The 57,206-nt window shown below is 63.4% G+C and carries 54 protein-coding genes (2 of these 54 only partly in view); 30 read left to right on the top strand and 24 right to left on the bottom strand.

Translation table 11 applies throughout. The features are described from left to right. The 8 genes from ISG32_RS24185 to ISG32_RS24150 form a co-directional block, all read left to right on the top strand. A protein-coding gene (locus tag ISG32_RS24185) for a FecCD family ABC transporter permease (protein WP_194773573.1) crosses the window boundary here: on the top strand, positions 1–42 show its end. The gene continues 1,008 nt to the left of window position 1, outside the view; 42 of the gene's 1,050 nt are visible here — the last part of the coding sequence; its start codon lies off the left edge, out of view; the stop codon is at positions 40–42. Further along, entirely contained in the window at positions 39–845 is an 807-nt protein-coding gene (locus ISG32_RS24180; RefSeq protein WP_194773572.1) for an ABC transporter ATP-binding protein, read from the top strand. The genes ISG32_RS24185 and ISG32_RS24180 overlap by 4 nt, the downstream gene beginning before the upstream one ends. A gap of 14 nt (positions 846–859) precedes the next feature. Continuing rightward, positions 860–1,309: a pseudoazurin gene (locus tag ISG32_RS24175; protein ID WP_194773571.1), complete on the top strand. Its 450-nt coding sequence runs from the start codon at positions 860–862 to the stop codon at positions 1,307–1,309. Positions 1,310–1,379: 70 nt separating this feature from the next. After that, a complete protein-coding gene (locus tag ISG32_RS24170) occupies positions 1,380–2,675 on the top strand; it encodes an OprD family outer membrane porin (protein WP_228530077.1) in 1,296 nt (431 codons plus the stop codon). Between the two features lie 99 nt (positions 2,676–2,774). Then, on the top strand, positions 2,775–3,314 hold the full coding sequence (locus ISG32_RS24165) for a sigma-70 family RNA polymerase sigma factor (RefSeq protein WP_407645090.1): 540 nt from the start codon (positions 2,775–2,777) through the stop codon (positions 3,312–3,314). After that, positions 3,311–4,264 carry a FecR domain-containing protein gene (locus tag ISG32_RS24160; RefSeq protein ID WP_194773569.1) on the top strand — a complete coding sequence of 318 codons (954 nt, stop codon included), beginning with the start codon at positions 3,311–3,313 and terminating at the stop codon, positions 4,262–4,264. The genes ISG32_RS24165 and ISG32_RS24160 overlap by 4 nt, the downstream gene beginning before the upstream one ends. Before the next feature lie 318 nt (positions 4,265–4,582). Continuing rightward, entirely contained in the window at positions 4,583–7,141 is a 2,559-nt protein-coding gene (locus ISG32_RS24155) for a TonB-dependent receptor (protein ID WP_194773568.1), read from the top strand. A gap of 11 nt (positions 7,142–7,152) precedes the next feature. Next, positions 7,153–8,403, top strand: a complete 1,251-nt coding sequence (locus ISG32_RS24150; RefSeq protein ID WP_194773567.1) for a PepSY-associated TM helix domain-containing protein — start codon at positions 7,153–7,155, stop codon at positions 8,401–8,403. A 7-nt stretch (positions 8,404–8,410) separates the two neighbouring features. Here ISG32_RS24150 and ISG32_RS24145 read toward each other — a convergent pair whose 3' ends face one another. The 7 genes from ISG32_RS24145 to ISG32_RS24115 all read right to left on the bottom strand — a co-directional run bounded on the left by ISG32_RS24145 (position 8,411) and on the right by ISG32_RS24115 (position 15,834). Further along, on the bottom strand, positions 8,411–9,766 hold the full coding sequence (locus ISG32_RS24145; protein ID WP_228530075.1) for a sensor domain-containing diguanylate cyclase: 1,356 nt from the start codon (positions 9,764–9,766) through the stop codon (positions 8,411–8,413). Between the two features lie 43 nt (positions 9,767–9,809). Further along, positions 9,810–11,201 carry an RtcB family protein gene (locus ISG32_RS24140; protein WP_194773566.1) on the bottom strand — a complete coding sequence of 464 codons (1,392 nt, stop codon included), beginning with the start codon at positions 11,199–11,201 and terminating at the stop codon, positions 9,810–9,812. A 247-nt stretch (positions 11,202–11,448) separates the two neighbouring features. Next, complete coding sequence (locus tag ISG32_RS24135) at positions 11,449–12,135, bottom strand: YoaK family protein (RefSeq protein WP_194773565.1); 687 nt, start codon at positions 12,133–12,135, stop codon at positions 11,449–11,451. A gap of 110 nt (positions 12,136–12,245) precedes the next feature. Then, positions 12,246–12,689 carry a DoxX family protein gene (locus ISG32_RS24130; RefSeq protein WP_407645091.1) on the bottom strand — a complete coding sequence of 148 codons (444 nt, stop codon included), beginning with the start codon at positions 12,687–12,689 and terminating at the stop codon, positions 12,246–12,248. 46 nt (positions 12,690–12,735) lie between these two features. Next, complete coding sequence (locus tag ISG32_RS24125) at positions 12,736–14,634, bottom strand: amidohydrolase (protein WP_228530074.1); 1,899 nt, start codon at positions 14,632–14,634, stop codon at positions 12,736–12,738. A gap of 133 nt (positions 14,635–14,767) precedes the next feature. Then, positions 14,768–15,052: a XapX domain-containing protein gene (locus ISG32_RS24120; protein WP_194773563.1), complete on the bottom strand. Its 285-nt coding sequence runs from the start codon at positions 15,050–15,052 to the stop codon at positions 14,768–14,770. A gap of 83 nt (positions 15,053–15,135) precedes the next feature. Further along, positions 15,136–15,834, bottom strand: coding sequence for a hydrolase (locus ISG32_RS24115; protein WP_194773562.1), 699 nt, complete (start codon positions 15,832–15,834; stop codon positions 15,136–15,138). Between the two features lie 254 nt (positions 15,835–16,088). Between ISG32_RS24115 and ISG32_RS24110 the strand changes: the two genes are divergently transcribed. From ISG32_RS24110 to ISG32_RS24075, 8 genes are all read left to right on the top strand, one after another. Continuing rightward, positions 16,089–17,033: a LysR family transcriptional regulator gene (locus ISG32_RS24110; RefSeq protein WP_194773561.1), complete on the top strand. Its 945-nt coding sequence runs from the start codon at positions 16,089–16,091 to the stop codon at positions 17,031–17,033. 199 nt (positions 17,034–17,232) lie between these two features. Then, positions 17,233–17,781, top strand: a complete 549-nt coding sequence (locus ISG32_RS24105) for a hypothetical protein (protein ID WP_228530073.1) — start codon at positions 17,233–17,235, stop codon at positions 17,779–17,781. Between the two features lie 32 nt (positions 17,782–17,813). Then, positions 17,814–18,806, top strand: a complete 993-nt coding sequence (locus ISG32_RS24100; protein WP_194773560.1) for a YncE family protein — start codon at positions 17,814–17,816, stop codon at positions 18,804–18,806. A gap of 25 nt (positions 18,807–18,831) precedes the next feature. Continuing rightward, positions 18,832–20,349, top strand: a complete 1,518-nt coding sequence (locus ISG32_RS24095; RefSeq protein WP_194773559.1) for a hypothetical protein — start codon at positions 18,832–18,834, stop codon at positions 20,347–20,349. A 90-nt stretch (positions 20,350–20,439) separates the two neighbouring features. Then, entirely contained in the window at positions 20,440–21,168 is a 729-nt protein-coding gene (locus tag ISG32_RS24090) for a hypothetical protein (RefSeq protein ID WP_194773558.1), read from the top strand. A gap of 46 nt (positions 21,169–21,214) precedes the next feature. Then, positions 21,215–23,371: a TonB-dependent siderophore receptor gene (locus tag ISG32_RS24085; RefSeq protein ID WP_194773557.1), complete on the top strand. Its 2,157-nt coding sequence runs from the start codon at positions 21,215–21,217 to the stop codon at positions 23,369–23,371. 138 nt (positions 23,372–23,509) lie between these two features. Then, positions 23,510–24,172 (top strand): winged helix-turn-helix domain-containing protein, encoded by a 663-nt coding sequence (locus ISG32_RS24080; protein ID WP_194773556.1) that lies wholly within the window; start codon positions 23,510–23,512, stop codon positions 24,170–24,172. A gap of 7 nt (positions 24,173–24,179) precedes the next feature. Beyond that, on the top strand, positions 24,180–25,541 hold the full coding sequence (locus ISG32_RS24075; RefSeq protein WP_194773555.1) for a HAMP domain-containing sensor histidine kinase: 1,362 nt from the start codon (positions 24,180–24,182) through the stop codon (positions 25,539–25,541). A gap of 24 nt (positions 25,542–25,565) precedes the next feature. On the opposite strand, the gene ISG32_RS24070 is transcribed toward ISG32_RS24075, so the two are convergent. Further along, complete coding sequence (locus ISG32_RS24070) at positions 25,566–26,561, bottom strand: tetratricopeptide repeat protein (protein ID WP_194773554.1); 996 nt, start codon at positions 26,559–26,561, stop codon at positions 25,566–25,568. Between the two features lie 168 nt (positions 26,562–26,729). Next, a complete protein-coding gene (locus ISG32_RS24065; protein WP_194773553.1) occupies positions 26,730–27,719 on the bottom strand; it encodes a Bug family tripartite tricarboxylate transporter substrate binding protein in 990 nt (329 codons plus the stop codon). A gap of 100 nt (positions 27,720–27,819) precedes the next feature. Between ISG32_RS24065 and ISG32_RS24060 the strand changes: the two genes are divergently transcribed. The 12 genes from ISG32_RS24060 to ISG32_RS24005 all read left to right on the top strand — a co-directional run bounded on the left by ISG32_RS24060 (position 27,820) and on the right by ISG32_RS24005 (position 40,640). Beyond that, positions 27,820–28,809 (top strand): LysR substrate-binding domain-containing protein, encoded by a 990-nt coding sequence (locus ISG32_RS24060; RefSeq protein WP_194773552.1) that lies wholly within the window; start codon positions 27,820–27,822, stop codon positions 28,807–28,809. A gap of 208 nt (positions 28,810–29,017) precedes the next feature. Then, positions 29,018–30,469 carry an NAD-dependent succinate-semialdehyde dehydrogenase gene (locus ISG32_RS24055; protein ID WP_194773551.1) on the top strand — a complete coding sequence of 484 codons (1,452 nt, stop codon included), beginning with the start codon at positions 29,018–29,020 and terminating at the stop codon, positions 30,467–30,469. A gap of 33 nt (positions 30,470–30,502) precedes the next feature. Further along, positions 30,503–31,915: a Rieske 2Fe-2S domain-containing protein gene (locus ISG32_RS24050; RefSeq protein ID WP_194773550.1), complete on the top strand. Its 1,413-nt coding sequence runs from the start codon at positions 30,503–30,505 to the stop codon at positions 31,913–31,915. Positions 31,916–31,932: 17 nt separating this feature from the next. Further along, entirely contained in the window at positions 31,933–32,886 is a 954-nt protein-coding gene (locus ISG32_RS24045; RefSeq protein ID WP_194773549.1) for a PDR/VanB family oxidoreductase, read from the top strand. A gap of 11 nt (positions 32,887–32,897) precedes the next feature. Beyond that, on the top strand, positions 32,898–34,499 hold the full coding sequence (locus ISG32_RS24040) for a GMC family oxidoreductase (protein ID WP_194773548.1): 1,602 nt from the start codon (positions 32,898–32,900) through the stop codon (positions 34,497–34,499). Positions 34,500–34,595: 96 nt separating this feature from the next. Continuing rightward, on the top strand, positions 34,596–36,059 hold the full coding sequence (locus ISG32_RS24035) for a sulfatase-like hydrolase/transferase (RefSeq protein WP_194773547.1): 1,464 nt from the start codon (positions 34,596–34,598) through the stop codon (positions 36,057–36,059). A 140-nt stretch (positions 36,060–36,199) separates the two neighbouring features. Then, entirely contained in the window at positions 36,200–36,925 is a 726-nt protein-coding gene (locus ISG32_RS24030) for a sulfite exporter TauE/SafE family protein (RefSeq protein ID WP_194773546.1), read from the top strand. 22 nt (positions 36,926–36,947) lie between these two features. After that, a complete protein-coding gene (locus tag ISG32_RS24025; protein WP_194773545.1) occupies positions 36,948–37,304 on the top strand; it encodes a YidH family protein in 357 nt (118 codons plus the stop codon). Between the two features lie 34 nt (positions 37,305–37,338). Further along, positions 37,339–37,635 carry a DUF202 domain-containing protein gene (locus ISG32_RS24020; protein WP_194773544.1) on the top strand — a complete coding sequence of 99 codons (297 nt, stop codon included), beginning with the start codon at positions 37,339–37,341 and terminating at the stop codon, positions 37,633–37,635. Between the two features lie 323 nt (positions 37,636–37,958). Then, on the top strand, positions 37,959–39,191 hold the full coding sequence (locus ISG32_RS24015) for an MFS transporter (protein WP_267254053.1): 1,233 nt from the start codon (positions 37,959–37,961) through the stop codon (positions 39,189–39,191). A 161-nt stretch (positions 39,192–39,352) separates the two neighbouring features. Next, on the top strand, positions 39,353–40,135 hold the full coding sequence (locus ISG32_RS24010) for a GntR family transcriptional regulator (protein WP_194773543.1): 783 nt from the start codon (positions 39,353–39,355) through the stop codon (positions 40,133–40,135). Between the two features lie 46 nt (positions 40,136–40,181). Next, a complete protein-coding gene (locus tag ISG32_RS24005; RefSeq protein ID WP_194773542.1) occupies positions 40,182–40,640 on the top strand; it encodes a bacteriohemerythrin in 459 nt (152 codons plus the stop codon). A gap of 187 nt (positions 40,641–40,827) precedes the next feature. Here ISG32_RS24005 and ISG32_RS24000 read toward each other — a convergent pair whose 3' ends face one another. From ISG32_RS24000 to ISG32_RS23960, 9 genes are all read right to left on the bottom strand, one after another. Continuing rightward, on the bottom strand, positions 40,828–41,469 hold the full coding sequence (locus tag ISG32_RS24000) for a flavin reductase family protein (RefSeq protein WP_194773541.1): 642 nt from the start codon (positions 41,467–41,469) through the stop codon (positions 40,828–40,830). Positions 41,470–41,563: 94 nt separating this feature from the next. Continuing rightward, a complete protein-coding gene (locus ISG32_RS23995; RefSeq protein WP_194773540.1) occupies positions 41,564–42,532 on the bottom strand; it encodes a Bug family tripartite tricarboxylate transporter substrate binding protein in 969 nt (322 codons plus the stop codon). Positions 42,533–42,601: 69 nt separating this feature from the next. After that, complete coding sequence (locus ISG32_RS23990) at positions 42,602–43,792, bottom strand: iron-containing alcohol dehydrogenase (protein ID WP_194773539.1); 1,191 nt, start codon at positions 43,790–43,792, stop codon at positions 42,602–42,604. Positions 43,793–43,794: 2 nt separating this feature from the next. After that, on the bottom strand, positions 43,795–44,868 hold the full coding sequence (locus ISG32_RS23985) for a CaiB/BaiF CoA transferase family protein (protein WP_228530071.1): 1,074 nt from the start codon (positions 44,866–44,868) through the stop codon (positions 43,795–43,797). 5 nt (positions 44,869–44,873) lie between these two features. Continuing rightward, positions 44,874–45,659, bottom strand: a complete 786-nt coding sequence (locus ISG32_RS23980; RefSeq protein ID WP_194773537.1) for a citryl-CoA lyase — start codon at positions 45,657–45,659, stop codon at positions 44,874–44,876. Between the two features lie 2 nt (positions 45,660–45,661). Continuing rightward, positions 45,662–47,815, bottom strand: coding sequence for an acetate--CoA ligase family protein (locus ISG32_RS23975; protein WP_194773536.1), 2,154 nt, complete (start codon positions 47,813–47,815; stop codon positions 45,662–45,664). Beyond that, the gene (locus tag ISG32_RS23970; protein WP_194773535.1) at positions 47,812–48,324 is read right to left on the bottom strand and encodes a MaoC family dehydratase; all 513 of its coding nucleotides are present in this window, start codon (positions 48,322–48,324) and stop codon (positions 47,812–47,814) included. The genes ISG32_RS23975 and ISG32_RS23970 overlap by 4 nt, the downstream gene beginning before the upstream one ends. A gap of 8 nt (positions 48,325–48,332) precedes the next feature. After that, complete coding sequence (locus ISG32_RS23965; protein WP_194773534.1) at positions 48,333–49,478, bottom strand: acyl-CoA dehydrogenase family protein; 1,146 nt, start codon at positions 49,476–49,478, stop codon at positions 48,333–48,335. Positions 49,479–49,519: 41 nt separating this feature from the next. Beyond that, complete coding sequence (locus ISG32_RS23960) at positions 49,520–50,269, bottom strand: SDR family NAD(P)-dependent oxidoreductase (protein WP_194773533.1); 750 nt, start codon at positions 50,267–50,269, stop codon at positions 49,520–49,522. Positions 50,270–50,517: 248 nt separating this feature from the next. Here ISG32_RS23960 and ISG32_RS23955 point away from each other — a divergent pair, with 248 nt between their 5' ends. Both ISG32_RS23955 and ISG32_RS23950 read left to right on the top strand, forming a co-directional pair. Continuing rightward, on the top strand, positions 50,518–51,264 hold the full coding sequence (locus ISG32_RS23955; protein WP_194773532.1) for an IclR family transcriptional regulator: 747 nt from the start codon (positions 50,518–50,520) through the stop codon (positions 51,262–51,264). 172 nt (positions 51,265–51,436) lie between these two features. Next, on the top strand, positions 51,437–52,180 hold the full coding sequence (locus ISG32_RS23950; protein ID WP_228530070.1) for an IclR family transcriptional regulator: 744 nt from the start codon (positions 51,437–51,439) through the stop codon (positions 52,178–52,180). A gap of 93 nt (positions 52,181–52,273) precedes the next feature. Here the strand turns inward: ISG32_RS23950 and aldA are convergent, their stop codons facing one another. From aldA to ISG32_RS23920, 6 genes are all read right to left on the bottom strand, one after another. Beyond that, entirely contained in the window at positions 52,274–53,713 is a 1,440-nt protein-coding gene (gene aldA, locus ISG32_RS23945) for an aldehyde dehydrogenase (protein WP_194773530.1), read from the bottom strand. A gap of 33 nt (positions 53,714–53,746) precedes the next feature. Next, positions 53,747–54,733 (bottom strand): Bug family tripartite tricarboxylate transporter substrate binding protein, encoded by a 987-nt coding sequence (locus tag ISG32_RS23940; protein WP_194773529.1) that lies wholly within the window; start codon positions 54,731–54,733, stop codon positions 53,747–53,749. Positions 54,734–54,837: 104 nt separating this feature from the next. Further along, positions 54,838–55,626 (bottom strand): SDR family NAD(P)-dependent oxidoreductase, encoded by a 789-nt coding sequence (locus tag ISG32_RS23935; RefSeq protein WP_194773528.1) that lies wholly within the window; start codon positions 55,624–55,626, stop codon positions 54,838–54,840. Between the two features lie 73 nt (positions 55,627–55,699). Next, positions 55,700–56,335 (bottom strand): flavin reductase family protein, encoded by a 636-nt coding sequence (locus ISG32_RS23930; protein ID WP_194773527.1) that lies wholly within the window; start codon positions 56,333–56,335, stop codon positions 55,700–55,702. Between the two features lie 34 nt (positions 56,336–56,369). After that, positions 56,370–57,137, bottom strand: a complete 768-nt coding sequence (locus ISG32_RS23925; protein WP_194773526.1) for a citryl-CoA lyase — start codon at positions 57,135–57,137, stop codon at positions 56,370–56,372. A 7-nt stretch (positions 57,138–57,144) separates the two neighbouring features. Then, a protein-coding gene (locus ISG32_RS23920) for an acetate--CoA ligase family protein (protein ID WP_194773525.1) crosses the window boundary here: on the bottom strand, positions 57,145–57,206 show its final stretch. It continues 2,062 nt past the right edge of the window; the window shows 62 of its 2,124 coding nt (coding positions 2,063–2,124); the start codon falls outside the window, past its right edge; its stop codon occupies positions 57,145–57,147.

The following is a 57,206-nucleotide window of genomic DNA, read 5'->3' as shown; positions in this document are numbered from 1 at the left end:
TTCGCATGCATCCTGCTCAAAGGACGCGGAGGACGCGCATGACTTCAACGCGCAATCCCTCCACTGGAGCCTCCGTGGTGCTTGAGGCCATCGACGTCAGCCTGCGTGCAAGGCATGTTCGCATCGTCGAGCAGGTCTCGCTTTCAATTCACGAGGGTGAGCTGCTGGGACTGATCGGCCCCAACGGGTCCGGCAAATCGAGTCTGCTGCGCATGCTATGCGGCGTCACCAGGCCGCATGACGGCAGCGTGCGCTTGCACCAGCGGCCGCTGACGGAACTGCGCCAGCGCGACATAGCGCGACATCTCGCCTTCGTATCGCAACTGGCCGAGACGCAGGACGCCATCACCGTCAGAGACGCTGTCGAACTGGGCCGCACGCCGTGGCTGTCGGCGCTGCAACCGTTTCAGGCCGACGACCACCGCATCGTCGATGACGCCCTGAATGCGGTTGGCATGGGGGCCAAAGCCGACGGCACATGGCACACGCTCTCGGGAGGCGAGCGCCAGCGCGTGCACATCGCCCGCGCTCTTGCCCAGACGCCACGGGTGCTGCTGCTTGACGAACCCACCAACCATCTCGACGTGCACCAGCAATTGTCATTGATGCAGCTGATCCGCCAATGGCCGATCACCCGGATCGTCGCGCTGCACGATCTCAACCAGGCAATGGCCTGCGATCGGCTCGCCGTCATGTGCGCGGGCAAGCTGGTCGCGCTGGGACCTCCGGCGGAAGTCCTCACCGCTCAGTTGCTCGAGCAGGTTTTTCAGGTGCACATCACCGCGCTGACCGACCCCGAGGACGGATCGACATGGCTGCGCTTCAAGCCCATTCCTTCACTTTGAATTCAAGGCCCATCATGCCCACACGAACCATCACCCGACTGGCCGCGACCCTTCTCAGCATGGGCCTGGCCACCGCCGCTTTTGCCGAAACCTTCGAAGTCAAAATGCTCAATCGCGGGCCACATGGCGCCATGTCCTATGAGCCGGAGCTGCTGAAGATCGCACCGGGTGACACCGTCAAGTATCTGGCTTCCAGCACCGGCCACAACGCGGCCACCGTGGAAGGCATGCTGCCCGCCAACGCCGCTGCTTTCGTCGGCAAGATCAACGAAGAGATCGAGATCACCCTGAACGAGAAGGGCGTCTACGGCATCAAGTGCTCGCCCCACTACGCCATGGGCATGGTGATGCTCATTCAGGTGGGTGATGCGCCGTTGTCCGCGATGTCCATTCCGGGCGAAGCGCCGGATCAGGCGCGGCAGCGCTTCCAGGCGATCGCGTCGCGCGCAGCGTCTGCCCACTGAGCGGTACGCCGCTTCCTCGCCTCCTGCGCCCCTCAGAATGAAACTCCAAAGTCCCCTCCTCGCCGCGTTGATGGCTACCATCAGTTGCAGTGGCAACACCGCGCTGGCCGCACAGGACAATGCCAAGGGCTTCCTCGAAGGCAGCCACCTGAACCTGCTCAACCGCTATGTCTTCGAGCGGCTGGACTACCAGAATGGCAGCAGTTTTCGCGCGGCCAACGGCGAACGCGGAAAGACACAGGCGCGCGAAAGCGCCTATGGCCTGATGCTCAACTTCCAGTCGGGCTACACACGCGGACCCATCGGATTCGGCGTGGATGCCCACGCATACGGTGCCGTCAATCTGGGAACAGATGCCGACTCCGCCCGCTCCACACCACGCTATGTCGCCAAGGATGGGTTGGCCATCCCCGACAGCTTCGGCCGCATGGGCGGTGCGCTCAAGGCACGCGTTTCTTCCACGGAATTCAAATGGGGAGAGATGCGCACCAAGAACCCGATCTTCAGTTCGTCCGATACCCGTCTGCTGCCGGAAACCAACCGGGGCTGGCTCATCACCAGCGCCGACATTCCCACGCTGGCGCTGCAGGCCGGACGCTTCACGGCATGGGCCGATCGCAGCGCCCGCAAGAACGGCAACAGGCTGCAGGCCAACTACTCCGGCGCCAGCGGCGATTCTTTCCTGTTTGCCGGAGGCACCTGGAACACGCCTCTCCGAAACCTCTCGCTCACGGGTTATTGGGGTGAATACGAAGACAACTGGAAAACCTGGTATCTCGGCAGCTTCTACAAACTACCCATTGCAGACAAGAAGGCGCTGTCGTTCAGCCTGAATTTGTACAGCAGCCGCGACACCGGAAAAGCGAAGTCCGGCGCGCTCGACACCACAACCTGGAGCCTGATGAGCGCCTACGCCTTCGGCCCGCACACGCTCGGCCTTGGCTACCAGCAGGTCAACGGCGACAACCCGTTCGACTACGCCAACCGTGGCTCCATCTGGCTCGAAAACGCCATGCAGCTCTCCGATTTCAACGGCCCGCGTGAGGCCTCCTGGCAGCTCAAGTACGACGTGGACCTCGGCGCACTCGTGACGCCCGGCCTCAGCGCAGGCGTGGCCTACACACGAGGATCGGGCATAGACAACAGCCGCCTCAACACCGTCTACGCCAACTACCTCGGCTACAGCGGCACACAGGGCAAACATTGGGAACGCGACATGGTCATGCGCTACGTGGTTCAGGAGGGATGGTCCAAAGGCCTGTCGCTGCAGCTGCGTTACGGCGTTCACCGCGTGAACAAGGCGCAGGGCGAATCCAACATGGATCAAATCAGACTGCTCGCGGAGATGCCGATGACCATCTTCTGAGCGTGCAAGGCTGCGTCCTCTTCGGGGTTTTAATGAGAATAGATATCATTTATGTAAAATAAAAGGTTGAACCCAGCCCGATCAACCCGAGGACCCGCCGTGATCTCACCTGCCGACCACTCTGCAAGCCACACGCTCGGCAGCATGTACGTGCAGCACAACCCATGGCTGCTCTCGTGGCTGCATCGCAGGCTCGGTCACGGCGGGGACGCGGCGGACATCGCGCAGGACGTCTTCATGCGCATGTGGAAGATGCGGGCGTCACAGGCCCTCGAGGAGATCCGCGAGCCGCGCGCCTATCTGACCACCATGGCCAAGCGCATGCTGGCCAATCACCTGGAGCGCCGCTCGCTGGAGCGGGCCTACCTCGAGTCCTTGCAGCAGTTGCCCGAGGCGGCGACCATGTCCGTCGAAGATCAGGCCATTCTGCTCGAGACGCTGCTGGAACTTGACGCCCTGCTCCATGCGCTGCCGGACAAGGTCCGCACCGCGTTCCTGCTCGCGCAGCTCGACGGGCTTGCGTACGAGGAGATCGCGGCGCAGTTGCAGGTCAGTCTGCGCACCGTCACCCGCTACATCGCGCAGGGCTTCAAGCAATGCCTGTGCGCGAGGCTGAATTCGACAGAGTGCGCTGCATGACGCGCAAGACCGCGAGCATCATTGACGAAGCCGTGCACTGGGTCACCCGGCAGGGGGCGTCGAACTTCTCCGCAGCCGATCAGGCCGCGCTTGATCGCTGGCGCCAGCAAAGCGCCGAGCATGAGCAGATGTGGCAGCGCGCGCAGGCGCTGAAGCAGCAGTTCGACGCCATCCCCAAAGGCCTTGGCATGTCGACGCTCGGTCGCCCGCGTCCGCTGTCCGCCCGCAGGCAAGTCTTGCGGACGGCCGCGCTGGCCCTCTTCGCGCCGACGCTGGGCTGGCTCGCCTACCGCAATCTGCCGTGGGACATGTGGAATGCGGAGTTCCGCACCGCCAAGGGCGAGAGCCGCAGCATCCAGCTGGCCGACGGCAGCAGGCTGACACTCAACACCGGCACGTCGGTCAACGCGGTGTTCACCGCCGAATCCCGGCTGCTGCGCCAATACGCGGGCGAGATCCTGGTGGAGACGGCGCATCCCGCCGACAGCAACGCGCCGCCTTTCATCGTACGCACGGATGAAGGCCAAATGCAGGCGCTGGGCACGCGCTTCGTCGTTCGCAAGCACGAACGCCACACGGAACTCACTGTGCTGCAGGGCGCCGTCAAGATCACGCCGGACGAATCCGGCGACACCGTGGTGGTGCGCGCCGGTGAACGCACGCGCTTCGACAGCCGCGCCATCCAGCCGGTGACTGCCGCATCGCCCGAAGCACCGTCGTGGACGCAGGGCATTCTGTACGCCAACAACATGCGGCTGGCCGATTTTCTGCAGGAGCTCGCGCGCTACCGCGAAGGTGTCCTGCAGTGCGACCCCAACGCCGCCGACCTGCGCGTGTCCGGTGCGTTCCAAGTGCAGGACACGGACAGCGTGCTCGAACTGCTGACCCAGTCGCTGCCGGTGAAGCTCCACGAACGCACACGCTGGTGGGTGCGCGTGGCCCGCAGATAAATTTCACCCCCTGAGGCGCTTCGCGCCTTCCCCCTCTCTCGCTTCGCGGGAGGGGGACGCAGCCAGCGCGGCGGGGCGGCCCTTGCGCGGCTGCTCTCGTCTGGGCCGCGCCGGTTGCATGGGGCACGGGTCACTGCAAATTTCCCTGAATCGATTTGCTGCAGCCGTCGCCTATGTCGTGCCAGTTTCACGCGCTGCGGACGGCGCACAGCGGCATCGGCCACTAATTTGTAACAGTTGCTCGAAAGCTGTCCGGTTTTCGGATCTCGCCTGACATGTGCTTCAAGTACACACATTGATTCCCGAGGATCCCTAGCCATGCACCAACCCAGCGCCCATCCCACTGCAACTTCCGCCCAGAGAAAGCATCGCCCCACGGCCACCCATCTGGCCGTGCGCGGCGCGCTGGTGGCGCTGTTCGGGGTCGCGGCCCTGCAGCCGCAGTGGGCGCTTGCGCAGTCGGCGGATGCCACCAGTGCCGCAGCCCACAAGTCCTATGCGATCGCAGCCGGTCCGCTCGGCCCCGCGCTGATCCAGTTCGCGGGGCAGGCGGGCGTGAATCTGAGCGTCGATCTCGACAAGCTCAGCGGCCTCACGACGGACGGGCTGTCCGGCGCGCATTCGGTCGATGGCGGATTCGCACGGCTTCTCGACAAGACCGCGCTACGCGTGCGCCACGTCGGCAAGCTCAACTACACGCTCGAGACCGCCGCACCCAAGACGTCTTCCAACACGGTGGCTCCCATCGCGCCGACAGCGAGCGCGGCACCCGCGATGACCTCCGCCGACGCGCCGGAACTGGCCGCTGTCACGGTCACCGCACGCACCCAGAACAATCTGACCGCCCCGGCGCGTCAGGTGACGATTCTGGAGAGCGAACAGATCGAGCAGCTGCGCCAGGGCTCCGACAGCCTCGCCACGGTGCTCAGCAAAGTGGTGCCGGGCATGGCCGACTCCAGCCACACGATCACCGACTACGGCCAGACCCTGCGCGGGCGCAACATGCTGGTGCTGGTGGACGGCATTCCGCTGAACACCAATCGCGATTCGTCGAGAAACCTCGCCAACATCAGCGCCGCAGACATCGAACAAGTGGAAGTGCTGCGCGGCAGCAGCGCGATCTACGGCAGTGGCGCGGCGGGTGGCATCGTCTCGATCCGCACCAAGCGCCCGTCCGGCGAAACGCGCGCGGAAACGGTCGTGACCGGCGTCGCGCCCCTGTCCAAGCTGCGCGCCGCAGGGCTGGGCGGCGAGGTGCAGCACTACCTCTCCGGTGGAGGCGAGGTGGTCGACTACTCGGTGAGCCTCGGCGCCAAGCACGTCGGCGCCTCGTTCGACGCCAACGGCCACCGCATCGCGCCCGAGCCGAGCCAGGGCGACATGTTCGACTCCAACATCTACAACGCCGCTGCCAAGGTGGGCTTCAAGCTCGACGCCGACCAGCGCATCCAAATCTCCGCGAGCCGCTACGACGCGCAGCAGAGCACCGACTACGCTTCCGACCCGTCGGTCGCCAAGCTGCCCGCCGGGTCCGTGGCCGCGCGCCCGATCAAGGGTCTGCAACTGGCCGATCAGAACCAGATCAAGAACACCATGCTGGGTCTGGACTATGAAAACCGCAACATCGCGGGCAGCACGCTGGCCGCCCAGCTGTACTACCGCGATTTCTTCACCCGCTTCGCGCCGTTCGACGCCCGCGCCGTGCCGGTTCGCGGCGCCAACATCGATCAGGCCATGCAGAACTCCAATGTGTTCGGCGGCCGCCTGACCATCAAGACACCGCTCGGCGAGGAAAAGAAATCGCTGCTGATCTGGGGTGCCGACTTCAACCACGAACGCACCGACATGCCGATCGACATCTTCGACCCCGTGGCCTATGACGCCAGCGGCGGCCTGGTGTTCAACAAGACAGGCCGAATGATCTACATGCCGGAGGTCACCACGCGCAGCATGGGCGCCTTTGCGCAACTGCAGCACAAGTTCAGCGACCAGTGGTCACTCGAAGGCGGCGCGCGCTACGACCGCGCGCGGGCCAGCTTCAACGATTTCACCCCGTTGTCGCAATCACGCGCGGCCAGCCCCCAGATGGTCCGAGGCGGCACGGTGAACTACGGCTCGTGGAGCTTCAATCTGGGCTCGGTGCTCAGTCTCAGCAAGGGCCAGGAACTCTACGCGTCCTACAGCCAGGGCTTCGAGCTGCCGGACATCGGCATCGTGGTGCGCAATGCCACGCCGAGTTTCAACCTTGGCAATTCCAATCTGCAGGCGGTGAAGACCAACACCTACGAAATCGGCTGGCGCGGCAAGTTCAGCAATGTGCAAAGCGGCCTCAGCGCGTTCCAGTCGCAATCCGATCTGGGGGCCGTGCAGAGCTTCAACAATGGCCTGAGCCTGCTGCGCACCAAGGAAAAGGTCATTGGTCTTGAAGGCAATGTGGACTACTTCAGCGATGACGACCACTGGAGCGTCGGCGGCAGCTTCACCTGGATGAAGGGCCGCGAACTGCCACAGGGCGCAAGCAGCTATCAGGACATGACCGGCTACCGCATCCCTCCGCTCAAACTGACGGCCTACGTCGAGTACCGCCCCAGCACCCGCTGGAACCATCGCCTGCAGGCCACGTCCTTTTCCTCGAAGGACTACCGTCTGAACGGCAAGACCAGCTTCGGCCGGTATGACGCGAGTGGCTACACCACGGTGGACCTTATCTCGCAATGGAAGATCGATCCCAAAAATCGCGTTTCCGTCGGCATCGAGAACCTGTTCAATCGCAAGTACTACCCGCTGTACAGCCAGCTGCTTCGCAACAACAACAATACCAGCCACCTGCCCGCCGCCGGAGCCGCACTGCGCGTGAGCTACGCGCACACCTGGTAAGCAGCCGGCGCATGCGTGGTCTGCTGCGCAGCCTGCACCGCTGGTGCGGCCTCGCGATCTGCCTTTTTCTCGTCGTCAGCGGCGCCACCGGCAGCCTGCTCGCGTTCGAGCATGAAATCGACGCCTGGCTCAATCCTCAGCTCTTTTGCACCGCCAGCACAGCGCCGGTGATGACGGCCAGCGCTCTGATCGAGCGGATCGAAGCCCAGGACCCGCGCATCAGCGTGACCCAGTTGCCGCTGGACGGAAAAGCAGGGCAGGCCATCGAGGTGCAGGTCGCCGCGCGCGGCACCGACAGCCCAGGCGGTCGGGCTTCCAAGGCGGTGCTGGATTTCGACCGCGCGCTGGTGGACCCGGGTACGGGCACCATCCTCGGCACCCGCAAGTGGGGGCAATGGAAGGGCGATCGCGCGCATTTCATGCCGTGGCTGAACCGCTTTCACCGCACGCTCACGCTGCCGGGCCGCTGGGGCAACTGGCTGCTCGGATCGGTGGCGCTGGTCTGGCTGTTTCTGTCGCTCTCCGGCGTGTATCTCACGCTGCCCGCCCGTCTGCGAAAAGCCCGCCCGTCCGCCACAACAACGCCGTCTCCGGGCTTTCTCGAACGCTGGAAACCCGCGTGGAAAATCAAGCGCGGCACCGGCGGTTTCCGGCTCATCAACGACCTGCACCGCGCCACCGGACTGTGGCTGCTGGCGGTGAGCATAAGCGTGGCCTTCAGCGCCATCTACCTCAGCTTGGGCAACGAGCTGTTCAAACCGCTGGTGAGTCTTTTCGGCAAGGTCACGGCCCATCCGTTGACGACCCTGCCAACCGCACCCGCATCCGCGCCCGCGCCGCGCGTCGATCCGCTGCCGCGTCTGTCGCCGGAAGACGGCATCGCCCTCGCCCAAGAGCAGCTGCCCGATGCCGCGAAGGACTATGCGCCCTGGTACGTGAGCCATATCCCCGCGCGCGGCGTCTACCGGGTGGCGTTCAAGGAAAACGGCTTTCGCTCCTTGGCGTTGCGCGTGCGTTACGAGCAGATTTTCATCGACGACCGATCGGGACAACTGCGCGCGCAGTTCGGCTATGCAAGCGGCACCGGCGCGGACCGGTTTCTGGTCTGGCTCTATCCCGTGCATTCCGGAAAGGTGTTCGGCCTCGGCGGCCGCCTGCTCATCGCCGCAAGCGGTGGGATGATCGTGCTGCTGAGCATCACCGGACTGCTGCGCTGGCTGAAACGAACCCGGACGCCTTCACGCCCCGAATCCAAGCGCTGAAAACCGGCTACTGCTCCGGCCCATCCAGCACGACGCGGTTTCTGCCGGCGTGCTTCGCCCGGTACAGCGCACGGTCGGCACGCAAGAGCACGGCGTCGGCACTCTCGCGCTCCGACCAGCTGGCAACGCCCAGCGACAGCGTGAAATGCCCCACGGCCGGGTCGGCGCAGGCGGCCACCGCAGCGCGCACCCGTTCGGCCAGTTCCACCGCATCACGCGACGACGCAACGGCACCGACGATGATCAGAAATTCCTCGCCGCCCCAGCGCACCACATCGCCCGAAGCGCCGACGCCATCCTGCAGAACCTTGGCCACCAGCTTGAGCACGCGGTCACCGGCAAGGTGGCCGTGCTCATCGTTGATCCGCTTGAAAAAATCGACATCCGCGATGATCAGTCCGTAAGCCGTGCCGGTTTCCAGCGCATGGCTCTGACAGCGCTGCAGCGCCACTTCTCCCGCGTGCCGGTTCAGCAGACTGGTCAGGCGGTCGCGCGTCGCCTGCTCCTTGAGGAGGTTCTCGCGCTGGACCAGCGTCGTGATGTCCTTGGAGATGCAGACGTAGTGAGTGACCTGCCCCTCACCATCGCGCAGCGCCGCAATGCTCTGCTCCGCGTAATACTCGCCGCCGTTCTTGTGCCGGTTGATGAACGTCGCCCGAAAATCATCCCCCTTGTCCAGCGCCGCTTTCAGGCGGTCATAGAACGCCGGCTCATGCGCGCCGCTGCGCAGGGTCGACATGGGCGTCTTCCCGAGCAACTCGCTGGCGCTGTAGCCCGACATCTGCTCGAACGCCTGATTGACGAACACGATCCCAAACCAGCGGTCCGTCACCAGAACCGCGTCGTTGCTGGAATTCAGGGCCTGCGCCAGAAGCCCGCGCTCCTGCTCTGCATGCACCCGGTCCGAGATGTCGCGCTGTACGGAGACAAAATGCGAGATCTCTCCGCCCTCGCTTCTGACAGGGGAGATGTTCCACTCCAGCCAATAGGTCGAACCGTTCTTGCGGTAATTCAGCGCCACGCCCGCAAAATCACGCCCCGTCTCCAGACACGCGCGCAGCTCGTCCAGCACCTTCCGGTCGGTCAGCGGCCCCTGCAGCATCCGGGGCGAGCGACCGATCAGCTCGGACTCGGCATACCCCGTCATCTCACAAAGCGCCGAATTGCAGAACTCGATCACCGGCCCCTCGCCCGCCAGGTCGGCGTTGGTGATCATCAACGCATTGCTCGACTGACGAATCGCCGCTGACAGCAACAGCCGCATCTGCGGCTGCTGCAAGAGAAGGTCCGTGGAAGTGGGCGGGCTGACTGAACTCACCGGTGTATTTTCAATCAATTCAGTACGAAAAGATACATGCTTCAAGGGCCACTTCCGAACTGGCGATGAAGTTGCCACGCTTCCATCTTCACGCCTTGAACGTCAGCCAGGGCTTGAGCCGCACACTGGCGCGGATCAGCCCCGCCTCTTCCTGCGCCTGCAGCACCGGTCCCACTGGCTTGTATGCGCTGGGCGCTTCCTCGATCAGACGTTCCTCGCGCAAGGTGATGCATTGCCAGACCGAATCCACGAGCTCCCGCTTCATCCGCCGCGTGTCCTGACGGCGGACCTGCCGACCCGCGCCGTGGCTGCACGAACTGATCCAATCCTCATTGCCCAGACCTTTGACAAGATAGGAGTGGTCGCCCATCGATCCCGGAATCAGGGCCCACTGGCCGTCATGCGCTGGCGTCGATCCCTTGCGATGCACGTTGAATTCGGCCTCGCGCATCACCACGTTGTGCGGCACGTCCACGATCAGGCGAGACGCATCTTGTGCGGCGATTCCGGCCAACTGCTGGCGGACGATCTCGCCCAGAGCCATACGGTTGAACCATGCGTAGCGGGCGGCCACGCCCATGGCCTTCATGTACTGCGCAGCCAGCGGGCCACTGAGTCCGTACAGGCCGTGGGAGGGATGCTTGAGGCCCTGCGGCCACTCCTGCCGCGCCAGGTCGATCCAGCGTCGGCCGACATGGAATCCGACGTCGCGCGAGCCGGTATGGATCATCACGGTAACGTCCCCCTTCTTCAACCCCGCAGCGTAGGCCGCATGTCGATCGAAGATCTCGTCGACGATGTTGAATTCGAGAAAGTGATTGCCGCTGCCCAGATCCGCGGCGGACGGCGGCCGAACGATCTCGCGCTCCTGCATCAGTGCGTCCGGTCCGTAGCGGGAGTCACCCTGAAAATCCTGCAGGCCCACACATTCAGCCAATTCACGATGCAGCCGGTCGCGGTCCACCGCGCGCCACATGCCGAGGTCGGGCAGCTGCTCGATGAAGCCCGAAGGTCCTGCGTCGAACAAGGTCTTGAACCCAGAGCTGCGTACCGGCACGTCGCGCCCGTTCTGCAGGATCGCCCTGGTGAGTCTCGCGATGATGGTGCTTTTGTGCGCTTCGGCTTCAGCATGGCTGAGGCCTGTGGTCATGATGCGGATGCCGCAGTTGATGTCCGTTCCAATGGCGGCGGGGATCACGAAGTCGGCCGATGTGGCGACCACCGACCCGACCGGCGCGATGCTGCCCGGGTGGAAGTCCGGCGTTGCGCAGGCCTTGCATACGGCTCCGCGGCCATGGGGGTCGGCCACCGAGGCAAACTCCAGCAGCTGGGTCACCGCCTTTTGTTCAAGTGGCAAGCTCGCCGGCAGCAGAATCGAGGCCGCGGCTTGTTCGTTGTGGATCTCGTAGATGCCGTCTCGGAACGAGACGTTGATGCCCTGACGGGACAGGGCTTTTTTTAGTCGGGGAAAGTTCGACATGATGCTGAAAAACAGATGCGTGATGAAACGACTCCCTTTGCATGAGAGGTCTTCGCACCTTCGAGCAGCAGCATCAAGAAGGATGAGTCGGCGCAGTATAAGCGCAAATTCATCAAACCGCTCAATGGGTTTCTTGAATCGCCATGAAACGTGACGCTGTCTTTGCGCGAGCCCCTCGCGCCGGTGTTGGCTGTCCGCTACTCCACGGTCATTTCAAAGCAGCTTCAGCGAGCATGAACGGGATGTACTAAGCCGCCTCTTCATAAGCCCATGGAACCGCCAACGCGGCGACGACCGGCGGCAGCGCGAAGCACCACATGCCCAGGCCCACATAGGCCAGCGCCGCGAGCGCACAGCCGACTGCGAACACCGCGATGGCGGGCAGCATCCTTTTCAGCCGGGCTACGGCCTGCTCGCGCGCCGTGCCCTGCGCACCCTTGAGCAGATCGGTCAGGTCCATCATCACCTGCGTGGTGTTGCCCGTCATCAGCGTGGAGGGCGGCGTGCTCTTCAAGTGGATGCGCTGCATCGCGTTCTGCATGGCCATGGCGCCGACCATCAGCATGCCGGCGAGAAACGCGGGCCAGGCGTTGCTGTCCTCGAACGGTCCATACGCCACCATCAAGCCTGCAGCGGCGATGAGCAGCGCCACTTTCACCAGAATCAGACATTTGACGGGTGCCTGCCTGCGGGCCACCAGCCGGTGGCTGGCGATGCGCGTGACCATCACCATGAGACAGAACACCGGCAGCGCCGCCAGTTTGGGCCAGGCACCGGAAGTGCCGTGGATCAGCGCGGCGCCCAGCGTGACGAAGTTGCCGGTGACGTGGGCCGTGAACAGCCCAGCCAGAGCCAGGAATCCGGCGGTGTCGACATACCCCGCGTTGAAGCCCAGCAGCAGGGTGAGCCAGGTGTTGGTTTTCGTCGCTTGCATGGTGGTTCCTCAGGCTTCGGGCATCCGCTTCGCTTGGCGGTATCAGTGGTATGAGCGGTATTGGCAGTACTGGTGGTGTCGGCGGTCTGTGTTCACGTCCCATTCGCCGTTCACTTGTCACGCAGGTCGTACCAAGCGACCAGAAGGAATGCGCCGCACAGTCCTAGGTGCTCAAAGAAGGAGTTGGCGGCCCCGAATCTCTCCGGCCCCACGGGAAGCTCCCAGAAGCGCAGTGCAAGAAACGTCGCCATCAAGGTGAAGCCTGCGAGCGCCAGAGCGCCGAGCCAGCGCAGCTTGCCGAACAGAATCATGGCCGACGCGCCGAGCTCGAGCGCGATCACGAGTACCGCGAACACGGGCGCCGGCGTCAGGCCGAAGTGGGTCATTTCGCCGACCGCCGCAGGGAAATCGGTGAGCTTGTTGAATCCCCCCTGCAGATATGCCGCGCACAGGCCGAGGTAGGCGATGAAGCGAATCGCTTCGCTGCGAAACCATGGGCGCGCCTTGGCGCTCAGCCGGTCTGCAAATGAGAGGGGGGAAGTGGCCACGATCAGTTCTCCAGAAAACGAGGCGTCTGCGCGTTGGAAACGTGCGCTTGAATCAGGCCATCCAGCAAGAGCAGCCCAGCGCGCCGAAGAATCCTTTGAGGTCGGATGTCGGCACCGATGAGGCCCATGCGCGGGCATGGTCATGACCATGCATGTCGCAGTTGCTCGCGCAGCCGCAGGATGCAATCGCCTGATAGCGCGCGGGGTGCAGCGAGTTCTTGCCGGCACCGTCCGGCTGGCCCCACGCGCCGTAACCACGGTAGGTGTTGGTGGGCGACCAGTCGGGCAGCGCGGGCGGCAGCACGTTGTCGTCAAGCGAGGTGAAGTCGCCCGCGCCGTACACGATGCGGCCGCCGACCACGGTCAGGTCCGACGTGAGGAACGAGATCTCGTCTTCGGGGATCTTGAAGAAGTCCTTGTTCGGCACGATCAGGTCGGCGAATTGGCCCACGGCGATGCGCCCGCGCTGGCCCACTTCGTTGCTGAACCAGGCGACGTTCTCGGTCCACATGCGCAGCGCCGTTTCGCGGTCAAGCAGGTTGCGCTCCGGGTAGAGATTCATGCCGCCCACGGTCTTTCCGGTGATCATCCACGACAGCGAGACCCACGGGTTGTACGAGGCCACGCGCGTCGCGTCGGTGCCTGCGGAGACCTTGACGCCCTTCTCCAGAATGCGCTTGACCGGCGGCGTCGCCTCGGCCGCACGCGCGCCGTAGCGCTCCACGAAATACTCGCCCTGGTAGGCCATGCGATGCTGCACGGCGATGCCTCCGCCCAGCGCCGCGATGCGGTCTATCGACTTGTCGGAGATGGTTTCGGCGTGGTCGAAGAACCAGTTCAGGCCGTTGATCGGCGTCTCCTGGTGCACCTTCTCAAACACGTCGAGCGCGCGAGAGATGGTTTCGTCATACGTGGCGTGCAGGCGCCAGGGCCATTTGTTCTGCACCAGCACGCGGATCACGCCCTCAAGTTCGCCTTCCATCTCCGGCGGCATGTCGGGGCGGGGTTGGCGAAAATCTTCAAAGTCGGCGGCGGAATACACCAGCATCTCGCCCGCGCCGTTGTGGCGGAAGTAGTCGTTGCCCTGCTTGTATTTGACATCCTGCGCCCACTTCAGGAAATCTTCCTTCTCTTCCTTGGGCTTCTGCGTGAACAGGTTGTAGGCCAGCCGCACGGTGAGCTTCTGTTCCTTGTCGAGCTGCTGCACCACCGCGTAGTCGTCCGGATAGTTCTGCGAGCCGCCGCCCGCGTCGATCACGCCGGTCACACCGAGCCGATTGAGCTCGCGCATGAAGTAGCGCGTGGAGTTGACCTGGTATTCGAACGGAAGCTTGGGGCCCTTGGCCAGCGTGGCATAGAGGATCGTCGCGTTGGGCTTGGCCAGCATCAGCCCGGTGGGGTTGCCATTGGCGTCGCGCACGATCTCGCCGCCCGGCGGGTTGGGCGTGTCCTTGGTGTAACCCACGGCGCGCAGGGCCGCTGCGTTGAGCAGCGCGCGGTCGTAGAGATGCAGGATGAACACCGGCGTGTCGGGCGCCACGGCGTTGAGCTCGGCGACCGTCGGCAGTCGGCGTTCATCGATGAACTGGTTTTCGGTGAACCCACCGACCACGCGCACCCATTGCGGCGTGGGCGTGACGGCGACCTGCGCGCGCAGCATGGCCATGGCGTCGGCGAAGGAGCGCACGCCGTCCCAGCGCAGCTCCATGTTGTAGTTCAGACCACCGCGCACCACATGGGTGTGGTTGTCGATCAGGCCGGGGAGCACGCCCTTGCGCTTGAGGTCCACCTTGCGCGTGCCGTCGCCGGCAAGCGCGAGCACCTCCTCGTCGCTCCCCACGGCGACGAACCGTCCCTCACTGATGGCGACGGCCGTCGCGATGGGCTGGCTCTTGTCGAGCGTGGTGATCTGGCCGTTGAAGAAGATGACTTCTGGAGTGGATTGGGACATGCGCGATGCTCCTTGACGAGATGTTTGCGAGCCATTGGCGCAGCCCAACAGGCTGCCGACGGCAAGCGATGTGGCGGCGCCCAGAACTTTGCGGCGGGAGGTCATGAATGGGCTCCTGTGAATCGGTGAACGCTCAGGCGGAAGGCGCGTCGGACGGCGACTTCACGCTCGCCCGCTGCGTCGGCTTGCCGGGCAGCTGCCCCAGCACATGGGTGGTCGCGTGGGTCTGTTCGCAGGCGCTCTTGAATGCGCTGCCCTGCAGCAGCTGCTTGCCCACGGGAACGATCTGCTCGCCCACCAGAATGCCCATCAGGCCCACCAGCGCAATCAGCGGCGGAGCCGGTGAGCGCACCTGCAGAAGGCTGTAGACCACGCCGACCAGAAGGCCCGCGCCGAGCGACAAAACATACAACTTCATGATGAGACAACTCCGTGAGGGCATGGCGTGGTGCGCGGAGGCTGCGCACCATGCCACGGGAAAAAACGCTGATGGCTAGCTGCTTACTTCTTGGCAGGATTCGGGCCGATGGTCGCGCCGTGCGTCACGCGCTCGGGCGCCTTGTGCACCATGGTGTAGGCGTAGTCCACGCCCATGCCGTAAGCGCCGGAGTGTTCACGCACGATGTCCATCACCGCGTCGTAGGTGCCGCGATTCGCCCAGTCGCGCTGCCATTCCAGCAGCACCTGCTGCCAGGTCATCGGCACCACGCCGGCCTGCACCATGCGGTCCATGGCGTAGTTGTGCGCGTCAAGCGAGGTGCCGCCTGAGGCGTCGGCCACCATGTAGATCTCGTAGTCGGCATCGTGCATCGCCGAGAGCGCGAACGTGGTGTTGCACACCTCGGTCCACAGGCCGGAGACGATGATCTTCTTGCGGCCCTTGGCCACATTGGCGGCCAGCGCATCGCGCACGTTCTGGTCATCCCAGGAGTTCATCGACGAGCGCTCGAGAATCTTGTTCTCTGGATACACCGCCAGCAGCTCGGGGTAGGTGTGGCCCGAGAACGATCCGGTCTCCACCGTGGTGATGGTGGCCGGAATGTTGAACGCCTTCGCGGCCTTCGCCAGACCCACCACGTTGTTCTTCAGCGTCTGGCGGTCGATCGACTGCACGCCGAACGCCATCTGTGGCTGCTGGTCAATGAAGATGATCTGGCTGTTTTCGGGGGTCAGCACTTCGCGGTATTGCTTGGAGGTCATGGTCGGTCAGCTTTCAAGTTCAGGGTTTGGTGATGAAAAATCGGTCGGACAACGGAGCGTTGGATCCGTGCCTTCGTTCATCCATTGGCATTGATGTGCTCAATCGATGGATCGAAGTTTATGGAGATTGGCTTATGATGAAAATAGAAATTATGGAAACTCATTCATTCCATTTTTGATGTTGGAACAGGGCCGCCACAGGCCGGAAAATCACGCTGGAACCACGCAAGGGCGCGGGAAAACAGGCAATTCACATGAAAAAACTACCTGATCTGGAGGCTTGGGCCGTCTTCGCCAAAGTGGCCGAGATGGGCTCGTTCGCCAAGGCGGCGTCGGAGCTGTCGCTTTCGCAGGGCACAGTGTCCAAGGCAATCACCCGACTGGAAAGTAGGATGAAAGCCAATCTTTTCCACAGAACTTCCCGACGCATTTCACTGACTGACACGGGCATGGCCGCGCTGGAACGCGCCACCCGCATCCTTCAGGAAGGCGAAGCCATCGAGGACGAAATCATCGACCGCGCCTCGACCCTGCGGGGGCGCATCCGCATCTCCGCGCCCATGTCCTTCGGCATCGCGCGGCTCAGCCCGATCCTGCCGGCCTTCATGAAGATGCACCCGGATGTCGAGCTGGACCTGCACTTCGGCGATGAGCAGACGGACCTGATCCGCGACCGCTTCGATCTCGCCCTGCGCATCTCCAACCTGATGGATTCCAGCCTGCTCGCGCGCCAGCTGTGCAAGGTGCAGATCCTGCTGGTGGGCTCGCCCGACTATTTCGCCCGCCACGGCAAGCCCGCCCATCCGCGCGAACTCGCCGGGCACAGGGGCCTGCAGTACAGCTACGCACGCGGCGGCAACCACTGGCGATTCCGGCACACCATGCAGGGGGAGTTCAGCCAGACCATGAGCACGCCGCTGCAGGTCAACAACGCCGAAGCCCTGCAGCCCGCCCTCCTCGCGGGTCTGGGCCTTGCGCTGCAGCCTGCTTTTCTGGTGTGGAAGGAACTGCGCGACGGCACGCTCGAAACCGCCATGGACGGCTGGGAGGCGGAGTCCATCGCGCTGCACATCGTGACTCCGCCCGGCCGCATCCGCCCGGCCCGGGTGCAGGCGTTCATCGACTATGCCGCGCAGCAGTTCATGAACGAGCCTTGGGCGGAGCTGCAGCGGGACTTCAGCGCTTCAGCGGGCGCCTGAGATCGTCAACGCGCTCTGACGCAAGAACGCTGCGCGGCCATCCGCACGGCGCGCTTCGAACGCGTCGCGCGTCGAGATCATTTTTTTCCGTTCCATGTTTTCCCTAGGCCGAAGATGAACGGAATGTAATGTGCCGTTAAGCGCGGATTTAGGCACGCAAAAGACCATAGGGCACCTTCTCCAAAAAATGAAAGTGCATATGGAAACAATCAATCTTCGACAGATCGTCATGGCCGCCGCGCTGGGCCTGAGCTGCCTCGCGGCCGGTGCTCAGGGAACAGGCAATGCGGCGATCGGCTCGGTGCCGGTGCTCAAGAACTGGACAGCGCCCAACTACAAGATGACAAGCCAGGCGCTGGTCGACGACACCTTCGCCAAGCATCCAGAACTGCTCAGCCTGACGCTGCAGGGCGAGCCCACGGGCCACAAGGGCATTCACACGACGTTTGCGGGCACGTTCCCCGAGCGCATCGGAAAGATGTCGTCGGAAGTCGACGTGCTCGTGATGACCAAGGGCTACACCATCCTGGATCCGCGCTGGAACCGTCAGGAGACTCCCTCCAAGTCCGTCTACCTGCTGCCTCTGCGTGACAAGAGCGGGCAGAACATCGGCCTGACGGTGATCGTGTTCAAGGGCAACACGAAATCGGAAAAGGACTATTTCCTCGCCGCCTCCGCCATCCGCGACGAGATGGCCGCGCAGATTCCGAACCACGCGTCGCTGTTCCAGCCCGCCGCCCAGAAATAAGCCAGCACCGTTCCTTTCAACGGGAGACAACAATGCGACTCACACATCACCTGCTGGCCTTGGCCACGATGGCCGCCATGAGCTCAGTGCATGCCGCTGACGCTCCATCCTCCGCAGGCGGCGCAAACCCTGCCTACAAGGTCGTCTCGAGCATCAAGACCGACGGTCAGGGAGACATCCGGGCGCTGGAGGTCGACTCCGCCGGGCGCAAGCTCTACATCGGGCGCGACGGCGCGCTGGAGATCGTGAATCTGGACACCGACAAGAAGATCGGCCAGGTGCCCGTGCGCGGTCACGCGTCCGGCGTGGCCATCGCGCCGGACATCCAGCGCGGCTACGTCACCAGCGCCTCCGACGGCAGCATCACCGTCTTCGATCTCGCTTCGCTGCAGGTGATCAAGACCGTGAAGTCCACCGGCTCCCGCCCCACGTCGGTGGAATACGTGCCCGGCGCCAAGCGCGTGTACGTCGTCAACGAGGGCGACGGCAAGGTCACCGCACTGGCGGCCGACACCGGCGCGGTGGTGGGCACGGCCACGCTCGGCGGCAAGCTGCGTGGCATCGGCTCCGACACCCGCGGCGACGTGTTCGTCGCGGATGCGGAACGCCATGTGCTGCACGTGCTGAACACCGCCACGCTCGCCACGCGCGGCAGCATCGCCACCTGGCCGGCCACCGAGCCCGTGGCCATGAGCGTGGACGACAAGGAGCGACGCCTGTATGTCTCCACCGCCAGCGGTCGCATGGTCGTGCTGGATCCCGACATCGGCCAGATGGTCGGCTACGTCTCCACCGGTGCCGGGGAAGCGGGCATCGCGGCGCAGTTCGGCGCCAACCGGTTCGTGCGGCTGTTCGTGCCCAGCGCCGATGGCGCGCTCACCGTGGTCAAGAACGCCAAGCTCACCGCCTCGGTGGAGAGCAAGCTGCCGTCGTCCGGCACCAAGTCCAGCGCCGTCGCCGTGGACGCCAAGAGCGGCCGCGCGTTTCTTGCCGGCGCCACCGAAGTTCTGGTCCTGAACAAATAAATCCAATCATTCTGGAGACAGAGTCATGAAACATTCAATCGTGCGCTGGATCGCCGCATCCGTTGCGCTGGTGGCCGCGCAGTCGGCCCAGAGCGGTCCGGTGTCGCCCACGGCGCTCAACGGCAAAAACGTCCTGTTCGTGGTGGGAGAAGGACAGAAAGGGGCCAACGACGATGGCCTCATCAAGGAGTATCTCGAGTCGCGTGGAATGAAGGTGACGCTCGCCGGCGTGACCGACAACGCCACCGCCGCGCAGGGCAAGGACCTGGTGCTGATCTCCTCCACCGTCAATCACCGGCTGCTGGGCGACCGCTACAAGATGAGCACCATCCCGGTCGTGACCTGGAATGCCTACAGCTTCGGCGACATGGACATGACGGGCAAGGCCTTGCACAAGGACTTCTCCGTCGTGCGCGAGAAGGTGTTCCACAACGCCAATCATGCCGCCTACTACGCCTATTCGGTGAGCGCGACCAAGCCCATCAACCAGGCCGCGGGCGTGCCCAGCGGCATCTTCGCGCCGCTCACGTTCAGTGCCGGCGAAACCGATCCCGGCTGGGGCAAGCCGTCGCTTTCGGCCGACATCTCCGCCTACTTCGAGGGCGATCCGGACAAGGCGGCGATCTTCTCCTACGAGAAGGGCTCGCTCATGGTCAACGACCTGCCCGCCCCGGCGCGGCGCGTCGGCCTGTTTCTGGGCGACAACAGCTTTTCCGTGCTGACGGACGCCACGGGCCCGGCTTCGCAGGACCCCAAGAGCAACAGCTGGTTCTCGGGCCGCAAACTGTTCGACGCCTCGCTGCGCTGGGCGGTGAGCGCGCCGGACGCGCCGCAGGCCGCCACGACACCCGCGCAGACGCAGTCCCGGCTGCAGAGCTTCGCCAAGGGCAAGAAGGTGCTCTTCGTGCGGCGCTTCGACATGCCCTGGCCCGCCAATGAAGCATCGGATCAGGCGCACATCGCGTGGCTCAAATCCGCAGGTTTCGACCTGAAGGTGGTGGACCAGATGGAGCCGGACAGCCACGCCAAGGGCATGGATCTGGTGATCGTTTCCGCCTCCACCAACAAGTACAAGATCGGCAACAAGTACTCCGACGTGGCGGGACCGCTGATCGTCATGGAGGCCAAGGCGGTCGACTCGTTCCACATGGTCGCACGCCGTCGCAACACCGACTACGGCGTGAACGATCACAAGGGCAGTCTCTACCCGCCGGAGAACTACGTGCAGATGCTGCGTCCCGCACACCCGCTGTCGGCCGGCATTCCCGCCGGGAACTTCAAGCTCTACAAGACGCCCGGCGTGCTGGCCTGGTCGCGCGTTCCGCCGGGCGCCGAGATCATCGCGGGCATTCCCAACCAGCCCGAGCACGGCACCTTCTTCGCCTACGAAAAGGGCGCATCCATGGCCAATGACCATGTCGCGCCGGCACGCCGGTTGCTCTTCCCGATGGATGCCACGCGCTTCCCCGACCTCACCGACGAAGGACGCATGCTCTATGCGAACTCCCTGATGTGGGTGATGGAGCAGAACGCGACGAATTGACGACTTGCACGTCAGCCAACCGATCCGGGGACGGTCGTCTCGACCCTCCCCGGAATCACAGCATTCAATCTACAGACGAGAGACAGGGACATGACATTTTTGAATTCGACACGCCGCACCTTCACGCATGGACTGGCGGCCATGGGACTGATGTATGCGTGCGCAATGGCCCACGCCGCGCCGGACGCCGCCTACGCCATCGTGACGCTGGACGCCAGCAGCAAGAGCGCGTCTTCGCTGCTGAGCAAGGTGGAGGCCTGGCGCAAGCAAGGGCTGGTGAGCGGCGCACAGACGCTGAGCGCCACACCGCAGCAGGACAAGGTGGGCTTTTCGACGGTCGCCGTGCTGAACTTCGCCAACGAGAAGGCCTACACCCAATGGCAGGCCAAGGCACGGAACGAGCTGGGCGGCGAAGCCCGGGTGAGGCGCGCGGATCTGGTGCGCGCGGAAGGCAAGGCAGCTCCGGCCAGCGCGCGCCCCGTCTACGTGGTGAGCTTCTACGACTCGCTCGTCTCCGCCGCCGACTACAAGACCTACACCGATCTCTACATCGCACCCAACATGAACAGCCAGCGTGGATCGGGCATCATGGCGGACTACGCCATGTATCTCGAACGCGAGCCCGACAGCGCCAAGGGGCGCGCGGTGCTGCTCATGGGATACAAGGATCCCGCCTCCTTCGAACGCCGCGAGGACGTCAAGCGTCAGGGCTCGGCGAAGCTGCTGGAGAACGCCGACTGGAAGCGCTACAACGACATCAAGAAGTCCATTCGAATCCATACCTCCGAGACCGTCGCGGTCAACGCCGTCCAGCCATGACGCGAGCGCCGACTCCGGATCGCCTGCAGTTCGAAAGGAAAATCGTATGACAAGAAAAAAACGCCGCCACCGGCTGCCCATGCCCGTGATGTACACGCTGCTTGGCGTGTCGGTGATGGCGGCTCCCGCGGCATTTGCCTCGGAGTCGGAGGCCGTTGCCCAGGCGCGCGAAAGCGTGACGGGTGAGGCCGAGAGGGAACGCAAGGCCGACAGGAAGTCCGCCCCGTCCACCACGTCCGCCCCGTCGGACGCCGCCGACGCGGGCGAGGCCGGCACACCGGAGTCGATGCCGATGACCAAGACCGTGGTGTCGGGCGACGACGTCGACGGTGCCCAGGACGGCTATGCCGATGCGGTCAAGAACGTGGCCGGTGTCACCAGCAACAACTCGCGCGGCAGTGCCAACGACAGCATCAAGATCCGCGGCATCCAGCTCAACCTGTTCACCAGCTACCGCCTCAATGGCGGCCTTCCCATAGCAGGCGTCAGCACCTCGCCCACGGAAAACAAGGAGCGCATCGAAACCCTCAAGGGTGCCAATGCCCTGATGTTCGGCATTGCAAGCCCCGGCGGCGTCGTGAACCTCGTGACCAAGCGCGCGGGCGACAAGGACGTGAGCACGGCGACGCTGTCCGGCAATTCGTTCGGCCAGTATGGGGGCATGGTGGATCTGGGTCGTCGGTTTGGCGATGACAGGCAGTTCGGTCTGCGCGTCAACGCTTCGGCAACGCATTACGAGAACGGCGTGGACGGGGCCTCGGGCTCCGGACAATTCATCAGCCTCGGCACCGATTGGCGCGCGACGCGCGATCTGAAGTTCAGCCTCGATGTGGAGCACTACGAGCGCTCGGTGGTCGAGCAGGGTCTGATCAGCCTGCTCAAGCCGGTGAACGGACAGATCCAGGTCCCGCGCATTCCGGATCCCACCCGCCTGATGTCCGGCCCCTGGGCGGTCTACAAGCCCGTGACCGACAACGTGCAGGCACGGGTGGACTACGCCCTTGGCAAGAACTGGAAAGTCATGGCCGAATGGGGGCAATCGAAGGCGTCCCGTGACCGCTTCATCACCCGCATCGGCGGGTACGACCTCGAATCCGGGGCCGGCACGATCACCACCACCATGGTGAAGAACCAGCGCTACGTGAACGAGTTCGCCCGCACCGAGCTGGATGGCCGCTTCTCGCTGCTCGGCTTCAAGCACGACCTGACCATCGGCGTGTCGACGAGTGAACGCGACGCGAACCAACCCAGCACGAGCTCCTTCACGGGTCGCCAGAACATCTTCGACCCGATCGCCCAGCCCGCGCCACCGGCCTCCAGCAAGCCCATCACCTACGCGCCCCAGGTCAGCAAGGACACGGGCATCTACGCGTATGACGCGATCCAGCTGCATCCGCGCTGGAAGCTCCTGGCGGGCATCCGGCAGACCTACTACCACGCCGACAACACGTCGGCCGCCGGCGTGTCCACGTCGAACAAGAGCACCGTCAGTTCTCCCGCAGTGGGCCTGCTGTTTGACGTGTCCAAGCAGACCACCCTCTATGCGAGCTACATGAAGGGCCTCGAAGAAACCGGGTCCGCGCCGGTGGGAGCGGTCAATCAGTTCGAGATTCTGGCGCCCGCCTCGGCGACCCAGATCGAGTTCGGGGTGCGCCACCATCAGGATGGCTTCAACGGCAGCCTTGCGGTGTTCGACATCTCCCGGGCCAACGCCGTCGTGGATCCCGACACGAACGTGTTCCTGCTCGACGGGACCAACACGTTCCGGGGCGTCGAGGCCACCGCAAGCTGGGACGTGAACCGGCATTGGACCATCAACACCGCCGGCCAATACCTGCTCGCCGAGCAGAAGCCGGATCGCAACATGAGTCTGCATGGTCTGGTTCCGGAGAACACGCCCAAGCTCACCGGCAACGTGACCATCACGCACAAGGCCCCTTGGTTCAAGGGCCTCACCGTGCATGCCGGGGCCTCCTATGTGGGTGCACGGTACGTCAACGCGTTGAATCAGGCGCAGATTCCCGGCGTGACCCTGCTGTCGGCGGGCGTCGGATACTCCACCCGCCTGATGGGCCGCAAGGCGTCCATGCAGCTCAACGTCGAGAACCTTGGCAACAAACGCTACTGGAACTCGGTGTCGAGCGGCACCTATGGAACCGGCATGGAGCGCAGCCTGCGCTTCAACGCGAAGATGGAGTTCTGAGGGCAGGGGCGGCCCGCCGTGGTCGCCCCTCCAATCTGAATTTCCATTCAGAATCGACGCCGCGTTTGTGCCGATGACAAGGGGCAGGATTCACGTAACATTCCCGACTGGCATAGGAAATTGGGGAGCAAGCCCAGCATGAGAATTTTGGTGGTCGAAGATGAGGTGCGCCTGGGACAGTTCGTTCAGCAGGGAATGTCCGAGTGCTGCTACGCCTCCGATGTGGTGCGCAACTGCAGCGATGCATCCGACGCGTTGGCCGAGACTCCTTACGACGCGGTCATTCTCGATCTCGGTCTGCCAGACGGCGACGGTCTGGATCTCCTCAAGCTCTGGCGGCAAAGCGGCTTCAACGAGCCGGTGCTGATCCTCAGTGCCCGAGACAGCATGGGAGACCGCGTCACCGGTCTGGATCTGGGTGCGGACGACTATCTTCCCAAGCCCTTCGCGCTCGAGGAATTGCAGGCCCGCATCCGCTCCCTGCTCAGGCGCCAGTCCGCCGTCAAGCAGGCGGTGCTGCAGCGCGGGGGACTGCAGCTCGATCTGGTCGCGCACAAGGTTTTTCTGGACGGCCAGACCATCGATCTGACGAGCCGCGAATACGCCCTGCTCGAGATCTTCATGCAGAACCCGGGACGGATTCTTCCCCGGACACTCATCGCCGAGAAAATCTGGTCGTCCACCTACGATGCCGACACCAACCTGCTGGATGTCTACATGTCACGGCTTCGCGCCAAGCTCGAGACGCCGGGCACGCCGCGCTTCAAGACCGTGCGCGGCATCGGCTACCAGTTGATCTGACGCCTGCATGGCTTCGATCGGTGCGCGCATCGCGCTGTGGTACACGGCGGCCGCCACCGCCACGCTGGGCTGCGTCTTCGTGGCGGGCTACCACTATCTGGACCTGCACCTCACGCATGGTCTGGACATTCTCAACGAGGCGGAGTTCCGGCAGATCCAGTCGCACCTCGGGCCGGAATTCGCGACGTCCAGCTCTCCCTTCAGAGAAATGCGCGTGCGCGAGATCACCGAAAACGCCGCGGCGGTCTTTCTGATCGAGGTGCAGCTGCCCGACGGCAGCGTCATGCGCTCGTCCAGCCTGAACGGCAACGACATCCCCGACCAGAGCGGACCCGCTCAATACAACGCGCGCGTCGAAGACATCGGAGAGCTGCGCGTCGGCCAGTTCTCCATGCAGCCGTTCCAGGTGGTGATCGGCACCCCGCTGCAGCCCGTCCAGCAGGTGATGTCGAACTACATCCGTGTCTGCGCGGCGCTGCTGCTCGGCATGGTGGTGGTCAGCCTGCTGCTGGGTTTTGGGCTGAGCCGGATGCTGCTGCAGCCCGTGCGCCTGATCCGCGATACCGCCAACCGCATCCGCTCGGACAATCTGGGGCAACGCATTCCCGTGGACGGAGCGCGCGACGAAATCTCCGATCTGGCACAGCTGCTCAACCAGATGTTCGACCGGCTGGAGTCCTCGTTCGCCCAGATCCGCCGCTTCACCGCCGAGGCCTCGCATGAGCTGAAGACGCCGCTGTCCCTGATCCGCCTGCATGCGGAAAAGCTGGTCCTCAATGAGGGACTGAGCGACCCGCTGCGTGAGTCGGCCCAGATCCAGCTCGAGGAAATCGAGCGGCTGAACCGCATCATCGAAGATCTGCTCCTGCTGTCCAGAGCCGATGCACGCGCCATCGCGCTGCAGGTGCAGGATCAGGTTCCGCAGGCGTTCCTGCAGTCGTTCGATCAGGATGCGGCGGTGCTGCTCGAGCACCATGGGCTGCGCTATGTCTCCCGGCACACGGGACAGGGAACGGTCGCGATCGACACCAAATGGATGCGCCAGGTGCTGCTGAATCTGCTCACCAACGCCATCCATGTGTCTCCGTCCGGGGCCGAAGTGCGCGTGACGTCGGAGTGCGAGTACGGTGTCTGGCACGTGGCGATGGAAGACCAGGGACCGGGTCTGCCCGTCGAGCAGCGCGAGCTCATGTTCGAGCGCTTCTTCCGCTTCCAGAATGCGGATCTGCGCTACAGCGGCACCGGCCTCGGCCTCGCGATCAGCCGCAGCATCGTGGAGCTGCATGGCGGTCGGATCCGCGCGGAAAACGCGAGCACCGGCAGCGGGCTTCGCATCGTCATCCGCATCGATCGTCACCCGCCCGCTTGAACGGCTCGGAGCGTGTTGACGCGCTCAGGACTGGCGCGCGTACCACTCCCACAGTCTGGCCAGATCGGCCGCGCCACCGCGCCCCGTCACGGTGCGCAGCAGATCGATGGCCTTGCTGCGCTGTCCGGCGTTCAGATATCCGATCGCCAGCCGCAGCTTGGCGTCCTGGGGCGCATGCGGAATCCCGATGCGGATGCCCCGCTCCATCAGAGACAGCCCCCGGACATGCTCTCCCCGCATGACCTCCGACAGCCCCGCGTTCACCAGCAGCATGCCATTGCGGGCCGCCACTGCATTGGTTTCCCAATCCGGGCTCGACAACTGCTTCTGCTCTTCCTCCACTTGTTTTTGCACCTGCGCGCGCAGCGTCCTGTGGGCATCGGCCGACGGTCCCACGCCCAGAATCTTCTTGGAGAATCCTTCGTCCAGCGTGCCTCGCGCTTCAAGCGCCGCCCCACTGCGCAGCGCCCACGCCGTCAGCTGCAGATAGTCCTCCGCCGTCGTGATGCTTCCGGTGGCCCTGCGCAGACGCAGGAAATCCAGCGTCAGTCGGTGATCCGGCCCCAGCTTCTTCTGCCACAGCGAGAGCAGGCTGGACCAGTAGGCGCGTTTGGGGTGGTGGATGACCAGGCGTTCCAGCACCCAGAGCGCCCCATTGCCATCACCGAGCTGCTCGTAGCACTCCAGCAGCCACTGCAGATGCAATTCAGAAGGTGCCTGCTCGGAGCGCTCCGACGACTGGACCTCCTGCTGAAGCACCCGCGCCGCTGCTTCATAGTTGCGCCCGAGAAAATAGGCCCGCGCCAGCAACGCACGCATCTCCGCGTCGCCCGGCGATTCCTTGAGCTGCCGCTGGGCCGACTGCACGGCACGCAGGTAGTCACCACGTTGCATCGCCTCCTGCGCCTCGCGCCGCGCGCCGTGGCCCGGATCGGCACGCACGGACACGCCGGTCTCGGGTGCCTGCTCCCCGGCCAGATGCACGCTCGCCTGCGAGAGCAACGGCGAAGCCACGAGCACCAGACCCGCCGCCCAACGTCGAGGAAAACAAACGCACCATCGGATATTCATCGTTGAGCAGAGTATGCGCTGAATCTGAAATTTGGCTAAATTTCCACCGCGTTCTTCAGGTGCTCAACGGATCTCCCCGGCGGATCGAACGCGTGCTCTCAGAACGCTTTTGCGCTCTCAGAAATCCAGCTGAATATGGCTCTTCTTGGCGACATTTTCATAACGCACCCGCTCGTCCGCGAGAAAACGCGCGAGTGGTGCGCCTTGGAGCCCCATCGGGGTGACGCCTCCCACTTCAAGGCGACGCCGAATCTCCGGGTCCTTCAAAATGGTGGCCACGTCGTTGGCAATCTTGTCGCTGATGCTCTGCGCTGTACCGGCAGGAGCAAGCAACAGCATCCAATTGGAGAAGCGATAACCGGCAAGACCCGGGAACTCAGACACTGCGGGCACATCCGGCAAGGCCGCCGAGCGCGCATCGGTGGTGACGGCGAGGACCTGCAGCTTTCCTGATGTGACGTGACCCACGAGCGGCGGCAGGCCCACGATGGCAAGCGGTATCTGATTGCCAAGCACGTCGTTGACGGCCGGGGCCGCGCCGCGATAGGGCACATGCCCCATGCCAAGTCCCAGCGTCTGGTTCAGCGCCTCTCCCGCAAACTGCATGGAACTGCCGGAGCCCGGTGTGCCTAAGCTGAGTTTCAGCGACCGTTGCTTGGCCACCGTGGACAGCATGCCCAGATCCTTGATTCCCAGCGCGGGGTTGGTGACGATGGCCAGCGGGGTTTCGCCCGCCAGCGAAATGGGCTTGAACGCCTGCCGTGCATCGTAGGGCGTTTTCTGACCGGCAATGGGTCCGACCAGCACCTCCGCCGGAGACGCCAGCAGCAGCGTCAACCCATCGGGTCTGGATTTCGCCACGTAATCGGCGCCGATGGTGCCGCTTGCGCCAGACTTGTTCTCGACGGTCACCGCCTGGCCCCAGGCCGTCCCCAGACGTTGCGCCAGCAGGCGCGCCACGAAGTCCACGCCGCCTCCGGCCGGATAGGCCACGACGATGCGCACCGGACGTTCCGGCCACGCGTTCGGCTCGGCCTGCGCCAGAGGTCCGACGAACATTGCACTGAGGGCCAACGAGATGCCATGGAGAAAGGTGCGTTTGCGCATGTTGTTGAACTCCGTTAACTGGTTTTGAGGGGGCTTTCAATGCATTCTGCAAGTCCATTGACTTTCTGGATAATCGAACTTTTGCCATCAGTGATAACCAATGCGTATCACCAACCCATCTTCCCGCACGGACTCGTCCACTGGTGCCCTGCCCCTGCCGTTGAGCGCTTTCAAGGGACGCATTCGCATCAAGCATCTGGAGCTGTTCCGCGCCGTGTGCGAGATGCAATCGCTGCGCAAGGCCGCCGTCGCCTGCAATGTCACGCAGCCGGGGGCCACCAAGCTGATGCAGGACTTCGAAGAACTCTTCGGACAGCAGCTGTTCGCGCGCGATCGCCGCGGCATGCGCATCACGCCGTTGGGGAGCATGGTGCTCAGGCAGGTGAACGTGGTGCTGACCGACCTGGCCCATCTGCACGACGAGGTGCTGCAGTTCGCGTCCGGCGCGGCGGGGAGCGTGCGTCTGGGGTTCGTCCCTTCGCTGGACCCCGCGCTGCTTGCGCAATCCATTGATCGCATGACCGCATCGAGCCCGGCCGTGCGCTTCGTCACGCGTGAAGGCTCCAGCGTGGAACTGCTGGCCGAGCTGGATGCGGGCAAGCTGGATCTGGTGTTCGGGCGGGTGCTCCACGCCGAGCAAGCGCGGATGTACGAGACCCGGACCATCTACAGCGAGAGCTTTTCCATCGTCTGCGGGGCTGACCACGCATTGGCGCGCGACGCTTCCCGCCGATGGAGCGACCTGTGCGCGGTGGCCTGGGTCATGCCTCCACGGGGCACGCCACTGCGCGACCTCACGGACCAGATCTTTCTTCGCAAGAAATTGCGGCCGCCCGTGGTGACCGTTGAGTCCACAAGTTTTCATCACATGAGCCGCCTCATGGCCTGCAGCCGACTGGTGGGCGTGCTCCCCAAGTCGATTGCCGAAGCAGGCGAGCGCGCCAATGGACTGGTGCAGCTCCAGAAGGGGCTGAAGCAGGACATCGTCCCCATCACGCTGCTGTGGCGCAAGGACACGGAACTCCATCCTGCGGCGCTGCGCTTCATCGACACGGTGTCCGAAACGGCGCACGCCCTGCACCTGACGTAGCGGGTCAGCCAGCCCTCCTCTCCCCGCCTTCTTCCTTCGTCAAACGCCCAATCCAGGCGACATAGGGCATTCCCTATGTTTCTATAAATCTATAGTCCTATATAGTTCTATCTCACTTGAGCTTCATCAAGCCTTTTTCGCAGAGGTCCGCAAGCTCCAGAACGATCGTGCGGAAGGGCCGCGCGGCAAGAGTGAGAAGGAATATCAAATGAATCATCCCTACCCCCAAGGGCTGAGTTTGCTGGTCGGCGGCGAATGGCGCGGCGTGGAAGGCCGCGACACCGTGCCTGTGGTGAATCCCGCAACGGACGTGGTCATCGGACTGCTGCCTGTCGCGACGGAGCAGGACATCGATGACGCGATCGCGGCAGCCGATGCGGCATTCCGCACCTGGTCGCAGACCAGCGCCTGGGAGCGCGAGGTCATTCTCAAGCGCGCGGCAGCTCTGATCGACCAGCGTCGCGATCACCTGGCGGCCGTGCTCACGCTCGAGAACGGCAAACCGCTGGCTGATTCGCAGGGCGAGATCGATCGGGTGATCGAAGGCATCGTGTATTGCGCCGAAGAATGCAAGCGCGCCTACGGGCGGATTCTTCCTCCGCGTGCGCACCTGTTGATGCAGGCCTCGGTGCGCCGCCCCATCGGCCCCGTCGCCGCCTTCGCTCCCTGGAATTTCCCCGCGTTTCTTGCCGCGCGCAAGGTGGCGGCCGCTCTGGCTGCGGGATGTACGGTGGTGCTCAAGCCAGCCGAAGAAACTCCCGCCGTCTGCGTCGAGCTGGTGCGTGCCTTCGTCGATGCTGGCGTGCCATCGGGCGTGTTGAATCTGCTGTTCGGAGTGCCTGCACAGATCTCGCAGAAGCTGATCGCCTCTCCCGTGATCCGCAAGATTTCGTTCACCGGCTCAGTGCCAGTGGGCAAGCTGCTGGCCCGTCAGGCAGGGGAATTCCTCAAACCCGCGACGATGGAGCTCGGCGGCCACGCCCCCGTGCTGATCTTTGACGACGTCGACATCGAGAAGGCCGCCCGCGCCTGTGTGGGGTTCAAGTTCCGCAATGCGGGCCAGGTATGCCTGTCGCCCAGCCGCTTCTATGTGCAGGAAAGCGTCGCGCCGGCATTCATCGACAAATTCGTCGAATTCACCAAGGCGCTGAAGGTCGGCAACGGCATGGACGCTGGCGTGCAGATGGGGCCGCTCAACAACAAGCGGCGTCTGGCCGCCGCCCGTCATTTCGTGGAACAGGCGCACGGCTGCGGAGCCAAGGTGATGACGGGTGGCGAGGCGATGGGTCAGGTCGGCAACTTCTACCTGCCGACCGTGCTGACCGACCTGAGCGAGCAGGCCTCGATTCTCTCGGAGGAGCCGTTCTGCCCGGTCGCCCCGATCATGACTTTCAGCGACATGGAAGACGGTCTCGCCAAGGCCAACAGCGTCGAGTTCGGCCTGGCCGCCTACGCCTTCACCAACCGGATGGCGCGCGCCGCCGAGTTCTCCGAACGCATCGAAGCGGGCTGGGTGGGCATCAACAGCTTCACGCCGTCGCTGGCCGACGCACCCATTGGCGGCTTGAAAGACAGCGGCCTCGGATACGAAGGCGGTCCGGAGGGGCTCGACGCCTACCAGCACCTGAAATTCATCAGTCAGTCCAACAGCCAAGTTTGAAAACAAGCCAATTGCATTGAAGGAGATAAAACCATGACCACGAACGCAACCCAGGCCAAGCGCTACAGCGGTTATCACAAGCGCGTGCGCCCCGCTCCCGATCTGGAGCTGACCAGCACCGACGCTGGCACGCCGATGGGCGAGCTGATGCGACGCTACTGGCAGCCCGTATGCCTGTCCGAAGAACTCACGGACGTGCCCAAGGCCATCCGCATCATGGGCGAAAACCTGGTGGCCTTCCGCGACAAGAGCGGCAACATCGGGGTGATGCATCGCCAGTGCGCCCATCGCGGCGCATCGCTGGAATACGCCATCGTCTCCGAGAAGGGCATCCGCTGCTGCTACCACGGCTGGCATTTCGACGTGGACGGCACACTGCTCGATGCACCCTGCGAACACGATGCGACGCGCCTGAAGGCGACGGTCACCCAGGGCGCCTACCCGGCCTTCGAGCGCAATGGTCTGGTGTTCGCCTACATGGGACCCGTGGAAGAGCAGCCGCCCTTCCCCGAGTTCGACAGCTACGGTTTCCCGGAGGACAACAAGCTGGTGCCGTTCTCGAACATCTATCCATGCAACTGGCTGCAGGTCTACGAGAACATCATGGACCACATGCACACGGCCGTGCTGCACAACAAGATGGTGGTCGAGGGAGTGGACGCCGAAACCGCCGCGGGCGTCTCGCTCGAGGGCTTCGGCGACATGCCGGTCATGCACTGGGAGCCCACGCGCAATGGCCACGGCTGCATTTTCAGCGCCAATCGCCGACTGCCGGACAACAAGGTCTGGTCGCGCATCACCGAGATGGTGTTCCCCAACTATCTGCAGATCGGCTCGCTCATGCCCACCGCCGCGCGCGAGCGCCACGGCAACTCGGGCTGCACGCGCTGGAATGTCCCGATCGACGACAACCACATGATGATTCTGGGCTGGCGACATTTCAATGACACGGTCGACCCGGATGGTCTCGGCGACGAGTCGGGCTGTGGCGTGGACAAGATCGACTTTCTGGAAGGACAGGTCGGTGACCGCAGCTACGAAGAAGGCCAGCGCGCGCCCGGCGACTGGGAGGCCATCGTCAGCCAGGGCCGGATCGCCGTGCATGGCGCCGAAAACCCCGGCAGCTCGGACATCGGCGTCTTCATGTGCCGCAAACTGCTACGCGACATGGTGCGCGGCAAGGCTCCGGCCAACGCGCTGTATGACGCGCTGACCGCCGCTGGAAAGACACTTCCGCTCTACTCGCAGGACAGCGTGCTCGACATCCCCGAGCTCTCGCGCGAGGAAGACCGCAAGCTGCTGCTGGACATCGGCAAGAAGGTCATCGCGGTGATGCGCTCCGCCGATGCGTTGCCGAGTGCAGCGGAACGCGATGCGCACATTCGCAGCCAGCTCGATGTGATCGACGCGCGCGAAGAGTCCGCCGCCGAACTGGGCAACGCCTGAGGCACAAGGGGATCATCATGTTGAAACTGCGTGTCCGTTCGGTGACCCACGAGGCCGAGGGAATCTTGTCGTATGAGTTGGTGGATCCTGCGAATCGCGCGCTGCCGCGTTTCGAGGCGGGCGCGCATATTGATGTGAAGATCCCCGGCGGCCTCTCGCGCCGCTATTCACTGTGCAACTCGCCCACGGATGTGGACTGCTACCGCATCGCCGTGCTCAACGCACCGGGCGGTCGCGGAGGATCGAAGGCGATGCACGAGAAGGTGCACGCCGGAGACTGGATCGAGGTCTCCGAGCCGCACAACTTCTTTGCGATACAGTCCGGCGCACGCCATTCGGTGCTGCTTGCCGGTGGCATCGGCATCACTCCGATCCTCGCGATGATGGAGACGCTGGCCGCGCGCGGCGAATCCTTCGAGATGCACTACTGCACGCGTGACGAGGACCGCACGGCGTTTCGCCGGCGCCTTGACGGCGCATCGTCTTCCGAGCGCGTGACGGTCCATCACGACGGCGGCGATCCGGCCAAGGGGCTCGACATCGCATCGCTGCTGGCCCGTCACGAAGACGGCAAGCATGTGTACTTCTGCGGCCCGGGCGGCTTCATGTCCGCGATCCGCGACGCCACGGCCCACTGGCCGAACGATGCCGTGCACTTCGAGTACTTCGGCGCGGAGCCGCCCAAGGCCTCTGCGGCAGCGCTCAGCGCGGGCGCAAGCGAGCTGCATCTGACGCGCTCGAACAAGGTCGTGCCGATCGAGGCCGGCCAGACGATGCTCGATGCGCTGCGCAACGCGGGAATCACCTGCGAATCCTCCTGCGAAGCGGGAGTCTGCGGTGCCTGCAAGACCGCCTACAGCGCGGGCACGCCGGAACACAACGACTACCTGCTGGGCGACGAGGAGCGCGCAAGTCAGGTGCTGCTGTGCTGCGCACGCGTGGCGCAGGGCCCGATGGCGCTTGAAATCTGAACGGGACAATCATGCAAAATTTCGACTACATCGTCGTCGGCGCCGGCTCCGCGGGCTGTGCGGTGGCGGCACGTCTTGCGCAGGACAAGACCACCTCCGTGCTGTTGCTGGAGGCAGGCCCCGCCGACAAGAACATCTGGATCCACATCCCGATCGGCTACGGCAAGACCATGTTCAATCCGGAATTGAACTGGCAGTTCAAGTCCGAGCCCGAGCCGCATCTGAACGACCGCGAGATCTACCAGCCGCGCGGACGCACGCTCGGCGGCTCCAGCTCGATCAATGGCCTGGTCTACATCCGCGGTCAGGCGCAGGATTTCGACAAGTGGGAAGCGCTCGGCAATCCTGGCTGGGGCTGGAAGGACATCCTGCCCTACTTCAAGCGCTCCGAGGGCAACGAGCGTGGCGAATGCTCGCTGCATGGCGGCAGCGGTCCGCTGACGGTCTCCAACATCCGCGACAAGCACGAACTGGTGGAGGCCTTCATCGGCGCCGCCAACGAGATCGGAGTTCCCCGCACCAACGATTTCAACGGCGCAAAGCAGGAAGGCGCGGGCTACTTCCAGCTCACCACGCGCAATGGCCTGCGCTGTTCTTCGGCCAAGGCCTATCTGCGCTCGGGCATCGCGGGGGACAACCTGCAGGTGGCCACCGATGCACAGGCCATGTCCGTCATCTTCGAGAACAAGCGCGCGGTGGGCGTGCGCTACCGTCAGGCAGGGCTGGTGAAGGAAGCACGCTGCAAGCAGGAGGTGATCCTCAGCGCCGGAGCGCTGCAGACTCCGCAGTTGCTGATGCTCTCCGGCGTGGGCGACGCACTGGCGCTGCAGGCCAAGGGAGTCGACGTGGTGCACGATCTCCCGGAAGTCGGCAAGAACCTGCAGGACCATCTGCAGTCGCGCCTGATCTACAAGTGCACCAAGCCGATCACGACCAATGACGACATCCGCACCTGGTTCGGCCAGATGCGCATCGGCATGCGCTGGATGTTCCGCAAGGCCGGTCCCGTGGCTGCGGGGATTCAGCTTGGCGGCATGTTCGCGCGCTCGAAGCAGTCGCTCGGGACGCCGGACATCCAGTTCCACTTCGGCACCATCAGTGCCGACATGACCGCCGGCAAGCCACATGACTTCTCCGGTTTCACGATGTCGGTATGCCAGCTGCAGCCCTCTAGCCGAGGCGAGGTGAAGCTGCGCTCCACCGACCCCTTCGCGTCGCCCTGGGCCAGATTCAACTACCTCTCCACCGAGCACGATGAACAGACCATGATCGCCGGCGTGCGCATGGCGCGGCAGATCGCGCGTTCGCGCGCCATGCAGCCCTACGTGGCCGACGAGTATCGCCCTGGATTTCACATCGATTCCGATGACGAGGTGCTGGGCTTCATCCGCGAATACGCGACGACGATCTTCCATCCCGTGGGCACCTGCCGCATGGGCTCGGACGCCTCCTCCGTCGTCGATCCGCAGCTGCGCGTGCGCGGCGTGCAGGGGCTGCGCGTGGCCGACGCGTCGATCATGCCGCTGCTGCTCTCGGGCAACACGAACGCGGGCTCGATCGTCATCGGCGAGAAAGCCGCCGATCTCATCAAGGCCGAACGCCGGCGCGCCTGACGCCACATCACACCAGCGGACACAACAACACTTTCCCATCGGTGCGCATCGTCGATGCGCCCGCGCCATTCACCTCACGAAAACACTGGAGTCGTCATGAGTCAAAAACCTCAAAACCTGCTTGTCATCATGTCCGATGAGCATTCCATCAAGGCCCTGGGCTGCTATGGAAGCGATATCGTTCAAACCCCCAATCTCGATCGTCTGGCCGCCAACGGCACGCGCTTCTCGTCCGCCTATTGCAGCAGCCCCGTGTGCATTCCCTCACGCGCGTCGTTCGCTGTCGGCAAATACATCCATCAGGTGGGCTACTGGGACAATGCCGACGCCTACGACGGCGAGGTGCCGAGCTGGCACCACCATCTGCGCGAACGCAGCCATGACGTGGTGTCCATCGGAAAGCTGCATTTCCGCAAGACCGGTGAGGACCACGGATTCAGCGAAGAGATCGTGCCCATGCACATTCTCGAGGGCAAGGGCGATCTCATGGGTCTCGTGCGCAGCGAGTTGCCGGTGCGCAAGGGCGCGTACAAGATGGCGCACTACGCAGGGCCGGGCGAAAGCACCTACACCATGTATGACCGCGACATCACCGCGCGCGCCCAAGTCTGGCTGCGCGAACGCGCACTGAAGCAGGCCGAGAGCGACAAGCCCTGGGTGCTCTTCGTCTCGCTGGTCGCGCCACACTTCCCACTGACGGCTCCGCCGGAGCACTACTACCGCTACTACAACCAGAACCTGCCGATGCCCAAGCTCTACGGGCAGGACGAGCGTCCCACCCATCCTTACCTGCAGGACTACCGCAAGAGCTTCAACTACGATGATTACTTCGATCGCGACGCGGTCAAGCGCGCCATCGCCGGCTACTACGGCCTGTGCTCGTTCCTCGACGAGAATGTCGGCAAGATCCTGACGTCGCTCGAAGAGGCGGGCCTTGCCGACAGCACGCGCATCGTCTACACCTCCGACCACGGCGATAACCTCGGAACCCGCGGCATGTGGGGCAAGTCCACCATGTTCGAAGAAGCCGCCGCGGTGCCGATGATCATCGCAGGTGACGGCATCCCGAAGAACAAGGTGATCGACACGTCGGTGAGCCATGTGGACATCTACCCGTTCATTCTGGACGCGATGGGCAATGACGAGCCCCAACTGCGCGAAGGCTATCCCGGCGTGTCGTTGTTCGATGTGGCGCAGGACCAGGTGCCCGATCGCAACGTGCTGGTCGAATACCACGGCATGGGCTCGGCCACCGGCGCCTTCATGATCCGCAACGGCAAGTACAAGTACGTCTACTACGTGGGCTACCCCGCGCAGCTTTTCGATCTGGAATCGGACCCCGAGGAGTTGACCGACCTCGGCACCAATCCCAAGTATGAAGCCGTGCTCGAGGAATGCCGCGAGAAGCTGTGGGCCATCTGCGACCCGAACGCCGTGGATGCGCGCGCGAAATCGCGCCAGGCCGTGCTGCTGGCCGAGAACGGTGGCCGCGAGGCAGTGATCGCCCGGGGTGACCTTGGCTTCACGCCGGTGCCGGGCGTGGCGTTCACGCTGGATTGACGCGACGGGAGCGCGCCGCCGCGTGTCTGCGGCAGCGCGCTCCACCTGACCGGACTCCTGTTCATGCGGCGACGCGGCGTTCGATTGAGCGCATGATGGAAGCCGCATTGTCACAGCGCACTCGACGAGGTTTGCACAACATGTCGCTCTACATCAGCTCAGCGTTCGTCATTCTGCTGGCTTCGTGCCTGCATTCGGCCACCGGCTTCGGATTCTCGATACTCGCCGTGCCGCTGCTGCTGCTGCTGCACGACCCGATCACGGCAGTGCAGATCAATCTGATCATCGCCGTCATTCTGTCCATCGTGATGATGCCCCAGGTGCGCCGGGACGTGGACTACACGCTGCTCAAGCGGCTGGTGGCGAGCGGCCTTGTGGGAGTGCCGCTCGGCATGGCCCTGATTCTTCTGGTGCGGCCGGTGCAGCTCAAGCTCATGATCGCTGTGCTCACGATGGTGTTTCTGGTTGCCCTGCTGATGCAGGTGCGCTTTGATCGCACCCGCTCACGCGACGCGATGTGCGGAGCACTGGCCGGAGCCTTCACCTCGGCGGTGGGGATGGGCGGTGTTCCTCTGCTCGTGTACTTCGCGGGGGCGCAGCTCCCCAAGGCGGTAGTGCGCGCCACCGTGGTGGCCTTCTTCGTCTTCGCATACGGACTGTCTCTCGCGATGCAGCTGTACAACGCGCAGGACAGCTCGCGCGTGATCTTGTTCTCCTTCAGTCTGGTACCCCTCGCGCTGCTGGGCGTCGCATGCGGAAACTGGCTCTTCACGCGCATCAGCCAACGGGCCTTTCGCGTGTTCATCTATGTGGTGCTCGCATCCAACAGCGCGTTCCTGCTGTGGTCGCTGCGCGATGCGCTGTAGCCACTGAAAAAACATCTCTGACATGAACAACGACCGACCCTCCTGGTATTCGCAGGGAAGCGAGCCCGACTACCGGTTCAGCCTCGCCAACGAGCGCACCTTTCTTGCCTGGATTCGCACCGCCCTCGCCTTTTTGGCCGTATCGCTCGCCACCAGACAGGTCGCCCAGATCTATGGACTCGATCCGCACTGGGCCATCTACTCGGCCATGAGCGCCTTCGTCTCCATCCTGCTGTCCTCGCTGGCCTACCGCAAATGGAAACAGTGCGAGATCGCGATGCGACTGGGACGGCCACTGCCGCACAACCAGGCCCTCGCCATGCTCACGCTGTGCATGTTGCTGCTCGGCGCGGCCCTGGTGATCATCCTGTTTCAATGACTTCTCAGCCGCCTCTGCGCATCGAGTGACGCCCATGACACAGCCGGACAAGGGATTGCAGTTCGAGCGCACGGACCTCGCGCAGCGTCGCACGGCGCTGGTGACGCTCGTGCTGATGACGGCCAGTCTGCGGTTCGTCGCAACGCACGGCGGAGTTCTGCAACTCCCGCTGCTCGTCAGCACCATCGCGCTGGGTGCGGCCAGTCTGTTCACCCTGCGCCCGGGATTGCTGGCCCAGCACCGGGTGGTGAACTTCGGCCGCCATTTCCAGTGGAAAAACCTGATCCTCTGTGCCAGCACGGCGCAGATTGCAGTCAACGTGCTGCTGTGACGTCGGAATCGCCCCCAATCAATTGATTCGAATCAAGGGTATTCCATGAGCACGCGAAACACTCTAGTCCTATATAGTTTTAAAGGATAGATAAACCCACTTCCATTGATTCATAGATTCATAGATTCACGCTGCCGATATTCCCTGCGCCCATGGACTCGTTCAGCTTGCCTTGCAGTACAGGCATGGATTCGGCGCCGATACGCATACCCCATTCAAATTCTTAAATCCCCACTTTAAAAAATCAGGAGACTTCAATGGCAATGAGTGAAAGGTCGTTGGTGACACGCGGGTGGATAGTCACCCTGTTGTTGGCCTTGTTCATGGTGATCAATTTCATGGACAAGGCCATTCTGGGAATCGTCGCGGTTCCGTTGATGCAGGAGCTGAACATACATCCGTCGGAGTTCGGGATGATCGCCTCGAGCTTCTTTCTGTTCTTCTCGATCTCCGCGATCATCTTCGGCTTCATCGCCAACAAGACATCGACCAAGTGGGTGCTCATCGTTCTGGCGATGATCTGGGGCATATCCCAGATTCCGCTGGCCTTCGTGGCGACGGTGCCGCTGCTGTATTTCTCGCGGATCCTGCTGGGAATCGGCGAGGGCCCCGCCTATCCGCTGGCGCTGCATGCCTGCTATTCCTGGTTCAAGGACGAGAAGCGCAATTTGCCCTCCTCGATCATCTTTCAGGGCGTGACGGTGGGTCTGTTGATTTCCGGACCGATCCTCACCTACATCATGCTCAACCACAGCTGGCATGCGGCATTCGCCACTCTGGGCATCGCAAGCGTCGTATGGATGATCCTGTGGTTCGTGTTTGGCGGCGAAGGACCTTACGTCGCCAAGAACGCTGTCCAGTCCACGAGCCAATCGCTCGCAAAGATCGCCTACCGGAAGATCATCTTCGACAAGACCTACCTGTCCAACATGATGCTGTACTGGGTGAGCTACTGGATCTTCGCGATCATGTTCACATGGATTCCATCCTATCTCTCCAAGGTGATGGGCTACGGCAGCAAGGAAGCGGGCTGGATGTTCATGCTGTTCACCGGAATCAACATACCGCTGGTGTTCATCGGTTCGTGGCTCTCGCAGAAGCTGCTGCAGCGCAAGGTGTCATCGCTGATCGCTCGCGGCTGGGTCAGCTGCACCTTCGTGCTGGCCGGAGGCCTGAGCATTCTCGCCGCCATCTTTCTGGTGAACGATCCCATGACCAAGGTGATTCTGCTCGCGCTGGGATTCAATCTGCCCCAGCTCACTTTCGTGCTGAGCTCCACCATCGTGGCCGAGATCGTTCCCGTGACGCAGCGCTCGTCCGCCATGTCGATCAACAGCGCGCTCGCCACCACTGGCGGGCTGCTGGCACCCGCACTCACGGGGCGCCTGATCCAGAACGCTCTGAGCCCATCGCAGGGTTATGATCATGCGTTCATCGTTTCGGCGATTCTGGCGATCGTGGTGGGCGGCATCGGCTATTTCGCCATCCGGCCGGACAGCAGCAAGAAGCGATTCGAACAGCTTTCCTCACAGGGCACATTGGCCGTGGCGCACTGACGGCCCAATCCATTGACAGGCACTGCAAGGGCGACGTGAATCAAACGCTTCACGCCCGTCCTTGCCGAACGGGTGTCCCTTGTGTCTATTCAATCCAGACGGGAGTGCTGCGAGCGATGAATGGTGATGTCTTCAACAGTACGTGATTCAAGGGGGTGAATGTGGTTGAAAATAACAAGCTGACCGAGTTGTTTGCAGCGCTTGGCCAAAAAGACCCCAACAAGCGGCCCAAATACCAGCGGCTCGTTGAAGCGTTGACCGACGGCATCCGCTCCGGCATCTGGCAAGCGGGCGACAAGCTCCCGGCGGAAGAGGAATTCACCGAACTCACGCCCTACAGCCTCGGTACCGTGCAACGCGCCATGCGCGAACTGGCGGAACAGGGCTTGGTGTCGAGACAGCATGGGCTGGGCAGTTTCGTGACCGATGCGCCGCGCGAAATCCACAACCCATGGCACTGCCGCTTCATGGAAGATGACGGCGAGACCGTGCTGCCCATCTTCTCCCAGGCGATCAGCCGGGTGACGGCCAAGGGCCGCGGCCCCTGGACACGCCATCTCGGTGCCGACGCCGATGTGATGCGGCTCGACCGGATCATCCTCGTCAATGGCAACGAACTCAAGGTGTTCAGCCGCTTCTATGCCGACAAGGCGACTCTTCGGCCATTGTGGGAACTGGAGATCGACAAGCTCAACGGTCTGAATTTCAAACAGGTCATCGTTGAGCAGTTCAAGCTGCCCATCACCGACATCACACACACCGTGGAGATCCGCGATTTCGACGAGGAAGCCTGCGAACGTACCGGAATGAGCTTTCCTTATTCAGGCATGTATCTGCAGGCGGTCGCCAAGGCCGGACGCGATCGCTGCGCCTACTTCCAGGAATTCTTTGTCGGAGCGACGCACCGGCCCCTTCAGTTTCTCGAGATGAGCGGGGCGTTCTGAGAACCGCACGCTCAGAAGAACTATTCATCAGGAGACGACAGACCACATGAACACCCTGCATTGGAACGACGATCTGCTGCTGGGCCATCCCTCAGTGGACGCGATGCACAACGAGTTCGTCGAAGTGACGAGCGAAGCCCAGTCGGCGGACGATTCGGAGCTCGCGCAGAAGTACGCGCGCTTGCTCGATCACCTGACTCGTCATTTCGCATCGGAGGACCGCATGATGGAAGAAAGCGGCTTTCCGCCGCGCCAGTGCCACATGGACGAGCACGCAGCGGTCCTGAAGTCCGCCCACGAAGTCGCCGCAAAACTCGCGACGGGCGATGTGGCCCTGTGCCGCAGACTCATTGACGAACTGGTGAAGTGGTTTCCCAAGCACTCCCAGCATCTCGATTCCGCGTTGGTGCACTGGGTCAACAAGCAGCGGCTGGGAGGCAAGCCCGTCGTCATCAAGCGCTCCATCCTTGGTCGTGCGCACACGGACATGACGTTGCCCGCATGATCTCGTCGTATCCCTACGCCGCATGCGCGGCGTGGTGGAGGGACGATCTATGACGGAGTTCTGGAACACCCAAGCAGAGCCGATTGGAATGGAGTCCTGCACTGGAGGACGGCGGGCATGGCCGGGCTTCCACGTGCAACGGGTACGGCGACCATCCATGGCTGCTTGGCCACGGCCACCTGTTCGTTCAGTCGTGCTTCCCCAGCCCCTCTTCCCATTGCTCCACACTCATCTGCGGCATCACGAATCGATCCGTCGTGCGCGTGTACCAGCCCGGGCTTTCCATGCGCCCTATGGTGGAAAAGCGTGAGCTGTCGATATGACAGCGCGCCGCGTCTTTGACGCATTCATCATCGATATGCACGGCGTGGACTGCGGCGACCACGATCACCGATGACGGCTGCACGTCGATGATCTGTTGAAGCCTGCACTCCAAAGCGAGCGGGCTGTTCGCGATTCTGCGGCCGTTGATCCTGGCGCATGGAAGTGTCTCGAGGCCCGCTTTTTCCAGCTCGTTCACGCCTGCGGGAAAAGGGACGGCCGTCGTGTTCATGGCATGCGCGAGCGAGTCCGTCACCATGTTGATCGCGAACTCTCCCGTGGCGCGGATGTTGGCGAGGCTGTCCTTGTCCCGGCCCTTGGGTTGCCCCATGCCGATGCAGATGATCGGTGGATGGCCTCCGAAGAAATTGAACAGCGAATACGGCGCGGCGTTCACGATGCCGCCTGCATCCTGACTCACCACCCAGGCGATGGGCCTCGGCACGATGGTGGAAGAAAGCAGCTTGTAGCTGCGTGCCAGGTCCAGTGTCTCCATGTCGAACAGCATGATGCCTTGATGCCCTTTCTGCCTGTGGCCGGTTGCGCCGCGGCGGGCAGGGTCTGGCTTGGCATGGCCTCAGGACCCCATCCGCCTGATCACGTCAATTTGAGTTTATCGTGACGCGCTTGAGCACTTCCGACCAACGACGCTGGTCATCGTCGATCATCTTGTCCAGCCCCTTGCTGTCGGCCTGAAGCGGGATGGCACCCATGTCGGAGATCTTTTGCTGGATCTCCGGGTCCTGCATGACCACGCCCATCTCCTTGCTGAGACGTTCAATGATCGGCTTCGGCGTCTTGAGCGGCGCAAAGAAACCCATCCAGCTTGAGGATTCCGCGCCCTTCACGCCCGCCTCCGCCGTTGTCGGCACGTCGGGCAGCGACTTGATGCGCTCGCCGTAGACCACGGCCAGCGCCTTGAGCCTGCCCGACTTGATGAAACTTGCGGTCGTCGCGGGATAGTCGAATGCCACGGGCACGGCTCCGCCCAGCAGGTCCTGCACGGCCGGAGCGCTGCCGCGATAGGGGATGTGGGTCATCTGGATTCCGGCCACGTCCTGAAAGAGTTCACCCGTGAGGTTGGCCGCCGATCCGTTGCCCGCCGTGGCGTAGCTCAGCTTGCCGGGATGGGCTTTGGCGTACGCGACGAGCTCGGGCAGCGTCTTGTAGGGCGCATCCGCCCTCACCACGATGACGGTTGCGGCGTCGATGAAACCGTAGATCGACGCGAAATCGCTGGCCGGTGGAATCTTCACGTCCTTCTGCGTCATCGCATTGGTCACCTGGGTACCGCGCGTGCCCATGAACAGGGTATAGCCGTCCGGCTTGGCGCGCGCCGCGTACTCGGCACCGACCGCACCGCCCGCGCCGGGCCGGTTGTCGATGACGATGGGCTGACCCAGCCGCTCCGACAGCTTCTTGGCCACCAGTCGCCCTGACGCGTCCGTGATGCCCGCAGCCGTGTACGGGATGACGAGCGTGATGGGTCGATCGGGGTAGCTCTGGGCCCCGGCGGCCTGACTCAGACCGCAGCCCACCATCCACATCACCGAGTAAACAAGCTTCTTCATTTCAACGTCTCCTTTTAGTGAATTCAACCTTGTGACCAACAACTTCTTTGCGATGACCTTTGAACCACGCTACCAAGCCATCTCCAGGATCTCCAACGCATCGGCGGCGCTGCGGACCGGACGGGGGTTGTGCCGCATGCCGGGGTCGTGCAGGCTTTTTTCGGCGATCTCTGCCAGCTGGCCGTCCGATACGCCGATGTCGCGCAGCCGCGTCGGCAATCCGAGCCGCGAGATGCACTCGCTGATGAGCGGTGCGAGCTCGTCACCCACCATTCCCAATTGGGACAGCACGCGTGCCTGCTGAGGCCGGTTGTGCGCCAGATTCCAATGCAGCACCGACGGCAGCAGTGCGCATGACGTCAGCCCGTGATCCACACCCGCATGTGCGCCAAGCACATGTCCGAGCGCATGGCTTGCGCCGGTGCGCACGCCTGCCGAGCCCCCGGCGATCGACAGCCATGACGCCAATTGGCATTGCAGCCTCGCCGCCAGATCATCGGGCGCGAAATGCACGGCGGGCAATGCCGCGAGCAGCATCCCGAGGGCATGAATGCTCAGCGCGTCCGACATGGGATGGCTGTGCAGCGCGGTCAATCTCTCGACGGCGTGGTCCACCGCCTTGATGCCGCTTGCAAGAAACGTGGGCACAGCGAACTCGAGCGTCAGCTTCGGATCGAGAATCACCGTACGCGGCGCCATGGCGGGGTGCGCGACGATCTTCTTGATCTTGCGATCCGTGTCAGAGACTCCCGCAAACCATGTGTATTCGGCAGCAGAAAGCGTCTGCGGAATCGCCGTGACCCCCAGCCATGCGCTCGCATTCCAATCGCGTGATGCGGGGTCCGCGCTGCCCGTATCAGGGGCATCGAACAGCACCGTGGGATCGTTCGCGTCGCTCGCGCTCAGTGCGTACGCCGCGGCCTTGGCGGTATCGATGACCGATCCACCGCCTACGGCGATCAGATGGTCCGCCTGCAGATGGCGCGCCAACGCAGCGACCTCTATCACGCACGGAGCCGGCGCATGCGGCAAGGCTCCGCAGAAGGTGCCTGCGTGGCGCTCACCCAGCGCAGCTTTCAGACTGGCCAGCGTGCTTGAGTCCTTCGCACGCGGCGAAGCGATCACGAGGATGCGCTTCACGCCACGTGCGACCGCGTCCGCCACCGCCGCCTGCTCGAACGGCTGACCGTGCACCACCCGTTCCAGCATGGTGTTGCGATACAGGCCGCCGGCACTGGCGGTCATTGCGGAGTGCGTCATGCTCATGCCCCCTCAGTCCCGCTGGCAGCCCTGTCCGCGCCCATGCCCTCGAGCTGAACCGGAAAGCGCACAAAGTCACTGCCGTCGTGCGCCTGCAGAGAACGTCCGGCCATCGCACTGGCGCGCAGTAGATCCGAAGGCATCACCAGCCGCATCACCGGGACGTCCGCCGCGACGAGTGCGTCGTGCAGTTCGGCGCTGTCGCGCTGCAGTACCCGCTCGGCGATCAGCCCGCGGATGCTTGCCGCCTTCGCTGCGCGATGCTCGTAGTCCATCCATTCAATGCCGGCGACGGCATCAAGCGACAGCACCTCGACCAGCCGCTGCCAGAAGTGGTTTTCCAGCGCGCAGATGGTGATGTCCTGCCCGTCCCTGCATCGGAAGACGCCGTAGGCGGGCTTGTCGAGCACATCGCTGCGCTGTTCGGCCAGCGCGTCCAGCCCCTGCGCCTCGAAGCTGCCAAGCCTCGGGTTCATCCAGTGCGCCAGACAATCCGCGAGCGCAATGTCGAGATGCTGACCGCGCCCGGTCTGCCCACGCTGGACGAGCGCCGCCAGCACCGCGCTCAGGCCGTACATCGAGCCGCAGAGATCCGCCACCGGCAGACCGAACACATGCTCCGGTCTGCCTTCGGGAAGGCCGGAGAGCGCCAGAGCACCGCTCGTGGCCTGGTAGTTGAGATCGTGCCCGGGCCACAACGCCCGCACGCCCTCTTGCCCGTAGCCGCTGAGCGAGGCGTAGATCAAGCGCGGGAAACGCGCGCTCAACGTCCCGTAATCAAGGCCCAGCCGCTTCATGACACCGGGACGATAAGCCTCCAGCAGCACGTCCGCATCGCCAAGCATCCGCTCGACCTGCTCACGTCCCTCGGCGGACTTCAGATCGATCCGGACGCAATCCTTGCCGCGATTGACGGCCTTGAACACGCCCGGTGCCATCAGACGCGCGTTGTCGCCGTGCGGCGGTCGTTCGACCTTGGTCACGATCGCGCCGAGTTCCACCAGGTTCTGAGACAGGAAGGGCCCTGGAAGCAGTTCGGTGAAGTCCAGAATGCGGATGCCATTCAAGGGTGCCATGGTCTTCACTTCGTCCGGTTGGCTTTGACGTTGCGCGGATCCTGATCGAGCACCAGATCCCACAGATCCTGCCCGGTCGGGTGCTCCGCCTCTTCGCGCACATGCGCCACCAGACCCGCCGCGCGCCCCACCAGCATCAGGCCGCGCCCGAAGATTCCGTCGAGACCCATGTCGGCGATGATCGCGCCGAGCGCCCCCGCGCCATTGAGGGGAAGGCGTTTGCCGATTTCCTGCTCCAGAGCGGCCGGGATCGCCAGCGCGAGACGCCAGTGCTTGCCGTAGAAGCCATGCTGCTCGGAGAGATCGCGCAGCACGGGGACGCGGGGATCGCCATGCACATGGATGTTGTGACCAAGGCCGAAAATCGGCGTCCGGGCTTCGCGATGCGCGCGCACCAGCTTGAGTGCGCAGGCCGCGACCGCCGCGTCATCCGCGGCCGGATCGAGTTCCTTCGCTCCCTTCTGGAGCATCTCGGCCACGTTCTGCACGGTTCCAAGGAACCGGCTTCCCGCGCCCAGCAGGCCCGAAGCGATGGCGCCCTGCACCGACTCTGGCGCACCCAAAAAGGTCAGCCGCGCCGACAGTGCGCTGGGAGTGAGACCATGGTCCGCCGCAGCGACCAGGATCAGGTTGGCCATGGCCTTCTCGCGCGGCTCGGGCATGCGCGAGAAGTTCAGCCAATAGATCATGTCGACAAAGTCGAACTTCCCGAAGATTTCGGTGGAAAGATTCTTGCCGCGCACCGTGATGACGTCGGGCGTCGTGTATCCGATTTCTGTTTTGACTGCCATGCTTATTGCTCCGATGGATTCTTGAGAGATGCGTCCACGATCACCACCGCATCAAGCGGAATGGCGCCGCTGCCCTGTGGTCCCACCCAGACGGGATTCAGGTCGATTTCCTGCACGTGCGGATGCTTCACCACGAAGTCCGATACCTTCAGGAGCAACGCTTGCAATGCGGCAAGATCGCTCTTGGGCTTGCCGCGCGCTCCATCGAACAGCGGGAAGCACTGCACCTCGCGCACCATGTCCGCACAGCTGGCGGGAGTGAGCGGGAGCATGCGGCGGCTGATGTCCTTGAACACTTCCACATAGATGCCGCCGAGGCCGAAGCTCATGATGGGACCGAACACCGCGTCGCGCTGCACGCCGATGAAGACCTCCATGCCACCACCGGGTGCCATGCGCTCGATCAGCAGGCCGTCGATGGTCGCGTGCGGTGCCTTGGCCTTCACGGACGACAGGATGGCTTCGCAGGCCGCGCGCACCGCCTTCGCGTCCCCCAGACCGATGGCGACACCGCCCACCTCGGACTTGTGCGCGATCTGCGGACTCACGATCTTGGCGACCACGGGATAGCCCATGCCGTCGGCCAGCCGCACGGCCGCTTCGACATCTGTGGCGACCCCACGCTGCAGGAAGTTGATGCCCGCATCGGCCAGCAACTGCTTTCCCTCTGCCTCGGTCAACGTTGTTGTGGAAGCCGCCTGCGACCGCGCCGATGGCTCACCGACCGGCATGGGAGTGAATCCCGGATCGCGATTCCTGATCCAGCGGCCCCACTCGATCCAGTGTCCGATGGCGCGCACCGCGTTGTTCAACGAACGCGACGGAACCAGCCCCGCCTTCACCAGCGCGTGGTAGCCGTCGCCGAGACGGTCGCTCATCCACGCGGGAAGAATCGGCACGTTCGTGTTGGCCTGAACGCGTATCGCGCTCTCCGCGTTCTCGCGCATGACCTTTCCGTAGTCGAGCGGGAAGGTGTAGAGCACGAGCGCCACTTCGGGGTCTTCGACGATGGCCTGGAGCGTATCGTCCACAAGCCGCGAGTTGGTGAAGATTTCCGTTCCCACGTCCACTGGATTGCCGATGGCGGCGTAGTCCGGCAGGACCGCCTTCAATTTCTCGGTCGTGGCTTGCTCGAACTCGGCCAGCGTCAGCCCCGCGCTGCCGACCTTGTCCGCAGCCAGCGTGACGGCGCCACCCGATGGACCGTAGATGACCAGCTTTTCCTTTCCCGTGGGCAGTTGCCGCGCGAGCAGCCAGGCCGTATCGACCAGCTCGTCCATGTCGTCGACCTCGATCACGCCGAGCTGCTTGAGCACCACGCTGTTGATCTGCGCCGATCCCGTGATGGACGCCGTGTGCGACTGTGCGGCGCGAATGCCGTACTCCGACTTTCCGACCTTGAGCGCCACCACGGGCTTGCCCTTGGCCGCCGCATGCTGGACTGCGGCCACGAATTTCTCGCCGCTCTTGAAACCCTCGATGACGGTGACGATCACTTTCACATCCGGCGCGTCGGCCATGTAGTGAATGAAATCGCTGACTTCCAGATCGGCCTGATTTCCCGAGGATGCCCATGCGGCCACGCCGATGCCGCGCTCCATGGACTGCATCACGGTGCGGCCCAGCCCGCCGCCCTGCGTGGCAAGACCGATGGGGCCCGGCGTCAGGTCGAGTCGAAACGCCGGAGAAAACGACATGCCCAGCTTGGCGTTGATGTTGTTGAGGCCCGGGCAGTTCGGACCGTAGATGCGCATGCCGCTGCGCTCGGCGATGCCGCGCATGAGTTGCTCGACACGCTTTCCCTCTTCGCCGGTCTCACCGAACCCGGAGGTCAGCACGATGGCGAAGCGGGCACCCCTCTCGGCGCATTCCTCCAGCGACTGAATGACGGACTTGGCCGGCACGGTGATGATGGCGACGTCCGGCGCTTCGGGGAGATCCTTGACCGTCGCGTAGCAGGGAACGCCACGGATTTCGGACTTCGTCGGATTGATCAGATAGAGCGGTCCCTTCAGCTCGGACACCTCGAGCAGGTTGTCGAGCGTGCGGCCGCCCACGCTGTCGCTGCGGCTGGAGGCACCCACCAGAGCAATGGAGCGCGGATTGAACAGCAGATGCAGGTCCGAGAACAGACCCGGTTGATCGGACAGATTCATTTCATCTCCTTGCGCTTGAACATCATGCTCACCATGCATTCGACGAGCACCTCGCCACGTTGCGACACCGCATTGCGCCGAAACTTCACGATTCCGCGGTCAGGCTTGGACGAGGGGCGCGCCTCGACGACCTCGATGTCCACCGTGATCGTGTCGCCGATGAAAGTCGGCTTGAGAAAACGGCACTCCGTGCCGAGCAGCGCGAGCATGGAAGGCTCGAGCAGCTGATTGACGACGGTGCGCGTGTTCAGTCCCGACATGTACGACACCACCAGTTGCCCGTGTGCGATGCGCCGCCCGAAGGGCCCTTTGCGCGCGGTCTCCTCATCCACATGGGCGCGATTCAGATCGCCGGTCAACGTGGCGAAGGCGACCACGTCGGCCTCGGTGATGGTCCGCGACGCGGTCTGATACTTGAAGCCGACGGGAAGGTCTTCCCAGAAGTAGCCGCCCGGTGTCAACGTGCTCAGCGCCGCGACCTGCTTTTCGATCGAATTCGATTGAGTCATGGCATTCCTCACGCGATGGCGGACATGCCGAGCAGGCTGCGTCCGATGATCAGCGTCTGGATTTCCGTCGTGCCTTCGGGGATCGTGCCGCCACGGGTGTCGCGGAAAATGCGCTCGATGGGATAGCCCACGGCGTAGCCCTGGCCTCCATGCACCTGCAGCGCCATGTCGGCCACTTCGTGCGCGGCCTCGGTCGCGTAGAGCTTGGCGATGGCGCACTCCATCGTCGCTCTGCCCTGCTGCATGGCGCACGAGGCCTGATAGGACAGCGCCCGTGCCGCGTTCACTCGCATCGTCATGTCGACGATGTGTTTTTGCACCAGTTGGAAGCTGCCGATGGGCTTGCCGAACTGGACCCGGTTCTTGGCATAGTCGGTGGCCAGATCGAGCGCCGCCTGCGCCGCGCCCACCGCGCCATGTGCGATGTGCAGACGGCCAGCATCCAGTCCCGCGAGCGTGACCCGCATGGCCTCGCCCTCTTCGCCCAGCAGGTTCTCGCGCGGCACCTTCACGTCGTAGAAACCCAGCTCCGCCGTGCCCGTGCAGCGCAGCACCATGGTTTCGACGGCGCGACGCTCGAACGGAGACTCCTTGGCGTCGACGATGAAAAGCGAGAGCTTGCCATCGCTGTCCGGGCTGTAGGTGCGGGCGACCACGATGCCGATGTCGCCCCACAGGCCGTTGCTGATCCACAGCTTGCGTCCGCTGATGACGTAGTGATCGCCCTTGAGGTCCGCGCGCGTCTGCACGGCGGCCGGATTGGAGCCGACGTTCGGCTCGGTGATCGCGGTGAAGATCGAGCGCTTGCCTTCCATGAGCGGTTTGAGATATTTCTCTTTCTGCTCGGGTGTTCCACGGCTTGCCAGCATCAGCAGCGGCACGTTGGTGCAGTTCATCATGGTGCGCAGCGACAGCCAGTGGTAGCCCAGCTGCTCGAACATCATCGACCAGGTCACGTAGTCGATGCCAAGGCCGCCCTCGGACTCCGGCAGCACGCCGCCGATGTAGCCGAACTCCGCGAGTTTGGGGAACAGCTCGAACGGGAACTTGCGTTCGGCTTCGGACTTGTCGATGAGCGGCGTGACTTCGCGCTGCATGAAACGGCGTATCTGGTCGCGCAGTTCGACCTGCTCGGAGGTGAGATCAAAGTTCATGGTGATTCGGTTCGCTTGAAAACAGGGAATGAAAATGCCGCTCAGCCGGAATAGCGGCCACCGGTGACGAACAGCGTGGTGCCGCTGATGTAGCGGGCCACGTCCGAGGCGAGAAAAGCGACCGCGTTGGAGATGTCGCGCGGCTCGCCCAGAAAGCCCACCGGAACCTTGGCGGTGGCCGCCTCCTGGAGCTTGGGAAAATGCGGCAGATTGCGCATGCCGGGAGTCATGATGAAACCCGGCGCAACCGCATTCACGGTCACGCCGAAACGCCCTTGCTCCTGCGCCAGAGCGCGGGTGAATCCCACCAGCCCCGCCTTGCCGGCGGAGTAGTTGGTCTGTCCGGGGTTGCCAAAGAGCGAGCGCGAAGAGATGTTGATCACCCGACCCCACTTCTTTTCCATCATCTCCGGCAGCACGGCGCGCGAGCACAGAAAGGCGCCTTTGAGGATGATGTCCACCACGCTGTCCCAGGCCTGCTCGGTCATCTTCGTGAGGTAGCCGTCCTTCACGATGCCCGCGTTGTTCACGAGGATGTCCACGCCTCCCAAGGAACGGGCCTGCGCCACGAGATGCTCGACCTCGTCCTCTCGCGTCACATCGCAGGCCACGGCAATCGCTTCATGCCCCGCCTTGCGCAGTGCTTCGGCCGTTTCCTCGGCGCTGCCGGCGTTGATGTCCGAGACGACGATCCTGCACCCTTCTTCCGCCAGCTTGAACACCGTATCCCGACCGATGCCGCTGCCGGATCCGGTCACCAGCGCCACGCGCCCCTTGAGATTGAGTTCCATGTTGCTCCTTTATATTCAACGATATTTCGTTTTATCTAACGATTGGTCGTAATGTATGTTTTGCATTTTTCGTTGTCAATCGAGATTCGTCGAATACCGTCATGGTTCATGGAAATCCCTTAGAACACATAAATTCCTCGCCTTCAGCGGCACCGACGCGCTTGCGTTGTGAACACACGCAAGGCATACAAGACACCATTTCGAAATACAATACGACCTGTCGTTATCAAATTCATGAAGGAATCGGTGTGCCCGCAGACGTACCCGCATGTGCCCGGACCCTGGCCGTTCTCGAGGTCTTCGCGCGTGAAAAGCGCGAGTTGTCCGTGTCCGACGTGGCCCGATTTCTGGATCTGGCGGACAGCAGCTGCTCGGACCTGCTGCACACCATGCTGAAGGCCGGCTACGTGATGCGAACCGCCAAGACGCGGCGCTTTTATCCGACCAGCAAGCTCTACTCGATCGCGCTGGACATCTCACGCAATGACCCGCTGTACATGGCCAGTCTCGAGATGGTCGAGCTGCTCAGCGACAAGACCGGCGAGTCGGCGTTCTGCGCCATGCTGGACGACGGCGCCGCCAAGGTGCTGGCGACCGCCGAAGGACGGCACCATCTGCGCTACGTGCTGCGCCCCGGTGAACGTATCGCCTTGCATGCCTCGGCGTTGGGCAAGGCCGTGCTCGGCAGTCTCGACGACGAGGAAATGCGCCGGCAGCTGCGCCTCAAGCCCATGCGCAAGGTGACCAGCGAGACCATCGTCGACCCCGTGGAACTGGAAGACAACGTCAAGGGCCAGCGTGAGCGCGGCTGGTACAGCGTGCAGGAGGAAGGCAACGAGGGCGTGCTGGCCTTCGGCATTCCACTTCAGATCGGCAATGCCAAAGTCGCGCTGTCGATCGCCGGACCGCTGGAGCGCATGCGCAAGAATCAGGACGCGTATCTGGCGGAGATGCGGCTGGTGGCCGGCGTGTCGCTGGCCGACAAGCCGACTTGAAGACTCGCATCACCCGCAGTGCGACGACGGTGAAAACATGGCGTCCGCTTCCTCGCTGCAGGCGTGGAATCGAGGCGCCTTGCGCCATGGAACTTCAACGCCCTCCGCTATAATTTTGACTGCACCATCCCACTTCGCAGAACCCTTCTGCACCCACTTATAGTTCTTGGAAATGGCAGCTCAAGTACCGGCCGCAGCGCGAACGATGGCGTTGTTTGAGGTTTTCGCGAAGCAGCAAAGAGAGTTGAGCAACAACGAGCTGGCCAAGCAATTGAATCTGGCGGACAGCAGTTGCTCCGAGCTGGTGAGCACGCTCGTCGATGCCGGTTATCTCACGCGATCCAACCGCACGCGGCGCATCTATCCGACCACCAAACTGCGCCTCGTCGCGCAGGAGATACTGCAGGACTTCATGATCGGCGCACGGCTGGACGAGGCCTGCGAAACGCTGCGTGAGAAGACCGGCGAGAGCGCCATGTGCGGTCGCATCGAAGGCAACATGATGGTAATCCAGGCCTTCGCTCCCGGCAAGGACCGGCTTCGCTACACCTCGTCCAAGGGCGACCAGATCCAGATCTACGTCTCGGCCATCGGCAAGGCGATCGCGAGCACCTACTCCGACGACAAGGTACGGGAGATGTTCGCGCACGAACCGTGGCCGCGACTGGCCTCGGGAACGCTCACCAGCACGGATGAACTGGTGGCGCAGGTCGCGGGCTTTCGCGAACTCGGCTGGGTGTATCTTGAAAACGAAGGCAGCGAAGGTCTCGCGAACATGGCGATCGCGGGCCACGTGAACGGCGAACTGATGGGCCTCTCCATCGCCGGAGCCAGCCCGCGCCTGCACTCGTCGCGCGATGTCTATCTGCAGTCATTGCGCGAGGTGGCGAACACGCTGTTCGACGGGACCCTCTGAAGCGCGCCCGCTAAACGCGCAAAAGCCACGGCATGCCGTGGCTTTTTCATTTCCGTGACGAGCGGGCCATCGCGGTCCCGCTGGTCACTGCAATCATGCCGATGTCTGCAGATAGACGACGTGCGTGGTGGTGTACTCCAGCAAGCCGTGCTTTCCATCGGCACCGCCGATGCCCGACTTCTTGCGCCCCGCGTGAAAGCCCTGCATGGCTTCGAAGTTCTCGCGGTTGATGTAAGTTTCGCCGAACTGCAGCTCACGCGCGGCACGCATGGCCGCGTTGATGTCGCGGGTGTAGATGGATGACGTCAGGCCGTAGTCGCTGTCGTTGGCGAGCCCGAGCGCCTGATCCAGGCTGTCGATCTCCATGATCGGCAGCACCGGGCCGAAGGTCTCTTCACGCATGATGTCCATGCTGTGATCGCATTGCGTCAGCACGGTGGGCTCGAAATGGTTGCCGCTTGCGCCGGCCACCGTCTTGCCGCCGGTCACCAGCTTCGCACCTTGCGACTGCGCCAGCTCCACGGCCCTTGCGACCTTGGCGAGCTGCGCCTTGTTGATCAACGGCCCCATGGTCACATGCGGCTCGGTCACCGGATTGCCGGACACGGTGGATTGCATCAACGCCACCATCTTGGCGGTGAACTGCGCCGCCACGTCCTTGTGCACGTAGACACGCTCCGCGCAGTTGCAGACCTGGCCCGTGTTGATGATGCGCGACTGGTAGATGGCATTCGCCGCCAGATCGAGATCGGCATCCGCGAGCACGATGGCGGGCGCCTTGCCTCCGAGCTCCAGATTCACCTTGGTAAGGTTGGCGGCCGCTGCCGTCATGATCTGCACGCCCGCGGCAACGCTGCCGGTGAACGACACCATGTCGATGTCCTTGTGGCCCACCAGCAGAGCACCCGTCTCGCGCGCACCGCCGATGAGGTTGAACACGCCGGGCGGCAGGTCCGTCTCCGCCACAAGCTGCGCGAACGCGAACGCGTTGAGCGGCGTTTCTTCGCTGGGCTTGATGACGATGGTGTTGCCGGTCAGCAGTGCCGGGGCCATCTTGCGCGCGATGAGGAAGAACGGAAAGTTCCACGGCAGCACGCCCGCCACCACGCCCAGGGGCTTGCGCATCATGAAGATGGTTTCGCCTGCGCGATCGCTGTTGAGCACTTCGCCTTCGATGCGGCGTGCCCACTCGGCCATGTAGTCGATGTAGTCGGCCGTGAAGTTCACCTCCACGCGCGCGAGGTCCATGAGCTTACCCTGCTCCGTGGCGATCAGCGTGGCCAGACGCTCAGTGTGCTCGCGCAGCTTGGCGGAGATCTGACGCAGGTAGCCGGCTCGTTCGATGGCCGGACGCTTCTCCCATGCCGGCTGCGCACGACGCGCGGCGGCCACGGCGGCGTTCACGTCCTCCGCGTTGGAATCGGGAACCGTGTCGATGAACTGCTGCGTCGACGGGTTGATCACTTCGATGCGTGCGCCGCCCGCATTCGGCTGGAACTGGCCATCGATGAAGTTGAGATGCTGTTGTGTCATGAGAATGTGCAATGAATGATTCGATATGCGGGCTCAGTTCGGTGTGAGGCCGAGGTTCTCGATCACCGGTTTCCAGCGCTTGTGTTCGGCGTCGACGAAGTTCTTGAGCTCCGTTCCGTTGAGGTCGAAAGCCTCACCGCCCTGCTTCTTCACCACATCCTGAACGGCCGGGTTGCGCGCTGCTTCCTTGATGGCGGCGTCCAGCTTGCTGACGATATCCACGGGTGTGCCCGCCGGAACGAAGACGCCGATCCACGACGTGACGGAGGCCTGCGGGTAGCCCAGTTCGGACAATGTCGGAACCTGCGGCAGGATGGCTAGACGCTTGGTCGACGTCACCGCCAAAGGAATCAGCTTGCCCGTCTCGAAATAGGGCGCGGTCGTGGCCGCGTAGTCGAAGGCCAGATCGATGTTGCCCGCCAGCAGGTCGGTGATGGCCGGTGCGCTGCCCTTGTAGGGAACATGCTCGAACTTCGCATGCGTCTGCGTTTTCATCTGCTCCGCCGTCAGATGCGAGACGCTGCCGTTGCCGGCCGATCCGTAGGTCAGACCATCGGGTTTGGACTTCGAAAACTCAATGGCGTCCTTGAGCGTCTTCTGCGGCAGGTTGCCGCGTGCCGCGATCACGACGGGCATGGACATGACGCCATGCACCGCCAACAGATCCTTTTGCGGGTTGTAGGGCAGACTCTTGTACACGTAGGAGTTGACGACCATGTTGGCGAGCGAGCCCACCAGCAGCGTGTATCCATCGGGCTTGGACTTGGCGACGAACCCCGCGCCAATGGACGCGCCCGCACCCGACTTGTTGTCCACGACGACCGGCTGCTTGAGCTGCTCGCCGAGCTTCTGCGCCAAGGCCCTGGCCGTCGCGTCCGTCGTTCCTCCGGCAGGAAACGGCACGACCAGCGTCACGGGACGGTTGGGATAGCCGCCCTGCTGTGCCCATGCCGCTGCGCCAAAGCCGAGGCCCCCAGCCAATGCTGCGAGACCCAGAACCACATTTGCCTTCTTCGTCATCATCATCAAGTCTCCTTGTGTTCCAACATGGATCAGCACACTGATCCGTTTCAATCAAATTGCCAACCTGTCCAGACCATCTGTCACAGCGCGTGTTCGCGATTTCAGCGCAGCAATCGCCATCCGCCATCGACGGTGAACTCGCTTCCGGTGATGTAGCTGGCCGCATCGCTCGCAAGAAACGCCACCAGGTTCGCCACCTCTTCGGGCGTGCCCGATCCGCCCAGCGGCATGCGCCGGATCGAGTTCTGGATGTCGCTGATGCCGCTCTCGGCCACGTCCGTGCGCAGCTTGCGCTGCTCGCCGATGTTCTGCAGCATCGGCGTTTCAATGCGGCCCGGATGCACCGAGTTGCAACGCACGCGCGCGCCGTTCTGACTGCCCGTGAGAGCCACCGTCTTGGTCAGTTGCGTGACCGCGCCCTTGCTCGCTCCATACGCCACGCTCTGCGTCGTGGGGTAGAACGAGCCGACCGAGGAGATGTTCACGATGGAACCTCCACCCTGTCGCTTCATGAGGGGCATGACTTCGCGGCATCCCAGAAAGGTGCCATCGAGGTTCACCGAAAGCACGTGGTGCCAGTCGGCCAGCGTGGTGCCCTCCAGCGTTCCGCCCGCAACGTTGCCTGCCGTGCCCGCGGAATTCACGAGCACGTCCAGCCTGCCCTCGCGCGCTTCAATGTCACGCATCACCTGCCGCCATTGGTCTTCCTGCGAGACGTCCAGCGCCACGAAGCGACCACCGATGCTGGTGGCGAGCGCCGTGCCCTTGTCCGCGTTGCGCGCGGCAACTATCACCTGCGCGCCGCATTGCGCAAGCAGTCTCGCGCTGGCTTCGCCAATGCCGGTGGCTGCACCGGTGACCAGCGCGACCTTTCCCTTCAAATCGATCATGTCTTCACTTTCCAATGGCGGCTGGATTTCAGCGCCGTTCGTTTGTGTTGGTTGCTTTCGGAGGATTGCGGCATCAGGCGCGCCCCGCCGCCACGAAGTCCTGCGGCGCGGCGATCTTGAGCTTGAAGCGGTCCTGCGTGCGCGTGTACCAGCCGGGACTCTCCATGCGTCCGATGAGCTGCAGCCGCCCCGCATCGATGTAGCAGCGCTCGCGATTCACCACCACGTCGTCGTTGACGTGCACGCCCAGCACGTTCGCAAGCAGCATCACGCCGGAGGTGTCCAGATCGATCACCTGCCGCATGCGGCATTCGAGCGCGATGGGACTGTCCGTGATGCGGGGCACCGCCACATGACGGCATGCGCTGGTCTGCAGATTCGCCATCTCCAGCTCGTCCACCTGCGGCTCGAACGCGGTCGCGGTGATGTTCATCGCCTCCGCAAGATCGGCCGAAACCAGATTGATCACGAAGTCGCCTCGCGCCTCAATGTTCCTGAGCGTGTCCTTGGATTCACCATCGCGCTCTCCGATGCCCAGACAGACGACCGGCGGATAGCCGCCGAAGAAGTTGAACAGCGAAAACGGTGCCGCATTGCATCGGCCATCGGCGCTTTGGGTCACGACCCATGCGATGGGACGTGGCGTGATGCACGAAGACAGCAGCTTGTAGGAGCGTCCGAGATCCAGCTCGGCAATGTCGAAGAACATGAGTGTGCCTTGATTCAGTCAGCGGTGCCGTCGCTCATTTGCCGCAGCGGGGATCCTGCTTGAGCACCAGATCCCACATTTCCTGCGCGATCGGCGTCTGCTGCTCTTCGAGCAGCTGTGCGATCAGGCTTGCGCAGCGCCCGGTGAGCATGAGTCCGCGCCCCAGCGCCGGGCTGATGCCCATGTCGGCAACGATGGCCGCGAGCGCGCCAGCACCGTTCGCGCAGAAAGGGCGACCCTTCTGTTCGCTGAGCAGTTCGCCGATGGCGTCCAGCACGCGCCAGTGCAGGCCGTAGAAGCCGTTGTCACGCGCGAGTTCGCGCATGGTCGGCACGCGCGGATCACCTGCCTGGTGCGTGGCGCTGCCAACGCCCCACACGGGTTTCTTCTGCGCTGCCATGGCGCTGATATGGGCCTGTGCGGCTGCACGGACTTCGTCGTCCGATGCGTCCCGCGTCAGCTGGGCGCTGATGTCGAGCAGCGTCTGGGCAATGTTCTGGATGGGACCCAGGTACACGCTGCCGCCGCCCAGAATGCCAGCGGCCACCGCGCCCTGCAGCGCCTCGGGCGCACCCAGCAGTGTCATACGCGCGGCGATCACGCTGGGCGTAATGCCGTGACCGGCCGCCGTCACCATGATCAGATTGAGCATGACCTTTTCCTGCGGAGTCGGCGTGCGACCCACGGAGGTCAGCATGATGATGTCCAGAAAATCCATCTTGCCGAGGATTTGCGTGGAAAAGTCCTGGCCACGGATCACAACCGAGGTCGGCGTGGTGTATCCAATTTCAGTAATCAGCATGATCGGTTCATTCCTTGTCGCGCAGCGTCAGCACGGCATCCAGTGCGACCACGCCGCGCCCTGAGCGCA

This window comes from Diaphorobacter caeni (assembly GCF_015354245.1).
In the GTDB taxonomy this organism is placed as follows: Bacteria; Pseudomonadota; Gammaproteobacteria; order Burkholderiales; family Burkholderiaceae_C; genus Diaphorobacter_A; species Diaphorobacter_A caeni.
The sequence above is the reverse complement of the archived record's forward strand: the minus strand, read 5'-3'. Positions and strand labels throughout refer to the sequence as shown.

Excerpts from the sequence above, each read along its gene's own strand:
- ISG32_RS24180 (WP_194773572.1), top strand. The coding sequence starts at position 39 with ATGACTTCAACGCGCAATCCCTCCACTGGAGCCTCCGTGGTGCTTGAG.
- ISG32_RS24175 (WP_194773571.1), top strand. The coding sequence starts at position 860 with ATGCCCACACGAACCATCACCCGACTGGCCGCGACCCTTCTCAGCATG.
- ISG32_RS24170 (WP_228530077.1), top strand. The coding sequence starts at position 1,380 with ATGGCTACCATCAGTTGCAGTGGCAACACCGCGCTGGCCGCACAGGAC.
- ISG32_RS24160 (WP_194773569.1), top strand. The coding sequence starts at position 3,311 with ATGACGCGCAAGACCGCGAGCATCATTGACGAAGCCGTGCACTGGGTC.
- ISG32_RS24155 (WP_194773568.1), top strand. The coding sequence starts at position 4,583 with ATGCACCAACCCAGCGCCCATCCCACTGCAACTTCCGCCCAGAGAAAG.
- ISG32_RS24150 (WP_194773567.1), top strand. The coding sequence starts at position 7,153 with ATGCGTGGTCTGCTGCGCAGCCTGCACCGCTGGTGCGGCCTCGCGATC.
- ISG32_RS24140 (WP_194773566.1), bottom strand. The coding sequence starts at position 11,201 with ATGTCGAACTTTCCCCGACTAAAAAAAGCCCTGTCCCGTCAGGGCATC.
- ISG32_RS24135 (WP_194773565.1), bottom strand. The coding sequence starts at position 12,135 with ATGCAAGCGACGAAAACCAACACCTGGCTCACCCTGCTGCTGGGCTTC.
- ISG32_RS24125 (WP_228530074.1), bottom strand. The coding sequence starts at position 14,634 with ATGTCCCAATCCACTCCAGAAGTCATCTTCTTCAACGGCCAGATCACC.
- ISG32_RS24120 (WP_194773563.1), bottom strand. The coding sequence starts at position 15,052 with ATGAAGTTGTATGTTTTGTCGCTCGGCGCGGGCCTTCTGGTCGGCGTG.
- ISG32_RS24115 (WP_194773562.1), bottom strand. The coding sequence starts at position 15,834 with ATGACCTCCAAGCAATACCGCGAAGTGCTGACCCCCGAAAACAGCCAG.
- ISG32_RS24110 (WP_194773561.1), top strand. The coding sequence starts at position 16,089 with ATGAAAAAACTACCTGATCTGGAGGCTTGGGCCGTCTTCGCCAAAGTG.
- ISG32_RS24105 (WP_228530073.1), top strand. The coding sequence starts at position 17,233 with ATGGAAACAATCAATCTTCGACAGATCGTCATGGCCGCCGCGCTGGGC.
- ISG32_RS24100 (WP_194773560.1), top strand. The coding sequence starts at position 17,814 with ATGCGACTCACACATCACCTGCTGGCCTTGGCCACGATGGCCGCCATG.
- ISG32_RS24095 (WP_194773559.1), top strand. The coding sequence starts at position 18,832 with ATGAAACATTCAATCGTGCGCTGGATCGCCGCATCCGTTGCGCTGGTG.
- ISG32_RS24090 (WP_194773558.1), top strand. The coding sequence starts at position 20,440 with ATGACATTTTTGAATTCGACACGCCGCACCTTCACGCATGGACTGGCG.
- ISG32_RS24085 (WP_194773557.1), top strand. The coding sequence starts at position 21,215 with ATGACAAGAAAAAAACGCCGCCACCGGCTGCCCATGCCCGTGATGTAC.
- ISG32_RS24080 (WP_194773556.1), top strand. The coding sequence starts at position 23,510 with ATGAGAATTTTGGTGGTCGAAGATGAGGTGCGCCTGGGACAGTTCGTT.
- ISG32_RS24075 (WP_194773555.1), top strand. The coding sequence starts at position 24,180 with ATGGCTTCGATCGGTGCGCGCATCGCGCTGTGGTACACGGCGGCCGCC.
- ISG32_RS24065 (WP_194773553.1), bottom strand. The coding sequence starts at position 27,719 with ATGCGCAAACGCACCTTTCTCCATGGCATCTCGTTGGCCCTCAGTGCA.
- ISG32_RS24060 (WP_194773552.1), top strand. The coding sequence starts at position 27,820 with ATGCGTATCACCAACCCATCTTCCCGCACGGACTCGTCCACTGGTGCC.
- ISG32_RS24055 (WP_194773551.1), top strand. The coding sequence starts at position 29,018 with ATGAATCATCCCTACCCCCAAGGGCTGAGTTTGCTGGTCGGCGGCGAA.
- ISG32_RS24050 (WP_194773550.1), top strand. The coding sequence starts at position 30,503 with ATGACCACGAACGCAACCCAGGCCAAGCGCTACAGCGGTTATCACAAG.
- ISG32_RS24045 (WP_194773549.1), top strand. The coding sequence starts at position 31,933 with ATGTTGAAACTGCGTGTCCGTTCGGTGACCCACGAGGCCGAGGGAATC.
- ISG32_RS24040 (WP_194773548.1), top strand. The coding sequence starts at position 32,898 with ATGCAAAATTTCGACTACATCGTCGTCGGCGCCGGCTCCGCGGGCTGT.
- ISG32_RS24035 (WP_194773547.1), top strand. The coding sequence starts at position 34,596 with ATGAGTCAAAAACCTCAAAACCTGCTTGTCATCATGTCCGATGAGCAT.
- ISG32_RS24030 (WP_194773546.1), top strand. The coding sequence starts at position 36,200 with ATGTCGCTCTACATCAGCTCAGCGTTCGTCATTCTGCTGGCTTCGTGC.
- ISG32_RS24025 (WP_194773545.1), top strand. The coding sequence starts at position 36,948 with ATGAACAACGACCGACCCTCCTGGTATTCGCAGGGAAGCGAGCCCGAC.
- ISG32_RS24020 (WP_194773544.1), top strand. The coding sequence starts at position 37,339 with ATGACACAGCCGGACAAGGGATTGCAGTTCGAGCGCACGGACCTCGCG.
- ISG32_RS24015 (WP_267254053.1), top strand. The coding sequence starts at position 37,959 with ATGGTGATCAATTTCATGGACAAGGCCATTCTGGGAATCGTCGCGGTT.
- ISG32_RS24005 (WP_194773542.1), top strand. The coding sequence starts at position 40,182 with ATGAACACCCTGCATTGGAACGACGATCTGCTGCTGGGCCATCCCTCA.
- ISG32_RS24000 (WP_194773541.1), bottom strand. The coding sequence starts at position 41,469 with ATGCTGTTCGACATGGAGACACTGGACCTGGCACGCAGCTACAAGCTG.
- ISG32_RS23995 (WP_194773540.1), bottom strand. The coding sequence starts at position 42,532 with ATGAAGAAGCTTGTTTACTCGGTGATGTGGATGGTGGGCTGCGGTCTG.
- ISG32_RS23990 (WP_194773539.1), bottom strand. The coding sequence starts at position 43,792 with ATGACGCACTCCGCAATGACCGCCAGTGCCGGCGGCCTGTATCGCAAC.
- ISG32_RS23985 (WP_228530071.1), bottom strand. The coding sequence starts at position 44,868 with ATGGCACCCTTGAATGGCATCCGCATTCTGGACTTCACCGAACTGCTT.
- ISG32_RS23980 (WP_194773537.1), bottom strand. The coding sequence starts at position 45,659 with ATGGCAGTCAAAACAGAAATCGGATACACGACGCCCGACGTCATCACG.
- ISG32_RS23975 (WP_194773536.1), bottom strand. The coding sequence starts at position 47,815 with ATGAATCTGTCCGATCAACCGGGTCTGTTCTCGGACCTGCATCTGCTG.
- ISG32_RS23970 (WP_194773535.1), bottom strand. The coding sequence starts at position 48,324 with ATGACTCAATCGAATTCGATCGAAAAGCAGGTCGCGGCGCTGAGCACG.
- ISG32_RS23965 (WP_194773534.1), bottom strand. The coding sequence starts at position 49,478 with ATGAACTTTGATCTCACCTCCGAGCAGGTCGAACTGCGCGACCAGATA.
- ISG32_RS23960 (WP_194773533.1), bottom strand. The coding sequence starts at position 50,269 with ATGGAACTCAATCTCAAGGGGCGCGTGGCGCTGGTGACCGGATCCGGC.
- ISG32_RS23950 (WP_228530070.1), top strand. The coding sequence starts at position 51,437 with ATGGCAGCTCAAGTACCGGCCGCAGCGCGAACGATGGCGTTGTTTGAG.
- aldA (WP_194773530.1), bottom strand. The coding sequence starts at position 53,713 with ATGACACAACAGCATCTCAACTTCATCGATGGCCAGTTCCAGCCGAAT.
- ISG32_RS23940 (WP_194773529.1), bottom strand. The coding sequence starts at position 54,733 with ATGACGAAGAAGGCAAATGTGGTTCTGGGTCTCGCAGCATTGGCTGGG.
- ISG32_RS23935 (WP_194773528.1), bottom strand. The coding sequence starts at position 55,626 with ATGATCGATTTGAAGGGAAAGGTCGCGCTGGTCACCGGTGCAGCCACC.
- ISG32_RS23930 (WP_194773527.1), bottom strand. The coding sequence starts at position 56,335 with ATGTTCTTCGACATTGCCGAGCTGGATCTCGGACGCTCCTACAAGCTG.
- ISG32_RS23925 (WP_194773526.1), bottom strand. The coding sequence starts at position 57,137 with ATGCTGATTACTGAAATTGGATACACCACGCCGACCTCGGTTGTGATC.